Source organism: Streptomyces sp. NPDC004609, from assembly GCF_042873655.1.
In the GTDB taxonomy this organism is placed as follows: Bacteria; Actinomycetota; Actinomycetes; order Streptomycetales; family Streptomycetaceae; genus Streptomyces.
This window is the reverse complement of sequence record NZ_JBIALS010000003.1, coordinates 290824-347544: the sequence shown is the minus strand read 5'-3', so window position 1 is coordinate 347544 and position 56721 is coordinate 290824. Positions and strand designations below refer to the sequence as shown.

At 72.2% G+C, this 56721-nt stretch carries 50 protein-coding genes and 1 tRNA gene (2 of these 51 cut by a window edge); 34 read left to right on the top strand and 17 right to left on the bottom strand.

The window, feature by feature from the left end:
- On the bottom strand, window positions 1-1289 hold the 5' portion of the coding sequence (locus ACFYT4_RS04780) for a M6 family metalloprotease domain-containing protein (RefSeq protein ID WP_389265262.1). 16 nt of this gene lie to the left of the window's left edge; only the first 1289 of its 1305 coding nucleotides appear in the window; its start codon is at window positions 1287-1289; the stop codon falls past the left edge of the window.
- A gap of 436 nt (window positions 1290-1725) precedes the next feature.
- On the opposite strand from ACFYT4_RS04780, the gene ACFYT4_RS04775 reads away from it, so the two are divergent.
- Window positions 1726-2409 (top strand): TetR/AcrR family transcriptional regulator, encoded by a 684-nt coding sequence (locus ACFYT4_RS04775; RefSeq protein ID WP_389265302.1) that lies wholly within the window; start codon window positions 1726-1728, stop codon window positions 2407-2409.
- A 243-nt stretch (window positions 2410-2652) separates the two neighbouring features.
- The gene (locus ACFYT4_RS04770) at window positions 2653-4206 is read left to right on the top strand and encodes an MFS transporter (protein WP_389265261.1); all 1554 of its coding nucleotides are present in this window, start codon (window positions 2653-2655) and stop codon (window positions 4204-4206) included.
- Between the two features lie 486 nt (window positions 4207-4692).
- Here ACFYT4_RS04770 and ACFYT4_RS04765 read toward each other — a convergent pair whose 3' ends face one another.
- Window positions 4693-5208: a MarR family winged helix-turn-helix transcriptional regulator gene (locus tag ACFYT4_RS04765; protein WP_389265259.1), complete on the bottom strand. Its 516-nt coding sequence runs from the start codon at window positions 5206-5208 to the stop codon at window positions 4693-4695.
- A 93-nt stretch (window positions 5209-5301) separates the two neighbouring features.
- Between ACFYT4_RS04765 and ACFYT4_RS04760 the strand changes: the two genes are divergently transcribed.
- A complete protein-coding gene (locus ACFYT4_RS04760; RefSeq protein ID WP_389265257.1) occupies window positions 5302-6084 on the top strand; it encodes a dioxygenase in 783 nt (260 codons plus the stop codon).
- A gap of 135 nt (window positions 6085-6219) precedes the next feature.
- Here ACFYT4_RS04760 and ACFYT4_RS04755 read toward each other — a convergent pair whose 3' ends face one another.
- Window positions 6220-7257 carry a questin oxidase family protein gene (locus tag ACFYT4_RS04755; RefSeq protein WP_389265255.1) on the bottom strand — a complete coding sequence of 346 codons (1038 nt, stop codon included), beginning with the start codon at window positions 7255-7257 and terminating at the stop codon, window positions 6220-6222.
- Between the two features lie 214 nt (window positions 7258-7471).
- Entirely contained in the window at window positions 7472-7999 is a 528-nt protein-coding gene (locus ACFYT4_RS04750) for a GNAT family N-acetyltransferase (protein WP_389265254.1), read from the bottom strand.
- A 148-nt stretch (window positions 8000-8147) separates the two neighbouring features.
- Between ACFYT4_RS04750 and ACFYT4_RS04745 the strand changes: the two genes are divergently transcribed.
- On the top strand, window positions 8148-9149 hold the full coding sequence (locus tag ACFYT4_RS04745) for an RNA polymerase sigma factor RpoD/SigA (protein ID WP_389265252.1): 1002 nt from the start codon (window positions 8148-8150) through the stop codon (window positions 9147-9149).
- A gap of 264 nt (window positions 9150-9413) precedes the next feature.
- Here the strand turns inward: ACFYT4_RS04745 and ACFYT4_RS04740 are convergent, their stop codons facing one another.
- Window positions 9414-10382 carry a helix-turn-helix transcriptional regulator gene (locus ACFYT4_RS04740; RefSeq protein ID WP_389265250.1) on the bottom strand — a complete coding sequence of 323 codons (969 nt, stop codon included), beginning with the start codon at window positions 10380-10382 and terminating at the stop codon, window positions 9414-9416.
- 63 nt (window positions 10383-10445) lie between these two features.
- Between ACFYT4_RS04740 and ACFYT4_RS04735 the strand changes: the two genes are divergently transcribed.
- Window positions 10446-12029 (top strand): MFS transporter, encoded by a 1584-nt coding sequence (locus ACFYT4_RS04735; protein ID WP_389265248.1) that lies wholly within the window; start codon window positions 10446-10448, stop codon window positions 12027-12029.
- A gap of 178 nt (window positions 12030-12207) precedes the next feature.
- Here ACFYT4_RS04735 and ACFYT4_RS04730 read toward each other — a convergent pair whose 3' ends face one another.
- Window positions 12208-13011, bottom strand: a complete 804-nt coding sequence (locus ACFYT4_RS04730; protein ID WP_389265247.1) for a DUF6227 family protein — start codon at window positions 13009-13011, stop codon at window positions 12208-12210.
- A 142-nt stretch (window positions 13012-13153) separates the two neighbouring features.
- Window positions 13154-14233 carry a P1 family peptidase gene (locus ACFYT4_RS04725; protein WP_389265245.1) on the bottom strand — a complete coding sequence of 360 codons (1080 nt, stop codon included), beginning with the start codon at window positions 14231-14233 and terminating at the stop codon, window positions 13154-13156.
- Window positions 14234-14798: 565 nt separating this feature from the next.
- On the opposite strand from ACFYT4_RS04725, the gene ACFYT4_RS04720 reads away from it, so the two are divergent.
- Window positions 14799-15005 (top strand): hypothetical protein, encoded by a 207-nt coding sequence (locus ACFYT4_RS04720; RefSeq protein ID WP_389265244.1) that lies wholly within the window; start codon window positions 14799-14801, stop codon window positions 15003-15005.
- Window positions 15006-15151: 146 nt separating this feature from the next.
- Here the strand turns inward: ACFYT4_RS04720 and ACFYT4_RS04715 are convergent, their stop codons facing one another.
- The 6 genes from ACFYT4_RS04715 to ACFYT4_RS04690 all read right to left on the bottom strand — a co-directional run bounded on the left by ACFYT4_RS04715 (window position 15152) and on the right by ACFYT4_RS04690 (window position 21942).
- Entirely contained in the window at window positions 15152-15670 is a 519-nt protein-coding gene (locus tag ACFYT4_RS04715) for an MscL family protein (protein WP_389265242.1), read from the bottom strand.
- A 141-nt stretch (window positions 15671-15811) separates the two neighbouring features.
- Window positions 15812-16405 (bottom strand): RcpC/CpaB family pilus assembly protein, encoded by a 594-nt coding sequence (locus ACFYT4_RS04710; protein ID WP_389265241.1) that lies wholly within the window; start codon window positions 16403-16405, stop codon window positions 15812-15814.
- 654 nt (window positions 16406-17059) lie between these two features.
- A complete protein-coding gene (locus ACFYT4_RS04705) occupies window positions 17060-17899 on the bottom strand; it encodes an S-methyl-5'-thioadenosine phosphorylase (protein ID WP_389265239.1) in 840 nt (279 codons plus the stop codon).
- A gap of 470 nt (window positions 17900-18369) precedes the next feature.
- Window positions 18370-18738 (bottom strand): FmdB family zinc ribbon protein, encoded by a 369-nt coding sequence (locus ACFYT4_RS04700; protein ID WP_389265237.1) that lies wholly within the window; start codon window positions 18736-18738, stop codon window positions 18370-18372.
- A 69-nt stretch (window positions 18739-18807) separates the two neighbouring features.
- Window positions 18808-20106 carry an MFS transporter gene (locus ACFYT4_RS04695; protein ID WP_389265236.1) on the bottom strand — a complete coding sequence of 433 codons (1299 nt, stop codon included), beginning with the start codon at window positions 20104-20106 and terminating at the stop codon, window positions 18808-18810.
- 390 nt (window positions 20107-20496) lie between these two features.
- On the bottom strand, window positions 20497-21942 hold the full coding sequence (locus ACFYT4_RS04690) for a potassium/proton antiporter (protein ID WP_389265234.1): 1446 nt from the start codon (window positions 21940-21942) through the stop codon (window positions 20497-20499).
- A 301-nt stretch (window positions 21943-22243) separates the two neighbouring features.
- Between ACFYT4_RS04690 and ACFYT4_RS04685 the strand changes: the two genes are divergently transcribed.
- Window positions 22244-25102 (top strand): penicillin acylase family protein, encoded by a 2859-nt coding sequence (locus ACFYT4_RS04685; RefSeq protein WP_389265232.1) that lies wholly within the window; start codon window positions 22244-22246, stop codon window positions 25100-25102.
- Window positions 25103-25324: 222 nt separating this feature from the next.
- Here the strand turns inward: ACFYT4_RS04685 and ACFYT4_RS04680 are convergent, their stop codons facing one another.
- Window positions 25325-25942, bottom strand: a complete 618-nt coding sequence (locus ACFYT4_RS04680; RefSeq protein ID WP_389265230.1) for a 5-formyltetrahydrofolate cyclo-ligase — start codon at window positions 25940-25942, stop codon at window positions 25325-25327.
- A 92-nt stretch (window positions 25943-26034) separates the two neighbouring features.
- Here ACFYT4_RS04680 and galU point away from each other — a divergent pair, with 92 nt between their 5' ends.
- The 7 genes from galU to ACFYT4_RS04645 all read left to right on the top strand — a co-directional run bounded on the left by galU (window position 26035) and on the right by ACFYT4_RS04645 (window position 31659).
- Window positions 26035-26937: a UTP--glucose-1-phosphate uridylyltransferase GalU gene (gene galU / locus ACFYT4_RS04675; RefSeq protein ID WP_389265228.1), complete on the top strand. Its 903-nt coding sequence runs from the start codon at window positions 26035-26037 to the stop codon at window positions 26935-26937.
- A 4-nt stretch (window positions 26938-26941) separates the two neighbouring features.
- Window positions 26942-28273, top strand: coding sequence for a gephyrin-like molybdotransferase Glp (gene glp, locus ACFYT4_RS04670; protein ID WP_389265227.1), 1332 nt, complete (start codon window positions 26942-26944; stop codon window positions 28271-28273).
- Between the two features lie 95 nt (window positions 28274-28368).
- Window positions 28369-28848: a cyclic pyranopterin monophosphate synthase MoaC gene (gene moaC, locus ACFYT4_RS04665; RefSeq protein WP_389265225.1), complete on the top strand. Its 480-nt coding sequence runs from the start codon at window positions 28369-28371 to the stop codon at window positions 28846-28848.
- A gap of 161 nt (window positions 28849-29009) precedes the next feature.
- A complete protein-coding gene (locus ACFYT4_RS04660; RefSeq protein ID WP_389265300.1) occupies window positions 29010-29657 on the top strand; it encodes a molybdenum cofactor biosynthesis protein B in 648 nt (215 codons plus the stop codon).
- Between the two features lie 14 nt (window positions 29658-29671).
- The gene (locus tag ACFYT4_RS04655) at window positions 29672-30283 is read left to right on the top strand and encodes a GNAT family N-acetyltransferase (RefSeq protein ID WP_389265223.1); all 612 of its coding nucleotides are present in this window, start codon (window positions 29672-29674) and stop codon (window positions 30281-30283) included.
- Window positions 30284-30418: 135 nt separating this feature from the next.
- Complete coding sequence (glpR, locus tag ACFYT4_RS04650; protein ID WP_389265221.1) at window positions 30419-31516, top strand: gephyrin-like molybdotransferase receptor GlpR; 1098 nt, start codon at window positions 30419-30421, stop codon at window positions 31514-31516.
- Between the two features lie 69 nt (window positions 31517-31585).
- Window positions 31586-31659: transfer RNA gene (locus tag ACFYT4_RS04645), tRNA-Ala, on the top strand.
- A gap of 61 nt (window positions 31660-31720) precedes the next feature.
- Here ACFYT4_RS04645 and ACFYT4_RS04640 read toward each other — a convergent pair.
- Both ACFYT4_RS04640 and ACFYT4_RS04635 read right to left on the bottom strand, forming a co-directional pair.
- On the bottom strand, window positions 31721-32008 hold the full coding sequence (locus ACFYT4_RS04640) for a hypothetical protein (protein ID WP_389265220.1): 288 nt from the start codon (window positions 32006-32008) through the stop codon (window positions 31721-31723).
- A gap of 32 nt (window positions 32009-32040) precedes the next feature.
- Window positions 32041-32760 (bottom strand): hypothetical protein, encoded by a 720-nt coding sequence (locus ACFYT4_RS04635; protein ID WP_389265218.1) that lies wholly within the window; start codon window positions 32758-32760, stop codon window positions 32041-32043.
- A 190-nt stretch (window positions 32761-32950) separates the two neighbouring features.
- Between ACFYT4_RS04635 and ACFYT4_RS04630 the strand changes: the two genes are divergently transcribed.
- Complete coding sequence (locus ACFYT4_RS04630) at window positions 32951-34039, top strand: methyltransferase domain-containing protein (RefSeq protein WP_389265298.1); 1089 nt, start codon at window positions 32951-32953, stop codon at window positions 34037-34039.
- Window positions 34040-34479: 440 nt separating this feature from the next.
- Window positions 34480-35097, top strand: a complete 618-nt coding sequence (locus ACFYT4_RS04625) for a hypothetical protein (RefSeq protein WP_389265217.1) — start codon at window positions 34480-34482, stop codon at window positions 35095-35097.
- 214 nt (window positions 35098-35311) lie between these two features.
- Here ACFYT4_RS04625 and ACFYT4_RS04620 read toward each other — a convergent pair whose 3' ends face one another.
- Window positions 35312-36613, bottom strand: coding sequence for an SGNH/GDSL hydrolase family protein (locus ACFYT4_RS04620; protein ID WP_389265215.1), 1302 nt, complete (start codon window positions 36611-36613; stop codon window positions 35312-35314).
- Between the two features lie 263 nt (window positions 36614-36876).
- Between ACFYT4_RS04620 and ACFYT4_RS04615 the strand changes: the two genes are divergently transcribed.
- From ACFYT4_RS04615 to ACFYT4_RS04530, 18 genes are all read left to right on the top strand, one after another.
- Complete coding sequence (locus ACFYT4_RS04615) at window positions 36877-37494, top strand: hypothetical protein (RefSeq protein ID WP_389265213.1); 618 nt, start codon at window positions 36877-36879, stop codon at window positions 37492-37494.
- A gap of 1470 nt (window positions 37495-38964) precedes the next feature.
- Window positions 38965-39783 (top strand): LuxR C-terminal-related transcriptional regulator, encoded by an 819-nt coding sequence (locus ACFYT4_RS04610; RefSeq protein WP_389265211.1) that lies wholly within the window; start codon window positions 38965-38967, stop codon window positions 39781-39783.
- A 286-nt stretch (window positions 39784-40069) separates the two neighbouring features.
- Window positions 40070-40339, top strand: coding sequence for an acyl carrier protein (locus ACFYT4_RS04605; RefSeq protein WP_389265209.1), 270 nt, complete (start codon window positions 40070-40072; stop codon window positions 40337-40339).
- 60 nt (window positions 40340-40399) lie between these two features.
- Window positions 40400-41641, top strand: coding sequence for a beta-ketoacyl-[acyl-carrier-protein] synthase family protein (locus ACFYT4_RS04600; protein ID WP_389265207.1), 1242 nt, complete (start codon window positions 40400-40402; stop codon window positions 41639-41641).
- Window positions 41638-42861, top strand: coding sequence for a beta-ketoacyl synthase N-terminal-like domain-containing protein (locus tag ACFYT4_RS04595; protein WP_389265205.1), 1224 nt, complete (start codon window positions 41638-41640; stop codon window positions 42859-42861). Before ACFYT4_RS04600 ends, ACFYT4_RS04595 begins: the two co-directional genes overlap by 4 nt.
- The gene (locus tag ACFYT4_RS04590) at window positions 42858-44033 is read left to right on the top strand and encodes a beta-ketoacyl synthase N-terminal-like domain-containing protein (RefSeq protein WP_389265203.1); all 1176 of its coding nucleotides are present in this window, start codon (window positions 42858-42860) and stop codon (window positions 44031-44033) included. Before ACFYT4_RS04595 ends, ACFYT4_RS04590 begins: the two co-directional genes overlap by 4 nt.
- Entirely contained in the window at window positions 44030-44881 is an 852-nt protein-coding gene (locus ACFYT4_RS04585; RefSeq protein WP_389265201.1) for an alpha/beta fold hydrolase, read from the top strand. Before ACFYT4_RS04590 ends, ACFYT4_RS04585 begins: the two co-directional genes overlap by 4 nt.
- Window positions 44878-45879, top strand: a complete 1002-nt coding sequence (locus ACFYT4_RS04580; protein ID WP_389265199.1) for a hypothetical protein — start codon at window positions 44878-44880, stop codon at window positions 45877-45879. The genes ACFYT4_RS04585 and ACFYT4_RS04580 overlap by 4 nt, the downstream gene beginning before the upstream one ends.
- Window positions 45876-47249, top strand: a complete 1374-nt coding sequence (locus ACFYT4_RS04575; RefSeq protein WP_389265197.1) for a beta-ketoacyl synthase N-terminal-like domain-containing protein — start codon at window positions 45876-45878, stop codon at window positions 47247-47249. Before ACFYT4_RS04580 ends, ACFYT4_RS04575 begins: the two co-directional genes overlap by 4 nt.
- Entirely contained in the window at window positions 47246-48325 is a 1080-nt protein-coding gene (locus ACFYT4_RS04570; RefSeq protein ID WP_389265195.1) for a beta-ketoacyl synthase N-terminal-like domain-containing protein, read from the top strand. The genes ACFYT4_RS04575 and ACFYT4_RS04570 overlap by 4 nt, the downstream gene beginning before the upstream one ends.
- Window positions 48319-49134 (top strand): SDR family oxidoreductase, encoded by an 816-nt coding sequence (locus ACFYT4_RS04565; RefSeq protein WP_389265193.1) that lies wholly within the window; start codon window positions 48319-48321, stop codon window positions 49132-49134. The genes ACFYT4_RS04570 and ACFYT4_RS04565 overlap by 7 nt, the downstream gene beginning before the upstream one ends.
- 36 nt (window positions 49135-49170) lie before the next feature.
- Window positions 49171-50286: a beta-ketoacyl synthase N-terminal-like domain-containing protein gene (locus tag ACFYT4_RS04560; protein ID WP_389265191.1), complete on the top strand. Its 1116-nt coding sequence runs from the start codon at window positions 49171-49173 to the stop codon at window positions 50284-50286.
- A gap of 42 nt (window positions 50287-50328) precedes the next feature.
- Window positions 50329-50595, top strand: coding sequence for an acyl carrier protein (locus ACFYT4_RS04555; protein WP_389265189.1), 267 nt, complete (start codon window positions 50329-50331; stop codon window positions 50593-50595).
- Window positions 50592-51077: a hypothetical protein gene (locus ACFYT4_RS04550; RefSeq protein ID WP_389265187.1), complete on the top strand. Its 486-nt coding sequence runs from the start codon at window positions 50592-50594 to the stop codon at window positions 51075-51077. The genes ACFYT4_RS04555 and ACFYT4_RS04550 overlap by 4 nt, the downstream gene beginning before the upstream one ends.
- Complete coding sequence (locus ACFYT4_RS04545; protein WP_389265185.1) at window positions 51074-51580, top strand: 3-hydroxyacyl-ACP dehydratase FabZ family protein; 507 nt, start codon at window positions 51074-51076, stop codon at window positions 51578-51580. The genes ACFYT4_RS04550 and ACFYT4_RS04545 overlap by 4 nt, the downstream gene beginning before the upstream one ends.
- Before the next feature lie 12 nt (window positions 51581-51592).
- Window positions 51593-52339, top strand: coding sequence for a 3-oxoacyl-[acyl-carrier-protein] reductase (gene fabG / locus ACFYT4_RS04540; protein ID WP_389265183.1), 747 nt, complete (start codon window positions 51593-51595; stop codon window positions 52337-52339).
- Complete coding sequence (locus tag ACFYT4_RS04535) at window positions 52336-53124, top strand: 2-hydroxychromene-2-carboxylate isomerase (RefSeq protein WP_389265181.1); 789 nt, start codon at window positions 52336-52338, stop codon at window positions 53122-53124. The genes fabG and ACFYT4_RS04535 overlap by 4 nt, the downstream gene beginning before the upstream one ends.
- 359 nt (window positions 53125-53483) lie before the next feature.
- Window positions 53484-56721: the 5' portion of an AMP-binding protein gene (locus ACFYT4_RS04530; protein WP_389265179.1), read on the top strand. The gene runs 464 nt beyond the window's last position; only the first 3238 of its 3702 coding nucleotides appear in the window; it begins with the start codon at window positions 53484-53486; its stop codon lies off the right edge, out of view.

Sequence of the window (56721 nt, the reverse complement as noted above, 5' to 3'; positions counted from 1 at the left end):
CGGACCCGGTACTCACCCCGGTCCTCCGACACCACCGAGATCTGCACCCCGTGCTTCTTGTCCGTGAAGGACTGGCCCGGCTTGTACGGCGCGTCCGACAGTTCGGCGTGCACATTGGGCCGCCGGGTGCAGCCGCCGCTGTCGTCGTTGCCGTCCGCGACCGTGACCGGTCCGTGGCCGGTGTCCACCGTGGACTGGACGCGGTAGATCAGTACGCCCGGCTGGCAGACGGCGTCGTCGTTGCCCGCCCTGGTGCGTACCTCCACGGCGTAACCGGTGTCCGGGGTCACCGGCACGATCGCCATCTTCGAGCCGCCCGTGGTGGCCAGCGGGGTCAGGGTGTACTCGGTGGTGCCGGAGGAGGAGACGCAGTTGATCTGGTCGGAGTCCAGCCAGCCCAGCTTCCACTTGTGCCAGCCGAGGAGGTCGTTGTTGGCCCCCCAGTCCTCGGACATGATGTCCCAGTGGCCGACCGCGCCCCCGCCCTCCGAGGTGTAGAGGTCGGGCAGGCCGAAGACATGGCCGTTCTCGTGGGGGAGTACCCGGAAGCCGGTCTCGGCGTACGAACCCGAGCCGTCGTCCTGGCGGCTGTAGACGAAGGACGTGTTCGCGAGCGGTACGCCGTCGGCGACCGGGGCCTCGATGTTGCCGGAGAAGGTCACGGAGAGCACGGTGTCCAGCGCGGACGGGCCCGCGTTGGGGGTGACCAGCACATTGACCAGGTCGTACTCGCTGAAATCCACCTTCGCGTCGGCCACCGTCACGAGGTCCTCGACGAGCTGGCGGTAGCTCGGCTCGTAGGGGGAGCCGCGCTCTATCCCGTACGAGGCGAACGGGAGCGGCATCCGCAGCCATTCGGTGACGGGGGCCTGGGGGAGATAGCTGAGGCGTCCGTACGAGCTGGTCCGGAACCACTCCGAGGTCTGGGGGAAGAACTCCCCGAGGCGGTCCATCGCCTGGCCCTCGCCCGCCGCGTCGGGGAAGTCGATCATCAGGTTGAGGGCGCGGATCTCACCGGTGGAGGGGGAGTACCCGGGCGGGGTGGGCAGGCCCTCGGACATCTGGATGCCCAGGGCGGCGGGGAGGCGGCACGGCCCCACTCCCATCCGGTCGGGGGAGGAGGCCACGGGGCCGGCGTTGGCGCGGGTGGGGGGCGGGAGAGTGGCGCTGGCCGTGGTCAGGGCGGCGAACGCGAGAGCTGTCAGGGCAGCGAGCACGCCGAGGCGGCGGGACCCGGGCGTTCCGGGTATCCGGCTGGTCGGGGGTATCCGGTGGCGCGCTTGCCGCATACGACCGCCTTCGGGGCTCCGTGGCAGCAGGCCGGATCCTGGCTGCTCTGTGTCCGATCAGCCTGTGACGGGTGGGGGGAGTGCGCGCGCGGAACTGGGCCGTTCAGGGCATCGTCGCGCCGCCGCATGGGTGAGGAGATGTGATGCAGGTCACATGGATCGGGGAAATAAGCGGGGATCCTTTCCCCGTTTGAACTCGTGTCCCCACGAAACGGGGAGCCGGTCCCCGGTTCATTCCCGGGGTGGGACGGAACGTGAGGCGAAGGGAAGTGGAGCCGTGACCCCCGCCGCCGAAGTCGTCGGCAAGGCGTCCGCAGCGCCCGCCGCCGCACAGACCGGTGCCGCCGCGTCCGAAGCCCGGGCCGGTACGCGGACGGGTACGGGGACGCGGACCGGGACCGGTGGGCGGGCCGGTGGCGGGGCCGGAGCCGGAGCGGTGGACGCGGCCGGAACCGAGACCGGTGCCGCGGCGCCCGCCGTCCTCGCCCCGCGACGCGCTCCTCGCCCCAGGGCGGATGCCCTGCGCAACCGGGAGCGGATCGTGTCGGCGGCGCGGGAGATGTTCGTCCAGTTCGGGCCCGAGGTGCCGTTCGACGAGATCGCGCGCCGTGCGGGCGTCGGCAACGCCACGCTGTACCGCCACTTCCCCGACCGCCCCTCGCTCGTCCACGAGGTCGTCGTCGCCGTCCTGAGCCGTACCTGCGACCGGGCGATGGGGGCGGCGGCCGAGGAGGCCGACACGTTCGCCGCCGTACGGAGGTTCGTGCACGCGGCGGCCGATGAGCGGACCGGAGCGCTGTGTCCCATGATCTCCGGCAGCTTCGACGAGGAGCACCCCGAGCTGATCGAGGGGCGCGACCGCCTCGAAGCGGCTGTGGCGGCCCTCATCGAGCGGGCGCAGTCGGCCGGCCGGATGCGTGCCGACGTGGGCGTCGGCGATCTGATGATCGCCATCTCCCAGCTCACCCGGCCGCTCCCCGGCAGCGCGTGCCTGAGCAACGACACCTTCGTCCACCGTCATCTCGAACTGTTCCTGGACGGCCTCGAAGCGCCCGCGCGCTCCGAGCTGCCGGGCCGGGCGGCGACCCTGGAGGACCTGCGCGGACCCAAGACCCATTGATGACCAGCCGGCAGGCGACCGGGACGGCGATCAAGCAGAAGTGATCAAGCGGAAGTGACGGGGCGGCAGTGTGACCAAGCAGCAGTGTGACAGGGCAGCGGTGATCACGCGGCAGTGATCGCGTGCCAGTGACCTCGTGGCAGTGACCTCGTCCGGGAGTCGCGCCGAACGTGGCCCGGGACAGCAGTACCCCTCAGCAGTACGTCCTTTATGACCTCTTCGCACCCCTAGGTGGCTACCTCCATGTCAAAAACACCCGGCACAACGCCAGGCACGGCTCCTGGAACGGCAAAGGACACGGCCTTGCCGGATCCCCGGCGCTGGAAAGCGCTCGTCTTCATCGCCCTGGCCCAGCTGATGGTGGTGCTCGACGCGACGATCGTGAACATCGCGCTCCCCACCGCGCAGCGGGACCTCGGCATCTCCGACGGCAACCGGCAGTGGGTCATCACCGCCTACGCGCTCGCGTTCGGCGGCTTGTTGCTCTTCGGCGGCAGGATCGCCGACCTCTGGGGCCGTAAGCGCACCTTCGTGGTCGGTCTCATCGGCTTCGCCGCGGCCTCCGCGCTCGGCGGCGCGGCCACCGGGCAGGCCATGATGCTCGGGGCCCGCGGCCTCCAGGGTGTGTTCGGCGCGCTGCTCGCACCCGCCGCGCTCTCCCTGCTCGCGGTGATGTTCACCGACGTCAAGGAGCGGGCGAAGGCGTTCGGCATCTACGGCGCGATCGCCGGTGGCGGTGGCGCGGTCGGGCTGATCCTGGGTGGCTTCCTGACCGAGTACCTGAACTGGCGCTGGACCTTCTACGTCAACATCCCGTTCGCCGTCATCGCCGCCATCGGCGCGTATCTGGTGATCCGTGAGCCGGAGAGCGCGCGCAACCGCTCCTCGCTCGACGTTCCCGGTGTCGTCCTGTCGACACTCGGTCTGGTGGCGCTGGTGTACGGCTTCACCCGCGCCGAGTCCGCCGGCTGGACGGACGGCCTGACGGTCGCCATGTTCATCGCCTCCGTCGTCCTCCTGGCGGCCTTCGTCGTCACCGAGACCAAGGTCAAGTCCCCGCTGCTGCCGCTGCGCGTGGTGACCGACCGGAACCGGGGCGGCGTCTATCTCTCCCTCGGGCTCGCCGTGATCGCGATGTTCGGGCTGTTCCTCTTCCTGACCTTCTACCTCCAGGTCGTGAAGGGATACTCCCCGGTCAAGACAGGCTTCGCGTTCCTGCCGATGATCGTGGGCATGGTCGTGGGCTCGACCCAGATCGGCACCCGCCTGATGACCCGTGTCCCGCCGCGGATGCTGATGGGCCCCGGCTTCCTGGTCGCCGCGGTCGGCATGCTGCTGCTCACCCAGCTGGAGATCGGCAGCTCGTACGCCGGTCTCATCCTGCCCGCGCAGCTGCTGCTCGGCCTCGGTATGGGTACGGCCTTCATGCCGGCGATGTCCCTCTCCACCTACGGGGTGGAGCCGACCGACGCCGGAGTGGCCTCCGCGATGGTCAACACCTCCCAGCAGGTGGGCGGCGCGATCGGCACGGCGCTGCTGAACACCATCGCGGCATCGGCGACCACCTCCTACATCGCCGCCCGCGCGGCCACCGCGAACGACCCGAGGCTGCTGGAGTTCCAGGGCATGGTGCACGGCTTCACGTCCGCGATCTGGTGGGCGGTCGGCATCCTGGTCGGCTCCACGGTGATCGCGGTCGTGCTCGTCAACGCGGGTCGTCCGGGCGCGGGCGAGCCCGGGGCCTCCTCGGAGGACGGCGAGCACGCGGAGACGAAGATCCCCGTCGTCGTGCACTGAGGCGCGGCCGCCGGTGAGGGGTCCCGGGGTGCTCCGTACCGAAGGGTGCGGAGCACCGCGGAAGCCGTAACGGGCGGAAACCGTAGCCGGTAGCGGTCGTACCGGGGAGCGTTCGTGCCCGGTAGGGGGCGGACCGCGCAGAGGCCGTACGGCGGGGATGCCGTCCGGCCCGGGAGGCCGCGTACCGTCCGAGGGGCTGTACCACCTGGGAGCTTGCACGAAGGGGCCCGTCCGGATCGCATCCGGGCGGGCCCTCTCGCGTACCGGTGCGCGTCGCCGGACGGGCATCGGCCGGTGCATCGGCCGAGGAAGGTGTCGGTGGTGTCGGGGGCGTGCGCGATGTCGGTGGTGTCGGGGCGAGCAGGGGGTACGGGATCGCCGCGGCCGGGTCTCTGGGTGCCCGGGTGCTTCAGGCCCGGGTGCTTCGGGTTCGGCCGGGCGGGTCGGGTCGGGCGGGTCGGTCGGGTCGGGGCCGGGCCGCCGGGATCACCTCAGCCAGGGAAGATCCGCCCCCGAGTCCTGCGGCTGAAGTCCCTCCGCCATGATCCGCATGATCTCGCCCAGCTGCTCCACCTGCTCGGGACTGAGGCGGTCGAACATGGCCTGCCGTACGGCCTCGACATGGCCGGGCGCGGCCTGCTTCAGCACCTCGTGGCCCTCGTCCGTCAGTACGGCGTTCTGCCCGCGCCTGTCGGAGGGGCAGTCCTCGCGGCGCACCCAGCCGTGCTTCTCCAGACGGGCGACGGCGTGCGAGAGCCGGGAGCGGGTGATCTTGGCGTCGATGGCCAGTTCGGTCATCCGCTTACGGCGCTGCGGGGCCTGGGACAGCTCGACGAGCAGTCCGTAGTAGATGTGCGGCATACCGGCATCACGCTGCAACTGGCGGTCGAGGTGGTCGTCGAAGAGCCTGGTGGCATGGAGATAGGCGCGCCAGACGCGCTGTTCGTCATCGGTGAGCCAGCGCGGCGCGCGCTTGCCTCCGCCCGTGGATGCCGTGTTCATACCTCCTACTGTACGACCAGTTCTTGAAAGTTGAACTATTTGGATTTACGGTGGGTCTCTCACTTGAGAATTCAAGTAGATCGGAGTCTCCTCATGACCGCCACCCCCTCCGTGGAGCGCATGCCCGCGCTCTATCTGTCGCACGGGGCGCCGCCGCTGGCCGATGACCCGGTCTGGCCCGGGGAGCTGGCCGCGTGGTCCGCCGGGCTGCCGCGCCCCAAGGCGATCCTGATGGTCTCCGCGCACTGGGAGGAGGCCCCGCTCGCGCTCGGCGCCACCGAGACGGTGCCGCTGGTGTACGACTTCTGGGGCTTCCCCCGGCACTACTACGACGTTCGGTACGCGGCGCCCGGCGCTCCGGAACTCGCCGACTCCGTACGGAAGCTGCTGCGCGGCGCCGGTACCCCCGTACAGGACATCCCGGACCGGGGCCTGGACCACGGCGCGTACGTCCCGCTGGTGGAGATGTTCCCGGGCGCGGACGTGCCCGTGCTCCAGATCTCGATGCCGACCCTCGATCCGCAGAAGCTGATGGACATCGGGCGCAAGCTCGCCCCGCTGCGGGACGAGGGTGTGCTGATCGTCGGGAGCGGGTTCTTCACCCACAATCTGGCCGCGCTGCGGCAGGGCGGGATTCCCGGCTGGTCGGCCGAGTTCGACGACTGGGGCCGGCGGGCGCTGGCTGCGGCCGACGTGGACGCGCTGCTGGACTTCGAGAACAAGTCCCCGGCGGGTCGGCTCGCGCACCCGCGGACCGAGCACTTCGCTCCCCTCTTCGTCACCCTGGGGGCCTCCCAGGGTGAGCTGAAGAACGGGCGGAGTGTGATCGAGGGCTTCTGGATGGGCCTGGCGAAGCGCTCGGTCCAGTTCGGCTGACGGCCGTGTGACCGCGTGCGGCCCGGCGTCCCGACCGCTCCCAGAAGGGCGGCACCCGCGGGACCGGCCGGGCGGCTCCGGCAGCGGCGGCCCTCTGAGGCCCTGAGCCCCGCCCGGAGACCGGGATTGCGGCACCTACAGGAACGGGACGTTCAGCTCGATCGACCGCACCGCCGCGGCCAGCGCCGTCCCGTCGCCCACGTCGAGAGCCGTGTCCGTGAACTTGATGGTGTGATCGTCCCCGTGCGCGGCGGCCCGCTCGAAGATCTCCTCCGGGGTCTGCCCGGCGGGGGCGTACGGGACCGGCTCGGCCGGACTGTACGCGGCGGTGACCGCGGCACTCGCCGCCCACGCCGCCCCCAGACTCGGAGCCCACAGTCCCCGGGGCAGCGCGGGCAGGGTCCGCAGTACGGCATTGGGCGCCGTGGCCGCGTGCACCAGCATCACCGGAGCGCCGTGTCCGAAGCCCGCGTACCGGTGTGTCGAGGCGGTGACGAGCTCCCGCAGCCGCGCATGGGCGGCCTCCGGATCGGTCCCGGTCCCGGCCCACGCGGGGAAGACGGTCAGCTGCCGCAGCCGGTGCTCGATACCGCCGGACTGATCGGGCACGGCCGGTACGGCGTCCAGCGCGGCGGCGGCGCCCGTCGGGGAGGTGGTGCCCGCCGGGGGCCGTGTCTCCGGCAGCGGCCGGTGCCGGGCGGTCCAGTAGCCGAGGGCGTGCGCCAGCTCCGTGACCCGGGGTCCGGTCGGCTCGGTGGTCAGCAGGGTGCGTACGGCGTGGCCCACCCGGATCACCGGATGCGTGGCACCTCCGGCGATGCCCGGCAGCAGCCGCGGCCACCACTCGGCCAGGACCTCCCGCCACGGCCGCTCCGCCGTCTCCCGCTCGAAGTGGCGGGCCCAGTCGGCGATCCTGCGCGGATCGCCGAGCGCCGCCCGCCAGTTGCCGGCGGTCACCGGGGTGTCGGGGCCCGGCATGGCCTCCAGTTTGTCGCGGTAGCGGTCGAGCCACCGGTGCGCGGTCCGCGCCTGGCCGTGCCGCACCAGGGCCTCGACGGCCATCGGCGCGTGATTGCTCAGCCAGCCCTCGCGCTCGGGTCCGCTGAGGTGGATCCGCTCCAGCGCCTCGTCGAGTGTCCCTGTGGTGTCGTCGGCGGTGCCCGTCGCTTCCATGTGCCGGACTCTAGTGCGGTGACCGGAAACGTTCACCGGCCTGCGACGCCCGGCACGGCACTTCGCCGCGTTGTCGGACCGCGCGAGTACGGCGAGTACGAGCTGCGGACCTCCGCCTTGCGCTGCACCGCACCGGACGCCGCAGGCTCACCGGCAAACCTTTCCGGTCACCGCACTAGGCGGCGGTGCCGCCCGGCCGTAACGGGCTGTGGTCCTACTCTTCGGGTCCGAGCCGCTTCTCGTACCAGGCGACGTCCCAGTACCGGCCGAACTTCCGGCCCACCTCGTGGTACGTCCCGAGGGGGCGGAAGCCGAAGCGGGTGTGCAGCCGGACCGAGGCCGCGTTCGGCTGGGTGATCGCCGCGTAGGCGCGGTGGAGGTCCTTGCCCTCCAGCGCCTCGAAGAGCGACTTGTACAGCAGGGTGCCGATGCCCCGGCCCGCCGCCTCGGGGGCGCAGTAGACGCTGACCTCGACGGATGTGGAGTAGGCCGCCTTGGGCCGAAGGGGTCCGCTCGTCGCGAATCCGAGGAGTCCGTCGGCCGCATCCTGAGCAACCAGAAGGCAGTGGGGGCCGTCTTCAGAGTGGGAACGCAACCACGGAAGACGTTGTTCGGGGGTGAAGGGGGTCGTGTCGAACGTGATGGGCGTCTCACGGATGTAGTGGTTGTAGAGCGCCGTCAGGGCCGCGAGATCGGCTTCTGAACCGGGCCTGACCTGCACCTCTGTACGTTTCTGCGGCATCTGCCCTCCCTCTGGAGCGGGACAGGATACTGCAAGATCAGAAAAATAGACGTGCGGCGCGGGAATTCTGTCCGGATTGCAATCGTTGATTCCATCGGATGCAGGGCACCCGGGAGGGTGTCGCGACCTACTCAGCAAGGGAGCTCGCATGGCAACCCGTGCCGTCGCCCGTCGCCAGTCCGAGACCAAGAGGACCACCGACCGGGCAAGCAGCGTTCGCGCAGTGGGCGGGGAAATCGCCGACCGCGACCTGGTCGGCATGTACCTCGACGAGATCGCGCGTACGCCGCTGCTCGACGCAGCCAAGGAAGTGGAGCTGTCTCAGACCATCGAGGCGGGGGTGTATGCCCGGCAGATCCTCGACAAGGAGGTCGAGAGTGATGCCGGCGGAGCCTCGCGCGAGGAGCTCGAAGCCCTCGTCGCGGACGGCGAGCGCGCCAAGGACATCTTCATCCGGTCGAATCTCCGGCTGGTCGTGGCGGTTGCCCGGCGCTATCCGCGCAGCGGTCTGCCCCTGCTCGACCTGATCCAGGAGGGCAATGCGGGCTTGGTGCGTGCGGTCGAGAAGTTCGACTACGCCAAGGGCTTCAAGTTCTCGACGTACGCGACCTGGTGGATCCGTCAGGCCATCACCCGCTCCATAGCCGACCAGTCCCGCACCATCCGTCTCCCCGTCCACCTGGTCGAGGAGCTGGGCCGTATCCGCCGTGTCCAGCGCGAGTTCAACCGCGAGAAGGGCCGTGAGCCGGAGGCCGCGGAGATCGCGGCGGAGCTGGACTCCACGCCCGAGCGCGTCACCGACGTCCTCGACTGGGCGCGTGATCCCGTCAGCCTGAACATGGCCGTGGACGACGCCGGTGAGACCCAGTTCGGCGACCTCCTGGAGGACACCTCCGCGGTCTCGCCCGAGCAGTCCGTCCTCACCCTGCTGCGCAGCGAGGGGCTCGACGATCTGATCGGCAAGCTCGACCAGCGCACCGCGTCCATCATCCGCATGCGGTACGGCATCGTGGACGGCCGCGAGCGCACCCTCACCGAGGTCGGCAAGGAGCACGGCCTCACCCGTGAGCGCATCCGCCAGATCGAGAAGCACGCGCTGCTGGAGCTGAAGCGGATGGCCAGGGACACGGGCTTCGACGAAGCGGCCTGACCGCTTCCCGAGCCCCACGAACCGGACCCCGAGGCCCTCCCCCCGGCCTCGGGGTCCTTCCTTGTGCCGGTGTGGTGCGGGTGTGTTGTGCCCGTGCCATGGCCCGGGTGTTGTGCCGGTGTCATTCCGGTGTGGTGTGCCGGGGTGTTGTGCGGGTGTCATTCCGGCGTGGTGCGGGTGGCCTCGTGGCGGCCGGCGCGTGCCGGAGGCCACCCGTGAGCCGGGGCAGGCACCCGTGAGCGGGGCCTGCCCCGGCCCTTCCGCTCAGGCGCGCCCGGCCCGGCCCGTGGCGCGTTCCAGCCGGCCGCCCAGGCCGGCCATGTACAGGATCAGCGCCTCCGGGCCGTGCACGGTGAACTCGCAGTCCACCAGGGCCAGACGGAGCGCCAGCCACTCCACGGAGTCGTGGGAGCGGGTGCGCAGACGGCTGGTCAGTTCGCCCGTCGCCACGGGTGCGCCGAGGTGAGAAGGGAGCCTCGCCGCCACGAACCCCGCGGGCGCCTCGAAGGTCACGTCCACCTCGTGCTCGGGCCTGCCCGCCCGGGACGCGCCCAGCAGTTCCACGCCGGTCGTCGGCAGCTCCCTCGCCGTGAACCTCGCCCCGGTGGCGAACGGCTCGGACACCCGGTCCACCCGGAACGTACGCCAGTCCTCCCGCCCCAGGTCGAACGCCACGAGGTACCACCGCTGCCCGGTCGACACCAGCCGGTACGGCTCGACCAGCCGTCTGCTCTCCGTACCGTCACCCGCGCGGTAGCCGAACCGGAGCCGTTCGCGCCCGGTGGCCGCGCCCGCGATCGCCGTGAGCGTCCGGGGGTCGATGGTCGCGCCGTCGCCCTGGGTCAGCGGGACCGTCGCCGCCTGAAGGGCCGTCACCCGGTGCCGCAGCCGGGACGGAAGCACCTGCTCCAGCTTGGCGAGCGCCCGTACGGACGCCTCCTCGATGCCCTCGATCGCGTGCCCCGCCCCGGCCCGCAGGCCGACCGCGATGGCGACGGCCTCCTCGTCGTCGAGCAGGAGCGGTGGCATCGCGGCACCGGCGACCAGGCGGTACCCGCCCACGGCGCCCTTGGTCGCCTCGACGGGATAGCCCAGCTCGCGCAGCCGGTCGATGTCCCGTCGGATGGTCCTTGGGCTCACCTCCAGGCGCTCGGCGAGTTCGCTGCCGGGCCACTCGCGCGGGGTCTGGAGAAGAGACAGCAGATTCAGGAGTCGTGCCGGAGTGTCCGTCATGTTTTCCAGAATGCCCGGCAACTAGGACATGACCTGGCCTATATCTGCCCTAACTTTCTGGGCATGAGTTCACAGCCACCTGTGTCACCCACGTCCAGCACGACATCAGCCGGGGCCCGAGCCGGGGCCGAGCAGCACTCGTCCGTGGCCGCGGACGCCGCCGCGGACCGCCGGCGCTGGATCGCCCTCGCCGTCGTGATGACCGCCGCCTTCATGGACCTGGTCGACGTCACCATCGTCAACATCGCGATCCCCAGCATCGAGCGGACGCTGGACGCCTCCTTCGGCTCGATCCAGTGGATCACCGCCGGGTACGCGCTCGCCTTCGCCGCCGGACTCATCACGGGCGGCCGGCTCGGCGACATCTACGGCCGCAAGCGCCTCTTCCTCATCGGCATCACCGGTTTCACGCTCTCCTCCGCGCTCTGCGGGTTCGCCGCGAACCCGGAGATGCTGGTCGCCTCCCGGCTGCTGCAGGGCGCGACCGCCGCGCTGATGGTGCCGCAGGTGCTGGCGATCGTGCACGCCACCTTCCCAGCACACGAACGCGGCAAGGTCTTCGGCCTGTTCGGCGCGATCGTCGGCCTCGGCGCGGTTTCCGGGCCGCTGATCGGCGCGCTGCTGACCCAGTGGAACCTGTTCGGCCTGGAGTGGCGGCCGATCTTCCTGATCAACCTCCCGGTCGGCATCGCCGGTCTGATCCTGGGCCGGAAGTTCATCAGCGAGTCCCGCGCGCCCCAGGCGCTCCGGCTCGACCTGGTCGGTGTCGTCCTGGTCACCACCGCGCTGCTGATGCTGATCTACCCGCTGACCCGCGGCCGTGAGCTGGGGTGGCCGCTGTGGGGTCATCTGTGCATGGCGGGCAGCCTGTTCGTGTTCGCCGCGTTCGTGGCGTACGAGAAGTACAAGGTGCGCAAGGACGGCTCACCGCTCGTCGAACTCTCCCTGTTCCGGGTGAAGTCCTTCGCCGCCGGCATCGGTGTCCAGCTGGTCTTCGGCCTCGCGATCGGGGTGTTCTTCCTGGTCTGGACGCTGTACATGCAGATCGGCCTCGGCTGGAGCCCGCTGCGCGCCGGTCTGACGGGCGTCCCGTTCTCACTGGCGGTGTCGGTGGCGGCCGGCGTCTCCGTACAGAAGCTGGTGCCGCTCTTCGGGCGGAAGGTGCTCCAGGCGGGCGCGCTGACGATGATCGCCGGGCTGCTCCTCTACATCTGGGAGGCCGGGCGGTACGGCACCGGGATCCACCCCTGGCAGATGGCGGCACCGCTGCTGCTGATGGGGGTCGGCATGGGGCTGATCGTCGCCCCGCTCACGGACGCGATCCTGTCGGATGTCCCCCGCGAGCACGCGGGGTCGGCGTCCGGGCTGATCAGCACGGTCCAGCAGGTGGGTACCGCCCTGGGGCTGGCGCTGGTCTCGGTGGTCTTCTTCGGCTCGATCGACGAGGAGCGGCTGGCACCCAGTGGGATGGGGAAGGCGTTCTCGGACGCCTTCCAGAACTCCCTGTGGTGGGTCGTGGCCGTCCTCGCCGTGATCTTCCTGCTGATGTTCGCGCTGCCGGCCCGTCCGAAGCAGCACCTGGAGGGCGCGGCTCCCGAGGAGGAGACCACGTCCGCCCCGGACAAGGAGCCCGCGCTGACGCACTGACGCCCTGAAGGGGGCGGGGGTGCGGGGGCGCCGACTCCGGCGCGCTGCCCCTGTGCGCCCCGCGAGGGAGCGGACGCAGACGGAACACGAGGCCCCGGGATCCGTCCCGGGGCCTCGCGCTGAGCGGGACGGATGCCGGGGCCGTACGCCCCGCCCGTGCCGGCCCGCCCGGTCCGCTTCAGCGGACCCGAGCCCGGAGCTCCATCGCCTCACGTGCCGCGTGTTCCGTCGGATAGACCTCGCACATATGACGTCCGTCCGGCGTCGCGGTGTGCTCAACCTCCCAGAGGCTGACCTCGGCCCCGTCGAGCAGCAGGAACGCGTGCTCGTACATCGTGAAACCCGCGTCCTTGCCCGCCACCCGGCACTGGCGCCCGAAGACCTGGGTGATGTGGTGCGCGAAGGCGCCCTGGAGGAGCAGGGCGGTCTTCTCGCCGGGCCGGTCCTCGTTCTCCGCGCGGCGCAGGACACGGCGGGCGTGGTCGGCGGAGTTGTCCGGGACGTACATCCGGGGGAGCGGAGCCGGGGGCGCCGCCATCAGACTGGCGAGGAGCTCGAAGTCGGAGTCGAGATCGGCCTCCAGATCGGCGGGGCTGAGACCGTCGCGCCCGCAGTCGCCCGCGCGGAACGAGGACAGGGCGCCGCCCGCGTCGGCGAACCCGGGGAATCCGGCGGGCAGTCGGGAGGCGGCGAGACGGACCTCGGACTCGTCGGCGTACACCTCGTGCTGTTCCACCCCGGCGGGGCCGGTGCTGTGCACCAGCTCCCACAGGACGACGGAACTTCCGTCGGCGAGCAGATACGCGTGCCGGTACGTGGCGCGGTCGAAGGCCGCGCTGTGGTGCGAGGAGTGCAGCGAACTCGCGTGCGCCAGCGCCGAGTCGAGTCTCTCGACGGTGGTGTCCGGCAGATCGAAGGAGTTGAGCGCCCGACCCAGGAGTCGCTCGAGGTGCGTCTCGGTTGTCTCATACGGATCGTTCAAGGTGGGTCTCCAGGCCGTCGCCACAAGTAACTCGGTGATTGCTAAAAGTAGCCCCTGGTTCTGACAGTGCGTCCATCGTTCCGAAAAACGTAGGAACTCTTTGTGAAGTTCCCCGCACCCCTCAATGGGCATGTCTTTTATGTCAGTTGATGTCGTACAGCTCACGGTACGAGGGAAACACCCCACCCGGTCCTTTCACCCCCCGGGCCGCCAGAACCGCCTGCACGATCGCCCGTGTCACCACGTCGGCGCCCGCTGCCAGCACATTGTTGAAAGTGAGCGGGTTTTCGGAGTCCATCGGCACGGCGCCCGTGGCCAGCGCAAAGACGGTGTCCCCGTCGTTCAGGAGGTGGACCGGACGCACGGCGCGCGCGATGCCGTCGTGCGCCGTTCCCGCGAGCTTGTGCGCCTGCGCCCGGGTGAGATCGGCGTCCGTCGCCACCACGGCGAGGGTGGTGTTGAGCGGAGGCGGCCCGCCCGCCGCGCGCGCCTCCTCCAGCCGCAGCCGCGCCGCCGCGTGCACGGCCGGAGCGGGGTACTCCGGAGGGCCGGGCGCGTCTCCCGCGCCGAAGTGCAGCCCGTACAGCACCCCCGTCGCCGGATCGAGCACCGAGCCCGCCGCGTTCGCCACGACGAGGGCGGCGACGGTGACATCCGCGCCGTCGGCGCCCGCCCCCTCCAGCACCGTGCTCGCCGTGCCGACGCCGCCCTTGAGGCCGCCGACGACGGCGCCCGTCCCCGCACCGACATCACCGGACTCGACCGGAGCACCCGGCTCCGTGCGGGCCGCCGCCTCCACGGCCGCCCGTCCGGTCGCGGCGTCGGGGCGGGCCGTCCAGTCGCCGCCCCGCCCGAGGTCGAAGACACAGGCCGCGGGCACCACCGGCACCACGTGTCCGGGCGCCACGGGGACTCCGCGTCCTTGCTCCTCCAGCCAGGCCATCACTCCGCTCGCGGAGTCGAGCCCGAACGCGCTGCCGCCCGTCAGGACGACCGCTTCGATCCGCTGCACCAGGTTGCGGGGATCGAGCGCGTCGGTCTCCCGGGTGCCGGGACCACCGCCCCGTACGTCCACGGCGGCGACCGCACCGCCCTTCGGCGCGAGGACGACGGTGGTGCCGCTGAGCGCGCGGTCACCCGCCACACGCGCGTGGCCGACGCGCAGCCCGGCCACATCCGTCAGGGCGTCGTTCCTCGTCGCCATGTCCCTCGTGTTCCTCATGTCTTCTGCGTATCACGCGGATCGTCCGCACGGCTGTTCGCCGGGCGTGCGCCGATCCGGTTTCCGCGGATCGTATGGGCGTGTGGTTAAGCGGGGCGTATGGATCAGCCGGTTCCGTACGGAGTCGGGCCGCGGTGTTGTCGGCGTCCGGGGTCGTGGGGAACTGGGTCGCCTGGGCTGTCGGCTGTCGGCTGTCGGCTGTCGGTCGTCGGGTCGGCAGGGTGCCGGGAGCAGTGCTGTCGGCATCCGGGTTCCTGGTGAACCGGTCGCCTTGGCCGTCCGCCCTCGCGGCCGGCGGGGAGCCGGGGTGCCTGGATCGCCGGCCGTCGGGCCGGTGGGAGCATCGCTGCCGGCTCCCGGGGCGGGTGGGCCGTCGGGGAGCCGGCAGCGGGGCCGGGCAGGGCCTCGCGGAACCGGCGCCCGGTCGGTACGGCGGCGCGCTGCCGCCCCTGGAGGCGAGGAGCGGCGCCCGGGCGAGGCGGGGTGGCCGGGCGGGCCGTCCGCCCCCGCCGTCCGTGGGGACGCGGCTCGCTCCGGGCCGCCCTTCCCGCCGTACCCTGGAGGTATGAGCACCGCCCCCGCCCCTGGCCCGCGTGATGCGGAGCGTCCCCGGCAGCAGACACCGAAGCCGGGCATCGACTTCGACGATCCGCTGGACCGGCAGTCCTCGGACGATACGGACCGCGGGTGGGGTGAGCGGGCTCCGGCGAGCGGTGACAGCGCGGACGACCTGGCGCGATTCCTCGACGAGAAGCCGCCCCACCACATCTGAGCCCGCCTCCCGGCCAGTGCCTTCGAGGCGCGGGCGCGCAGGACCCGGCGCCCCGACAGCCCGGCCTCGCCCGCGTCGAGGGACGCCCGGAGACGGCCCGCTGTTTCAGGTGGCAGCGCGGACGACTGACAGGGCGGACGACTCCGTCAGACGCCGCCGGACCCCGGGCCCGAGCCCGCCGGGCCCTGCCCTGATCCAGGACCCGTGCCCGTGCCCCGGGCGGACTGGGCGATGAGCGTGTCGCGGATCTCCTTCAGAACCTCCAGCTCCGACAGCTCGACGACCTCCTTCGTGCCTTCCTTTGCCGCGTCCCGGGCCGCCTTGCGCGCCAGGTACCTGGCCATCGGCAGCACCATCAGGAAGTAGACGACGGCCGCGGTGATCAGGAAGCTGAGCGTGGCGCCCAGGACCGAACCCCAGAGGATCCTGATGCCTTGGACCTCGCCGTTGACCACCTCGCAGGTGCCCTTGAGGCAGGAGCTGTACGAGTCGAGGTTCTTGGTGCCGAACGCGCCCACCAGGGGGTTGACGACGCCCTTCACCACAGCGTTCACAATCTGGGTGAACGCCGCTCCGATGACGACGGCGACCGCGAGGTCGATCACGTTGCCGCGCATCAGGAAGGCCTTGAAGCCCTCCAGGAGACTGACTTTCTTCTCCGTCACCACTGAGCCTTTCTTTGCGTGTGCAGGACGCGGGGTCAAACCTTCCGCAACTTACGTCACGGTGGTGTCGGGCTGTCCACTCCGTACCCGCGAACTGATGACCAGGCGGTACGTCCGTGCGATCCGGCGACGGCGGCAGGCTCAGCACAGGGTCACCGCCAGCCTGGACGAGGCGCCCGCGCCGGCGAGTGCGGCAGCGGTGGCGCGGGGGACGGAGAGCACCACCAGCGCGCCGGTTTCTCCAGTGGGGTCACGGAAGCGCGGCACCCCGGTCACCCGGGCACCCTGGGCGACCACCCTGGCCTCCGGCTCCGCCCCCGTCGCCGGGCCGGCCGAGAGGCCCGGCGACGCGATCACATCCACGCGGTCCCCCGGCCGCAACAGCCTCACCGTCGCCGCGTCCGCGATTCGCACGGGAGCGGACACCAACTCGGCGGCGGGCCGGGACCTGCTGCCGGAGCGGACCCCCTCCACGGGCCGGGCCTCGGCGGGCCGGGATCCCTCGGCGGGGCGGGCTCCGGCAGCGGTGGTGGATCCGGCAGCGGGGCGGGGCGCGCCCTGAGGAGCCGCGACCGCCGGGCCGCCGTCCGGCCCGTGGGCACCGCGCGCACCCGCGGCGGCCAGGGTCGCCGCCGCGAGCGCGAGCCCTGCGGCCACCGCTCGCCGTCGCCGCAGCAGCGCCCGCCGCAGTCGACGCGCCCCGCCGCTCACCCGCAGTGGGTCGAACGGCGGCACACCCCGGAGGTCGGGTACGGGTGCGACCGGAAGAAACGAGCCCCTGGACGAACCACCGGACGAACAACCGCCCGGGCCCGCGCCCGTATCCAGCGGCGAACCTCCGGACGTACCCCCGGACGGACCGTCACCCGGGCCCGCGCCCGTACCCCGCGACGACCCGACGGACGAACCACCGGACGGACCGTCAGCCGTGCCCCGGGAGGGGCCCGCGCACACGGCCCCGGGCGAACCGCCGCCGGAGCCCCTGGCGGAAGCGCCCGGGCCGGAGGCGCCACCCGGGGCGGAGCGAGAGCGGGGCGTCGGGCGGGGCCCGGAAGGCGAAGGAGCAGAAGGCGAAGGAACGGCAGGCGAAGGAACAGAAGGCGAAGGAAGAGAAGGCGAGGGAAGAGAAGGCGAGGGAAGAGAAGGCGAAGGAAGACAAGGCGAGGGAACGGGAGGAAGGGTCATGGTCACGCACCACCAGATGGAGAGGAGCCGACGCGGTCATCACCGACCGCTCGCCCCTCACGATCCACCGATCCCCGCAGTCCCGCCGGAGCCTGTGGACACCCGCCCCGCTGGGGAAAACGTCCTCACCCGAACGATGTCCTTCGCCCTCCACCTCAGCCCACCTACCGCCCCTCAAGCCACCCACCCCCACCTCACGTCATCTCATGGCAGCTCGAACCCCAGCTGCCATCCGTCGTGCGCGTCCGTGCAGAGACAGTCCCGCTCCCCGTTCACGGGCAGCGCCCCCACCGCGTCGAAGAGCACCGCCCGCAGGTGCTCCACCTTCTCGCCGAAGACACGCATGACCTCCTGGTGCGAGACGCCGTCCCCGGTCTCCGCGCCCGCGTCGAGATCGGTCACCAGGGCCAGCGACGTGTAGCACAGCTCCAGTTCACGGGCGAGAACAGCCTCCGGGTGCCCGGTCATGCCCACGATCGCCCAGCCCGCCGACGCGAACCACCGGGACTCGGCCCGGGTGGAGAAGCGCGGTCCTTCTATGACCACGAGCGTTCCGCCGTCCACCGGCTCCCACGCCCGTCCGCGCGCCGCCTTCAGCGCGACGGCACGACCCGCGGGGCAGTAGGGATCGGCGAGGGAGGTGTGCACAACATTCGGAACGACGCCGTCCGCACGGGCGACGCCGTCGAAGTACGTCTCCGCCCTCGCTTTTGTACGGTCTACGAGCTGATCCGGTACGACCAGGGTCCCCGGGCCGTACTCGGGACGCAGTCCGCCCACCGCGCACGGCGCCAGCACCTGCCGTACGCCGACGGAGCGCAGGGCCCAGAGGTTGGCGCGGTAGTTGATGCGGTGCGGTGGGATGCGGTGGTCGCGTCCGTGCCGGGGGAGGAACGCGACCTTCCGGCCCGCCACCTCACCGAGGAACAGGGAGTCGCTCGGGCTGCCGTAGGGGGTGTCCACCGGGATCTCGGTCACGTCCTCCAGGAAGGAGTAGAGACCCGAGCCGCCGATCACGCCGATTTCAGCGTTCGTGTTCGCCATGGCGGTCACACTATCGACGCGCCCACCCGCCGAAAACGCCGCAGACCGCGGGACGCCGCCCGGATCCCGGCCCTCCGCGCTCCTCCGCCCACCTCCACGGCGAAGCCCGTCCCACCTCCACGGCGCAGCCGGCCGACGCACGGCCCCGCACCATGAAACCCCCACACCTCAGGGGAAACCATGAGCCTCCACGAGAATGAGCCTCCACGAGACGCCCGTGCGGCTTCGGTGGGATGCCCCCGCGGATGCCCCGCACATACACGCCACACGCCCGGGACCCCGCCGTACACAACGGCGGGGTCCCGGGCAAAGACGTTCGGTTGTGCGGAAGGCGAGAAGCCTGGCGGCGCCTTCGGCCGTCCCCGGAATCTCCTGGCGGACTCTCGTCCGAGGGGCCTCGGCTTGTCCGGGGGCTTCGGCTCGTCCGAGGGGCCGCGGAAGAAACGTCCCGGAGGCGCCTCGAAGGGTCCTCAGGCGGCCGAGCTGCTGCTGGAGCCGGCCGTCGACGACGACGCCGAGGAGGACGACCCGGCGGAGGCGGGAGCGGAGGAGGACGAGGACGACGTCGAGGTCTTCGTGTCGGACGACGTCCCGGACGACTTCTCCGTCGCCTTCTCCGAGGACTTCGCCCCGGCAGCCGCGGGCGCGCTGCTCGACGAGGAGCCCCGGCTGTCATTCCGGTAGAAGCCCGAGCCCTTGAAGACGATGCCGACTGCTGAGAACACCTTCTTGAGGCGTCCCTCGCACTGCGGGCACACGGTCAGGGCATCGTCGGTGAACTTCTGCACCGCCTCAAGGCCCTCGCCGCATTCGGTGCACTGGTACTGGTAGGTCGGCACTGGCTCTTCCTCCTGGCACTCTCACTCAATGAGTGCTAACGACGGTCCATAGTGACGTATTCCTGCGGATCAGTCCACCGTCACCCGCGGGCGGTGATCCATCCCACTCACCCCACGTGCGGCGACGTGCCCGGACGCCCGCGGAGTGAGCCGTGACCGCAGCGCCACCAGAGTGATCATGGCCAGTACGGTCCCCACCAGAGGTACCAGGAAGCCGGCCCGTGCGCCGTAGGCGTCCGCGAGCTGACCCGCGACCGTGACGGCGGCCGCCTGGCCGAGGGCCACCGCGCCCGTCAGCCAGGTGAAGGACTCCGTACGGGCCGAGGCCGGCACCAAGGCATCGACCAGGGTGTAACCGCTGATCAGAGGGGGTGCGATGCAGAGCCCCGCGAGCAGTCCGAGTACGGCGAGCAGGGCGAGGGAGTGCGCCGACCACAGCAGGGAGGCTGTCAGCGTCAGCCCGGCGTAACCGATCACCATCCGCCGCCGGGGGCCGCTTTTCCAGGCGATCGCGCCGCAGGCGACACCGGCGAGCATGTTGCCCGCCGCGAAGACCCCGTACAGCAGTCCATTGGCGCCCGGATTGCCGATCTCCTCGCTGAAGGCGGTCAGGGAGACCTGCATTCCGCCGAAGACCGAGCCGATGCCGAGGAAGGCGACCACCAGGACGCGCACACCCGGCACGGAGAGCGCGGAGACACGGGTTCCGGTTCCGGCTGCGGCGGCGCGTACGGCCCTCGGCTGCGTACGGCGCTGGGCCGCGAAGAGCAGTCCGCCGGCCAGGGTGAGTCCGGCCTCGGCGATCAGTCCGGCGGCGGGGTGGACTCCGGTGCAGAGCGCGGTCGCGAGGACCGGTCCGACGACGAAGGTCAGCTCGTCCGTGACGGACTCGAAGGCCGCCGCGGTCGACATCAGGGGTGATCCGTCCAGCTTCGCCGCCCACCGGGCCCGCACCATGGGACCGATCTGGGGTACGGACGCTCCCGTCGGCACGGCGGCCGCGAACAGCACCCACAGCGGGGCGTCCGCCAGCGCGAGCGCCGTCAGGGCCGATACGGAGGCCGCGTGCACGATCACGCCCGGCAGTAGTACGGCGTGCTGCCCGAAGCGGTCCGCGAGCTTGCCGCCCTGCGGGGCGAACAGGGCCATGGAGACACCGGTGACGGCGGCGACCGCGCCGGCCCTGCCGTACGAGCCGGTGGTGTCCTGGACGAGCAGGACGATGCCGATGGTCAGCATCGCGAACGGCTGCCGTGCGGCGAAGCCGGGGAGCAGGAACGTCCAGGCGCCGGGGGTACGCAGCAGCTGCCCGTATCCGGGACGGCGTCCGGCCCCCCTGCCGGTGTCGTCGGTGACCGCGGAAGCCACGGTCCGTGCCTTTCTGCCGCCTGGTGGCGCTCCCTTTGATGCGCGGGAGCGGCCGAGAGCTGTCCTCTTGTGCGGGACTGCGGTAGATACCGGGGTCCGCTGACAGGGACTCCGCGGCCGCCATACGGTCGCGCCAGCTCTGCGTCAGGCAGAGGTGGTCGATCAGGTCTGGGCCCATGGTAACCGGTGGGACCGGCTGCCTCCGTGGTGAATACACCCGGTCCGGCCGCACCCTTCGACCCGGAACCCCGGAACCCCGGAAGCCGGAACCCGCACCCCCTCGTCCCCGGCGCACCCCGATCCGGCACCCGGCCCCGACCCGGCACCCTGTACGGCCCCCGCCCGCCGTCCGGGCCACCCGCGGCCCGGCCCGTCCCCCGACCGCACTCTCTAATGCCCGGCCGTCCCCAGCCACCCCGCCAGCTTGCCGCCCTCCCCCACGGCCAGCAGCCGCCGTTCGGCCGCGTCCCGTACCGGGTCCGTCGCGACCACCAGCAGCTCGTCCCCGCGCCGCAGCACCGTCGTCGGAAGGGGGACGAAGCTCTTCCCCTCCCGTACGACCAGGGTGACCGCCGCCCCCGCCGGAAGCCGCAGCTCCGCGACCTCCACACCGTGCATCCGGGACTCCTGCGGGATCGCGACCGACAGCAGGTGGCCGCGCAGCCGCTCCAGGGGCGCCGACTCGATGCCCAGATCGGAGGGGGCGCCCGGGCCGAGTTTCAGGGCCTTCGCCAGCCAGGGCAGGGTCGGCCCCTGCACCAGCGTGTAGACGACGACCAGTACGAACACGATGTTGAAGATCCTGGCGCTGCCCTCGACCCCGCCCACCATCGGAATGGTGGCGAGAATGATGGGCACGGCGCCGCGCAGCCCCGCCCAGGAGAGCAGGATCTGCTCCCGTACCGGAATCCTGAAAGGCAGCAGGCTGACGAACACCTCCAGCGGGCGGGCCACCACCGTCAGGATCAGTCCGACGACCAGTGCGGGCAGGATGTCGTCGCCCAGCTCGTGTGGGGTCACCAGCAGGCCGAGCAGCACGAACATGCCGATCTGGGCGAGCCAGCCGAGACCCTCGGCGAAGCCCCGGTTGGCGGGGGCGTGCGGCAGCTTGGAGTTCCCGAGGACCATCGAGGCCAGATAGACGGCGAGGAATCCGCTGCCGTGGGCCATGGCGCCGGCCGCGTACGCCACCACCGCGATGGCCATCACGGCGATGGGGTACAGACCGGAGGCGGGCAGGGCGACGTGCCGCAGCCCGAAGGCGCCGAGGAAGCCCGCGGCCAGACCGATGCTCGCGCCGATCGTCAGCTCCAGAGCTATTTTCCCGACCAGCACATACCAGTCGTCGACCGGGCCGGCCGTCGAGAACGCCACGACGAGAATGACCACCGGAGCGTCGTTGAAGCCCGATTCGGCCTCCAGCACACCGGTCAGCCGCGACGGCAGCGGCACTTTGCGCAGTACGGAGAAGACCGCGGCCGCGTCCGTCGAGGAGACCACCGCGCCGATGATGAGCGCCTGGCGCCACTCCAGACCCACCAGATAGTGCGCGGCCGCCGCCGTCACTCCCACGCTCACCGCGACGCCGACGGTCGACAGCACGATCGCGGCGGGCAACGCGGGTTTGATCTCCTGCCATTTGGTGCCCAGGCCGCCCTCGGCAAGAATCACCACAAGTGCGGCATAGCCGATCACCTGGGTCAATTCTGCGTCGTTGAACGTGACGTCGAAGATGCCGTCCTGCCCTATGGCGATCCCGATGCCGAGATACAGGAGCAGGCTGGGAAGTCCGCTGCGGGACGAGATGCGCACCGCCGCGACGGCGATCAGCAGCACCAGCGAACAGATGAGCAGGAGTGCGTTGAGCTCGTGGACAGTCAGTGGCCGATCCTTCCCCTGGCGCCTCTACGTGCCGGATCGTGAATCCGGGCGGCGACACTTCGTTACCTTACCTAATCTTTAACGTTTTCTTGACGCGGGGATCTCGTCTCGAAGGGCAGCGCGCCCGTCGCTCTGCGAATGCTGTGCCGACAGCGCTCGATGGGCGTGCTTTCGGATACCGCGTCAGGGGTGACAGGGTGCTGCGCCTATGGTTGCTCCAGCACCCCAGGACCAGACTGCGCCTCGAAGGACAGCGATGCCCTCCAACACAACCGCCTCTTCCCCCGAGAAGAAGAAGGGGCGACGCGCCCGCCTGCTCGTGATCGTTTTGGTGCTGGCAGTCCTCGCGGGCGCCGGGTACGGCGGGTACTGGGGCGTGAGTACGGTTCGCGCCTCCTTTCCGCAGACCACCGGGACGATCGAGATCGAGGGGCTGCGCGGCGAGGTCGAGGTCAAGCGGGACGACTACGGCATTCCGCAGATCTACGCGGACAACGACGAAGACCTCTTCAGGGCACAGGGGTTCGTCCAGGCGCAGGACCGCTTCTGGGAGATGGACGTACGCCGTCATATGACGGCGGGCAGGCTCTCCGAGATGTTCGGCTCCGGGCAGGTCGAGACGGACGCCTTCCTCCGTACGCTCGGCTGGCGCCGGGTCGCGCAGGAGGAGTACGACAAGAAGCTGACGCCCGAGACGAAGAAGTACCTCCAGGCGTACGCGGACGGGGTGAACGCCTATCTGGAGGGCAAGGAGGGCAAGGAGCTCTCCGTCGAGTACGCGGCGCTCGCCTTCAGCAACGACTACAAGCCGGAGCCCTGGAGCCCGGTGGACTCGGTCGCCTGGCTCAAGGCGATGGCGTGGGACCTGCGTGGCAACATGCAGGAGGAGATCGACCGCTCGCTGCTGACCAGCAGGCTGACCGAGAAACAGATCAAGGAGCTGTACCCGCCGTATCCGTACGACCGGAACGAACCGATCGTCGGGGGCGGTGCCGTCGACGAGGCGACCGGTGAGTTCGACCCGAACGCCGAACCCTCCTCGGACGGCGACAACGGCGACGGCAACGGAAGCGGCGGCGGTGGCGACGGCACCGGCAGCGGCCTCGACGGATCGGGCGCGGGATCCGGGTCGGGATCGGGTGCGGGGTCCGGGTCGGGGAGCGGTTCAGGAACCGGAACCTCCGATGGCGGAACCACCCCCTCCGAGGCCGCCGACGGCCTGAACTCCCAGCTCGGTGCCCTCTCCGAGACCCTCGACAGCATTCCCGCCCTGCTCGGCCCGAACGGAAGCGGCCTCGGCTCGAACTCCTGGGTCGTCTCCGGCAAGTACACGACCACCGAGAAGCCCCTGCTGGCCAACGATCCGCATCTCGCCCCGCAGCTGCCCTCGCTCTGGTACCAGATGGGTCTGCACTGCCGTACGGTCTCGGCCGGCTGCACCTTCGACACCGCCGGCTACACCTTCGCCGGTATGCCGGGTGTGATCATCGGTCACAACCAGGACATCGCCTGGGGCTTCACCAACCTGGGCGCGGACGTCACCGACCTCTATCTCGAAAAGATCTCCGGCAACACCTACGAGACGGGCGGCGAGGACCGGGAGCTGGAGACCCGCAAGGAGGTCATCAAGGTCGCGGGCGGCGACGACAAGACGATCACCGTGCGCTCGACCGACCACGGCCCACTGGTCTCCGACCGCAGTACCGAACTGGAGAAGGTCGGCCAGAAGGCCCCGGTCTCCAACTCCGCCCCGGACCGTGCCACCGGCTACGGCGTCGCCCTCCAGTGGACCGCGCTGACCCCCGGCAACTCGATGGACGCCGTGTTCGGGCTGAACCGCGCGAAGGACTTCGACTCCTTCCGCAAGGCGGCCAGGAACTTCGACGTCCCCTCCCAGAACCTCGTCTACGCCGACACCAAGGGCAATATCGGCTACCAGGCCCCCGGCCGGGTCCCGATCCGCGCCAAGGGCGACGGCTCGGTCCCCGCGCCCGGCTGGGACCCGAAGTACAAGTGGAAGAGCGACATCCCGTTCGAGGAGATGCCGTACGAGTACAACCCGAAGCGCGGCTACATCGTCACCGCCAACCAGGCGGTCATCGACGACAAGTACAAGTACCTGCTGACCTCGGACTTCGGATACGGCGCCCGCAGCCAGCGCATCAACGATCTCATCGGGCAGAAGATCGAGGACGGCGGGAAGATCTCCACCGAGGACATGCGCACCATGCAGATGGACAACTTCAGCGAGATCGCCAAGAAGCTGACGCCTCTTCTGCTGAAGATCGATGTCTCGGACCCGTACGTCCGCGAGGCGCAGAAGCTGCTGGAGGGCTGGAGCTACGGCCAGGAGGCGGACTCGGCCGCCGCCGCCTACTTCAACAGCGTCTGGCGGAACATCCTCAAGCTCGCCTTCGGCAACAAGATGCCCAAGGAGCTGCGGGTCGAGGGCGAGTGCCTCAGCGTCCGCCCGGCGGACAGCACGGCCCCCGACGACCAGCTCAGTGAGCGGATCATCGAGTGCGGCATGCGTGACGCGGACTCGGCGCAGCCGGACGGCGGCGACCGCTGGTTCGAGGTCGTACGCGGCATCCTGGACGACGAGGACAACCCGTGGTGGCATACGCCGGCCAGCCGCACGGACTCCGCCACGACCACGCGTGACCAGCTGTTCGCGCGGGCGATGGAGGACGCCCGCTGGGAGCTGACGGCGGAGCTGGGCAAGGACGTCTCCAGCTGGAGCTGGGGACGGCTCCACCAGCTGACGCTGCGGAACCAGACGCTCGGCACCGAGGGCCCCGGCGTGCTGAAGTACATGCTCAACCGCGGCCCGTGGAATCTGGGCGGCGGCGAGGCCACGGTCAACGCCACCGGCTGGAACGCGGCGGCGGGGTACGAGGTCGTCTGGGTGCCGTCGATGCGGATGGTCGTCAACGTCGGTGACTGGGACCGCTCCCGCTGGATCAATCTGACCGGGGCGTCGGGGCACGCGTACAGCGCGCACTACACCGATCAGACGGACAAATGGGCCAACGGTGAACTGCTCGAATGGTCCTTCAGTAATGAGGCCGTCGAGGCGAACACCGTCGACACGCTGACCCTCACCCCGCCGTAGGGCCGCGCCCCGCCCGCTCGGGGCGGCCGGCCCGGGGTGTGAGCCGCGGCCCCGGGATCCGGCCCGCGCGCTCGGGCCGGCCCGGGTCAGGCGGGCGGCGGCGGACACGCCCTCGTATCTGCGCAGCCACCACGCATGAGCACCGCCACGACCCAGGGGCACGGGCACGCCGGCGGCACGGCCACGGCTCCGGTCACGGCACCGGCTTCGGTCCGGCTTCGGCTACTGAGGCGGCCGGGGCGTGAATCGTGTGACGCCCTCGGGTGTGACGACGGCGTGGACGGGGTGGTCGTGGGGTTCCTCCGGAACGCGGGCGACCACTTCGTTCGCGTACAGCAGCACCACCAGCGCGGGCCGGGCGCCGGCCGCGGACAGCCGGGCGAGCACCCGGTCGTACGAGCCGCCGCCGCGCCCCAGCCGCATCCCCCGGGCATCCACGGCCAGCCCGGGAAGCAGTACGGCACCGGCCTCCAGCACGGCGTCCGCGCCGAGCCGGGGCCCGTCCGGCTCCAGCAGCCCGCGCCCGGCGCGGACGAGGCGCTCCGGGCCCTCGTACACACCCCAGTCCAGGTCGTTGTCGGCGCGGAGCACCGGCAGCAGGACGCGTACGCCCCGCTCGCGCAGCGCGTCGAGCAGCGCGCGCGTACCGGGTTCGCGCCCCACGGAGACATACGCGGCGAGGGTGCCGGCCCCGGTCAGTTCGGGAAGGCCCAGGGCCGCTCGGGCGAGCCGCGCGGCGGCCTCCCGGACGTCCTCGGGGGACAGCAGGGCGCGGGCATCGAGGAGTTCGCCCCTCAACGCCCCTTTTGTCGATTCCCTTGGGGGGAGCTCATCGCTCATCGGCGGCTGGTTCACCTCTCTTATATATGCATAGGGAGCCAAGCGGATGGAGCCTTATCTTCCTCGCAATTGCACCGGATAGTGTGCCGGACGTGACTCAGCCGAACTCCAGGATCAGCAAGGCGGTCGTTCCCGCCGCCGGCCTCGGCACGCGATTCCTGCCCGCCACCAAGGCCACTCCCAAGGAGATGCTGCCCGTCGTCGACAAGCCCGCGATCCAGTACGTCGTCGAGGAGGCGGTCGCGGCCGGACTCTCCGACGTCCTGATGATCACGGGCCGCAACAAACGCCCCCTGGAAGACCACTTCGACCGCAACTACGAGCTGGAGGAGGCGCTGGCCCGCAAGGGCGACGCCCGCCGCCTGGGGAAGGTCCAGGAGTCGAGCGACCTCGCCACCATGCACTATGTGCGCCAGGGCGACCCACGCGGGCTCGGCCACGCGGTGCTGTGCGCCGCCCCGCACGTCGGCGACCAGCCCTTCGCGGTCCTCCTCGGCGACGATCTGATCGATCCGCGCGACCCGCTCCTGTCCCGCATGGTCGGGATCCGGGAACGCGAGGGCGGCAGCGTCGTCGCCCTCATGGAGGTCGACCTCTCGCAGATCGACCGGTACGGCTGCGCGGCCGTCGAGCCCACCGGCGAACCGGACGTCGTCAGGGTGACGCGGCTGGTCGAGAAGCCCGACCCCTCCGAGGCCCCGAGCAATCTCGCCGTCATCGGACGGTATGTGCTCGACCCCGCGATCTTCGCCGTACTCCGCGGGACCGAACCGGGCCGCGACAACGAAATCCAGCTCACCGACGCCCTCGGGGAACTCGCCGGGGACGAGAAGACCGGCGGCCCGGTGCACGGCGTCGTCTTCCGGGGCCGGCGCTACGACACCGGCGACCGCGGAGCCTATCTGCGGGCGATTGTCAGACTCGCGTGCGAACGTGAAGACCTGGGACCGGAGTTCCGGGACTGGCTCCGCCACTATGTGAACGAGGAGATGTAACACCGTGAGCAGCACGATCTGGTCGGTGGACGACCACCTGGCGGACATCCTCGCGGCCATTCGGCCCCTGGACCCCATCGAGCTGCCGCTTCAGGACGCCCAGGGCTGCGTTCTCGTCGAGGACATCACCGTCCCCGTCGCCCTGCCGCCCTTCGACAACAGCTCCATGGACGGGTACGCGGTCCGCGTCGCCGACGTCCAGGGCGCGACCGAGGAGTTCCCGGCGGCCCTCGTGGTCGTCGGGGACGTCGCCGCCGGGGGCGCCGGCGGGCTCACCGTCGGCCCCGGCGAGGCCGCGCGGATCATGACCGGCGCACCGCTGCCGCGGGGGGCGGAGGCCGTCGTCCCGGTTGAGTGGACGGACGGCGGCGCCGGCCGGGGAGCGGTCACCGCCATGGTCCCCGCGGGCCGGGACCCCGGGGGCGCGAGCGGCGAGGTCCGTGTCCACCGGCCGGCCGGGGCGGGCGCCCATGTGCGTCCGCGCGGCAGCGACGTCCAGGCCGGGGACCTGGCCCTGACGCGGGGCACCGTGCTCGGGCCGCCGCAGATCGGTCTGCTCGCCGCGATCGGCCGCGGCTCGGTCCGGGTGCGGCCCCGGCCGCGCGTGGTCGTCCTGTCCACCGGCAGCGAGCTCGTCCAGCCCGGCGAGGCCCTCGGCGAGGGCCAGATCTACGACTCCAACAGCTTCGCCCTCGCCGCCGCCGCGCGGGACGCCGGAGCGCTCTCCTACCGGGTGGGCGCGGTCACGGACGACGCCGAGATCCTGCGCGCCACCATCGAGGACCAGCTGATCCGCGCCGATCTCCTGGTGACGACCGGCGGGGTGAGTGTGGGGGCGTACGACGTGGTGAAGGAGGCCCTCGCGACCGCCGGTGAGCCCGCCGGGGACGACGCCATCGGCGAGGAGGACAGACCGACGGGCAGCGGGGTCGACTTCCGCAGGCTGGCCATGCAGCCCGGCAAGCCCCAGGGCTTCGGCACCATCGGCCCGGACCACACCCCGCTGCTGGCCCTGCCCGGGAACCCCGTCTCGTCGTACGTCTCCTTCGAGCTGTTCGTGCGCCCCGCGATCCGGACCCTCATGGGCAGGCAGGACGTGCACCGCCCCCGGGTGCGCGCCGTGCTCCGGGCCGACGCGGCGCTCGGCTCGCCGGCGGGCCGCCGCCAGTTCCTCCGGGGGGCGTACGACTCCGGCGCGGGCACCGTCACCCCCGTGGGCGGTTCCGGCTCCCATCTGGTCGCGGCCCTCGCGCACGCCGACTGCCTGATCGTGGTGCCGGAGGAGGACACCTCCCTCGAACCCGGCGCGGAGGTGGAGGTGGTCCTCCTCGGGTGACCCGCGCTCCGTGGGGGTACCGTGTCTGCGCACACAGGCCCACATGGGCCTTGCAGGCCCCCCCAGGGCCCGGACCGGGAGCGGCGAACAGCGACATGAGTACAGACGGCAGGCTGACGCACATCGACGAGGCGGGTGCGGCCCGGATGGTCGACGTCTCCGGGAAGGACGTCACCGCGCGCACCGCTCGCGCCAGCGGCAGGGTCTTGGTGTCACCGCAGGTCGTGGCGCTGCTGCGGGGCGAGGGCGTCCCCAAGGGCGATGCGCTCGCGACGGCACGTATCGCCGGGATCATGGGCGCCAAGCGCACACCGGAGCTGATCCCGCTCTGCCACCCGCTCGCGGTCTCCGGCGTCACGGTCGATCTGTCGGTCGCCGACGACGCCGTGGAGATCACCGCCACGGTGAGGACCACCGACCGCACGGGGGTCGAGATGGAGGCGCTCACCGCCGTCTCGGTCGCCGCGCTCACGATCGTGGACATGGTCAAGGCCGTCGACAAGGCGGCGGTGATCACCGCCGTGAGGGTCGAGGAGAAGACGGGTGGCAAGTCCGGCGACTGGAGCCGTTCATGAGCCGCGCGGGTGAGGTGTACGGCCACAGCCACGGACCGCGTCCGCATGCGGGCACGGGCGCGGACACCGGTCCGGGTGGCGGTTTTGGTACGGGACCGGCCGCTGGCCCTTCGGACACGGGGTCGGAATCCGGCGGCGCGGGGCCGGGACCACGGGCGTTGGTGATCACCGCCTCCAACCGCGCGGCGGCGGGTGTGTACGAGGACAGGGGCGGCCCGATCCTCGCGGCGGGCCTCGCCGCGCTCGGCTTCCGCGTCGACGGCCCCCGTGTGGTGCCCGACGGCGCCCCGGTCGGGGACGCCCTGCGGGCGGGGGTGGCGCAGGCGTACGACGTCATCCTCACCACGGGCGGCACCGGTCTCTCGCCCACCGACCACACCCCCGAGGTCACCCGGGCCCTCCTCGACTACGAGATCCCCGGCATCCCCGAGGCGATCCGGGCCCACGGCCTGGCGAAGGTCCCCACCGCCGCGCTCTCCCGGGGGCTCGCGGGCGTCGCGGACCGCACTCTGATCGTCAACCTGCCGGGCTCACCCGGCGGCGTACGGGACGGGCTGGCCGTACTGGAACAGCTGCTCCGGCACGCGGTGGACCAGTTGTGGGGCGGTGATCACGAGCCGGCGGCGGGACCCGCGGCGGCGTCCGAACCCGGCTCCGGGCCCGTGCCGGGGGCCGGGGCGGGGCCCTCGGCGCAGCCCCGCGCGGGCTCCGGACCCGGTTCCGGATCCGGGGCGGAATCGGGGGCCGCCGCGCCCCCGGGCCCGCCCGGGGCCGCGCCCGGATCGAGCCCCACCGGGAGCCCGAGCTGAACGCCCCCTGGCCCGTGGTCCTGGCGGACGGCGATGTGGTCCTCCGCCCGATAAAGCTGCGCGACCAGCGGAGCTGGCGCGAGGTCAACCGGCGCAACCGGGACTGGCTGCGCCCCTGGGAGGCGACGATCCCGCCGCCCGCCCCCGGCGCACCGCTCACCCAGCGCCCGACGTACCGCCAGATGGTCCGCCATCTGCGGGCCGAGGCCAACGCCGGCCGGATGCTGCCGTTCGTCATCGAGTACCAGGGGCGGCTGGTGGGCCAGTTGACCGTAGCGGGCATCACCTGGGGATCGATGTGCTCCGGCCATGTGGGCTACTGGGTCGACCGGGACGTCGCGGGCCGCGGAGTGATGCCGACGGCCGTCGCGCTCGCGACCGACCACTGCTTCCGCGCGGTCGGACTCCACCGGATGGAAGTCTGCATTCGCCCCGAGAACGGTCCGAGCCGCCGGGTCGTGGAGAAACTCGGTTTCCGCGAAGAGGGGCTGCGCCCCCGATATCTCCACATCGACGGTGCGTGGCGAGACCATCTGGTGTACGCGCTGACGGCCGAGGAAGTGCCCGAGGGACTGCTGCGCCGCTGGCACCAGGCACGACCCCGGACACCCCGGGAAATGAAATAAACGTTCGAAAGTGATCCCCGTCGACCGCGAGATGATCCGAACAATCGCAAAAAAAGTCCGTCATATCAGCTGGATCGTGCGACACACCGGGCCAATTGGCGGATGCCCTTGCGAGAATCCCTCTACGGTGTGACCGTGAGCAGCAGCGGCCTCATCTACGCAGTCATCGTCGGGGCCTGGGCCGCCTACCTGGTGCCGATGTGGCTCCGCAGGCAGGACGAGCTGAACGAGGCACGTCCGACGGAACGCTTCTCCACCGCCATCCGGCTGCTGTCCGGACGCGGGGCGATGGAGCGCCGGTACGCCAAGGAGCTGCGGGAGCGCACCGCGGAGCAGCCCGAGCCCGACCGGGACCCGGATGTCGGCACGGAACCCCTGAGTTCCGTGGACGTCCGGGCCTTCGCCGCGCCCCGCACCGAGATCCGGACCCCCTCCCCGGAACCGGCCGGAGCGGCGGCGCAGTCCCCGGCACCGGCACGTTCGCGGGAGCCCTCGGAGCGCCGTCCTCGTCCCCGCCCCAGCCGGGCGGCCACCGAGCGCGCCCGGCGCAGCAAGGTCCTCGCCCGCCGCAGGCGTACGACCATGATGCTCTTCGTGGCCTTCACCCTGGGCGCGGTCGTGGCCGCGGTCGGCGGACTCGGCTTCCTGTGGGCGCCCGCCGTACCCGCGGTGCTCCTCAGTACGTACATCGTGCATCTGCGGGCCCAGGAGCGCCGGCGCTTCGTGGTCGTCATGGACCGCCGCCGCGCGGAGGCGGCGGCGCAGCGCCTGCGCGAGAACCGGCCCCGGCGCCACCAGCCGGCCTCGGCGCCCGCCGCCGAGCCGGACGAGGAGCCCGAGGCACACCCCGAGCCCGTCCCCGCGAAGGTCTCACCCCAGGAGGCGGGCCGGCGCGCCCTGGTCGAGCAGACGGACCACGCGGAATGGGTCGACCAGCAGCGCGACCGCGGCCCGGCGACCGGCGACAGCTGGGACCCGGTCCCCGTCCCGCTGCCCACCTACGTCACCGCCCCGGTCGCCCCGCGCGCCACGGGCGGCGTCGATATGAACGACCCCGAGACCTGGAGCTCGGCCCGCTCCTCCACGGCGGACCCGACCCCCTCCACCCCGCCCGCACCCCCCGCCCCGAACCGCCGCAACCCCCCGGCGCGCCGCGCCACCCGCGACCGCGGCCGCACCCCTCTCTTCGACCAGTACGCGGACGAGGACCGCCCGCGCGCGGCCAACGAGTGACCCCGTGACCAGCGACGGAACGGATTTCCAAGCACCCCGATCGGGATGCTAGAGTTTCACTCGTTGCAAGGGCCTGTGGCGCAGTCTGGTAGCGCACCTCGTTCGCATCGAGGGGGTCTGGGGTTCAAATCCCCACAGGTCCACCGCAGCTCAGAGCCTCCGCCGGAGAGATCCGGCGGAGGCTCTTCGGCATGCGTACAGCAGCTACTTCGGATCTTGGGTGCCCAACTGCCTGCTCGGTCGGTGGAGCGCCTCGCGGGTCACCTCCGAGGGCACGTGCGTAGGCACCTCCATCGTCACGGCGATCTTGCTGTGCCGGACGATCTGCATCGCTACCCGGGGATGGACGTCGAGCGTGGCCACGAGCGAACCACAGGTATGCCGGGTGTCGTGGAGCCGGATCCTCCGGACCCCCGCTCGGTCGCAGCGGTCGGAGAGCGAACGGTTGAAGTTGCGCGCTCTGTCGCAGGTCAGCCCCGCAGCGAGCCTCAAATGCCCCGAGTTTCCCAAGCTCAGGGCTTCGGTCAGATGTCTGAGGATGCTGGTGCTTCCTCGCCGTTCAGCGCACTGCTGATCTCCTGTAGACGGCCGTTGGGCAGGGCGAACGCGTTGTAGGGGTTCCGGTAGGAGTGCCCGCCGTAGTTGATCCAGACGCCGTCTCTCGGTGCCCAGTGGGCTGGAGCCCATTGGCCCTGGTTCTCCAGGAGCATCCTCGCCACCTCGGCAGGCTCCTCGATCACGGTGAGAGCAGTGAGCGCGGCGGTGAGGGCAACGGCTGCGTCGTCGGGAAGGTGTGCGTCGCCGAGTGTGGGGAAAAGCAGCAAGAGCCGTGCGTCGGCAGCATCAACACCCCCGGATGCTGCCTGTCGAGCAGCGGACAGCAACTCCGGCCAGGCCATGCCGGGCCCCATGAAGTGGCCGTCGTCAACGGCGAGGGTTTCCGCCTCGGGCCACGCCGGGTGGTGGATCAGGTAGTCCACCCCTCGCTCGTCCTCGTAGTTGCGGTAGACGACGTAGATGGTGTGGCCGGAGTGCAGGGGCACATCGAACACGGGCCACTCGTGTTCGGCGGAAACCGCACGGTACACATCCATGGCCGCGTCCCAATCGGCACCGAACGCGGCTCGTTGCGCGTCCTCTCCACGCAGGCAGGTTCCCAGGTGAACGGGCCAGAACAACGGATCGTCCAGGTAGGCACTGCCCTGAACCAGAGGGCCGCCTTCATAGCCGGGGATCTTGAGCACGTGAGGATGATGGACGGGGAACGGCACGACGTCCAGGCTTCGGCCCTGCTCCGTCTCGGTTTCCGTCTTATACAGCCCCATCCGCCGGTCGGCGATCGTCCACGCGCGGTACCGGAGTGAAGCGCTTGACCCTCACGTGGCGTCATGCCGCATCGTCGGTGGTGTGGAAGAGCACCTGACCGTGGGACGTGTGGCCGAGCTGGCCGGTGTGAGTGTTCGTACGCTGCATCACTACGACGAGATCGGCCTCATGCGGCCGTCCGCCCGGACCGCGGCCGGGTACCGGGCCTCTTCGGCGGGTGATGTGGAGCGGCTGCGGGAGGTGCTCGCGTACCGGCGGCTGGGCTTCGGATTGCGTGAGATCGCGGATCTGGTCGACGACCCGGCCACCGACGCGGTCGCGCACCTGCGCCGGATGCGCGGCCTGCTGCTGGAACAGCGTGACCGTGCGGCTGCCATGGTGACGGCGATAGACAAGGAACTGGAGGCACGGGCGATGGGGATCAGGACGACTCCGGAGGAACAGCTGAAAGTGTTCGGCGCGCAGTTGTACGAAGCCATCGGGTCCGCCTACCCGGCGACCCGGCGCACCGAGCCGCGGATCGCCGCGAGGGTCTGGGCGGCGCTCGGGGACGCGCGGACGGTCCTGAACGTCGGGGCCGGAACCGGCTCCTACGAACCGCCGGACCGCGACGTGACCGCGGTGGAACCGTCGGCGGTCATGCGGGCGCAGCGTCCCGCGGGAGCGGCGCGGTGCGTGGCCGCCGCCGCGGAGAGCCTGCCGTTCGAGGACGGGTCCTTCGACGCGGCGATGGCCTTCAGCACGGTTCATCACTGGCGGGACCCGATCGCCGGGCTGCGCGAGATGCGGCGTGTGGCCCGGCGTGTGGTGGTGTTCACGCACGACACCAGCGATGCCGGATGGCGTCACCGGTTCTGGCTGACCCGAAAGTACCTGCCCGAGGTCGCCGGCCTCGTCGCCGAGCGACCCTCGGTGGACCGGCTGGCCCGCGCGATCGGGGCTCGTATGGAACCCGTGCTCATTCCCTGGGACTGTGCCGACGGCTTTCTTGAGGCCTACTGGCGCCGGCCCGAGGCATACCTGGACGAACATGTGCGCCGCGCGGTATCGGTATGGACCAGGGTCGGGCCGGAGGCCGAGCGGCGGGCGGTGGACGCACTCCGCGACGACCTTTCCTCAGGCCGGTGGGCCGAGCGCAACCGCGACCTCGTCGATCTCGATGCGGCAGAACTGGGCCTCCGCCTGCTCGTGGCCTGAACCGTCGTCTGAGAGAGCGCGGCGTGGAGGGCTCCGGCCCGCCGGAATCAGGAGACGTTGCCGCAGTAATAACGGTTGGCTTCGAAGGTCGCCCTGGAGGGCCACCGTTGTGTGCCCGGCAGACCGGCAGGCCGCGGTCAGGAGCGGCTGGCCCTGCGGGTTCCAGGGGTGCCCTGACAACGTCGCCGTCGTCTGGGAGCCGACAGCGCCAACAGGCCCCGGAGAAGCGGTGACTCCGAGGTTCGATTCTGACGGCACAGTCGCTCCGTCGCGGTTCGATACCCGGTGAACCGGCCCTGCCCTGCCCTGTTTCTGTCGGCAGTCCGTTCCCGTGGGTCGAGCCGGGGCGGCGGGGCGCTTTCGGGAGTTGTGACGGTCCTGTTGCCAGAACTGTGGGATGGGTCACAGCCGTGGAGATGTCGTCCTGGTGAACTCACCCGATGGCCTTCCTGCTGCTTCTGTTCATTCCGGCCGGGTTGGTCGTCGCCTGCACCCTCCTCGGCCACGGCCTCGGCAACCTCGGCCGGTTCGTCTTCCGGCGGTCCGCATACGAGGTGTTGTTCCGGGGGCTCGCGGCCCTCCTGGGGGCCGTCGCGGTCGCCGTGTACACCTGGGGCATGCTGCATGTCTCCAGTTCGGTCCTCTCGGCGGAGGACGGCGGTACCGATTCGTCGCCGATTCCGTCCTGCCGTACACCGGGCTGGAAGGAGCGGACGGAGGCCAACGGGATCATCGACTACTCGGTGGACTATGTGCCGCTCCGGTTCGTCTGCGAGACGAACGACGGCGGAAGTTACGCCACCGACTCCGTTCCCGGATATGTCAACCCGACTGTGCTGGTCCTCGCGCTGGCCGCCACCGTATGCGTCGGCGCCGCGACCGGCGGACCGGAACGCCTGGCCGACGATGACCCGGTCGGCAATGACCCGGAGGACGGCGATCCGGCAGGCGACGACCCGGAGAGCGGTGATCCGGAGGGGCATGAGCCGACGGGTGAGGCAGTGGAGGGCGATGACCCGGCCGGGAACGAGCGGGCAGGCAAGGACCCGGCCGCGTGATGCGTGGGGACCCGGCCCCGCCGGCCGCACGGCGAGCACCCGTCGGCCGGAGCGAAGTCCTTCAACTGGCGAGAACCAGTGGGGTGTTCGTGGACGGATGCGGCGGGGTCGTCGGCGGCCCTGCCGAGCCCGGACAACTGCCCGGCGGCCCTGTGCTGTCGGTGTCGGAGCACCGTGTACGAGGGTCGCTCGGGCAGCGGGGTCCGGTACGGGCTCAGTCGGCGACGGGTTCCTCCAGGTGCGGGCGGATCGTCCGGGCCATGGCGTCCATGCCCGCGTCGTTGGGGTGGAGCCGGTCGCCCGAGTCGTAGGCGGGCAGCAGGCGGTCGGGGTCGGCGGGGTCGCGCAGGGCGCGGTCGAGGTCGGCGACCGCGTCGTACGCGCCACTGGTCCTGATCCAGTCGTTGACCTCCGTCCGTACCTGGTTCTTGGCCTCGGAGTAGTAGCCGTATCCGGCTCCCTTGAACGGGGTGACGGTCGCGCCGACCGCCTCGACCCCGCGGGCGTGTGCCAGGCGGATCAGGGCCTTGTGCCCGTCGATGAGCTGTTGGGCGGTCACGGTGGGGGCGAGGCCGCAGCCGAAGTCGGGGGTGCCGCCGGCGCCGATGTCGTTGATGCCGATCAGGACGACGGCCGAGCGGACGCCCGGCCGGTCGAGTACGTCGTGGCGGAAGCGGTCGACCCCCTTCTCGCCGAAGCAGACCGAGTCGGACAGCAGGCGGTTGCCGCTGATCCCGGAGTTGACCACGGACAGCCGTGACCCGTCGGCGGCCAGACGTTCCGCGAGCTGGTCCGGGTAGCGGTTGTCGGCGCCCGGGGTGGAGAACGCGCCGTCGGTGATGGAGTCCCCGAAGGCGACGACAGCCCCGGGCGTGCGCGGCCCGGCGACCTCCACGCCCGAGACCGCGTAGAAGGACTGGCTGGTCGCGCCCTCGAAGGCATGTCCGGAGGGGTCCCGGGTCCGGTCGCCGTCGGCCCGGTACGTGGTCGTCAGGGCGTTGGAGTGGAAGGACACGGGGCCGGTGGTCCCGGCGAAATGGAGGGTGATCGTCAGTTTCTCCAGCGGCCGTACGGGGAGGCCGACCGCGTCCGAGACGAGGTCCTTCCCCGCCGGGACGGTCACCCCGCGCGCCGACGCGAAGCGCAGCGTCCGCACGCTGTGGGGGTGCACCGCGGCCCCTTCCGCCGCCCGGGCGACGGTGGCTCCGGTGACGACGAGCGGCTGCTTCCCGTACCGGTTCGACACCCGCACCCGGATCCGGGAGCCGCCCGCGCTGATCCGGACGACCTGCCGGACGCTCTGATCGGAGAACCCTTCGACGGACCAGTTGGGGGGCCAGCCCGCCGGGGCCACCGGATACTGGTGCGCGGCTCCCCAGGTGCCGGTCCAGCCACCCGGGTGCCCCTGGTCCGGCGTGGGTTTCGCGGCCGTCGCGGGGGCGGTGGTCAGAGCGAGTGCCGTGGTGGTGACCGCCGCGACGGTCATGACGGAGATGTGCCGGATCTTCCAGCGCATGGGTTCGTACCCCTTCCTGCGGGTTCGGCGAGCCGGACTCGCAAGTGTGTTCGATAGCGTTCTCCGGCATCGTAGGGTCCCCGACCGGAGCGCGTCCGCGTTTTGAGGCGGTGGGTCGACCGGATGTGTGGCGTTCGTCCCGCGAGACCTGTTCGCCGGGGCCTGGTGGATTCCTCGTGGACTCCCCGCCGCCCAGCCGTTCTTGAGGCCGCCTGGGTGCCTGGACGGTGCGGCCCGGGCCTGCGGGGCCGTAGGGTGCGCTGATGAGACCGAGCGGCGCGAAGAGTGAGCGGTGCCGGGCCGGCCGGGTGACGCGGCCCGCCCCGGACTGGACCGTCACCACGGGGTGTCTGCTCCTCGCCGCGGCTGTGGGCTGGAGCGGCGTGCTGCTGGTCGTCGCGGGGCATGTGATCCCCGGGTGGACGGTGAGTGCCACCCTGCTCGTCGTGACGCTGATCCTCATGGGGGTCCTTGCCGTGCGGCGCCGCTCGGCGGCCGGCCCGGCGCCCTCGTGCCCCCGGGCGCGACCCGCGTTCGTCCGCGGTCTGCTGGCCGCGGCGGCTGGACTGGGAAGCGTGGTGGGCGGGTTGAACGACCTGGGCGCGCAGTACCACGTTCTTCGACCCACGGGCCCGGGGGGCTGCACGGCTGTGGTGCGGGAGGAGTCGTTCCTGCTGGCGGGCAGCGGCGCGGTATACGCGGTGGGCCCCACCGGCATCGCCTGGCGGGAGTCGGGTTCCTGGAGGGCCGACGACGGCTACCGTCCTGTTGCCTCCGGCTCGTACGAGCTGAGCTGGAGTCGGACCGGCGGCGTCCTGGTGGTCAGCGGCACCATGGTCGATCCGGTCTATCCGGGACTGCACAGCGTGGATTGCCCGTGATGCGGGGGCTGATGACGGCCCTTCATCACGGACGGCGGACCAGCGGCGGCGCTGTGCGGGGGCCATGGTTCGAAGCCGGTCCGCGCCGGTCCGGCTGAACGGGCCGTTCCCGCGGCCCGCCCCGGCGCGGCCGTCCTCTCGGACGCCGCCCTGCCCGGGGGCTCCGACCGGACGCGCTGCCCGGGTGCCTGCCGGTCGGTGGCGGGAGGTCGCGGACGTCTCGGAGGGGCCGGTTCGGGCTTCGGCCCGCTGTTCTGCGCCGCGGCTGGGGGAGCGGGCCGATTCGGATGGTGTTCCGCAGGGTGCGTCACCGCGGACCACGGAGCGGGAAGCGGTGCCATGGTGGTCCGGGGCGAAGTGGCCGCCGCGATCGGCGGACTGCTCGGCAAGCAGCGTGGGGGTCACGGGTGCACGGCGCCGGACGCATCGGAGCGTGACCGCTGCGGATCGCTTAGGGGTGTTCCGTGGCGATGGGTCGGCGAGCGGTCGGCGAGCCGGTCGGTGAGCCGCACCTCCGTCCTCGGGCCGGAGGCCGAAGCGTGCCCGGAAGCCGTTGCCCGGTCCGTCGGCGCCTGACGCCGGTCCACCGGAGGGGTGTCGGGACCGGGCACCGGAGATCGCGCGACGGCCGACTCCTGTGTCGTTCCGCCGACAGGGGGACGGGTGGGGAAGCCGGTCACGGGTGTGATGGGTTCATGGGGCAAGCGGGGGACTTGCTTCCGCTGACAGCACCTTGCCAGCGCAGGTCCCTGCCGGTGGTGCGCGCTGGTGGGTGAGGGGGATCGCGAGCAAGAATTCTTCTGTCGGTCGGCTGGGGAGCCGACCGGAATGAGAAGCGGTGACAACCGACTAGGGGAGTTGTTACATGCGTATCAATGAGCTGCGAAGCATTGCCGTTCCGGCTGGAATTGCCCCCGTGGGCATTTCTGAGGTGATGCCCCCGTGGGGAGTCGTCACAGAGCGCTCCACCAGGGACCCAGCCGTGCCCCTTGGGGCGCCGGAGGATCCCATCTGGGATTGAATTCCGGCCAAACCGTCACGTGACCCGATGTGAGGGTCCCGTCCGAGGGTCGATCCCTTTGGCCAGATCTGATGGGTATCGCGCGACTGTTCGTGTACTGCACCATGGCTGAAAAGGGCCCACCCATCAGAGGGTGGGCCCTCCGTCATGAGGCGGGTTTGAACAGGCGTTCGTTGCCATCGGGAATCGAACTGCCCATAATGCCCCGACAGATTCGTGTGCAGGGCGCACAACGGGGGGCAGGGGGCCGCATCATGCTCGAACCGCTGGGATTGGGTCCCCAGGCGGCCGAACTTTATAGAACCATGCTCCGGTGGCCGGATTCCGGCGTGGACGATTTGGTGGGCCTTCTGAACTGGCCCGCCGAGCACGTCAGATCGGCACTGGACGAATGCGCGCGGCTCTCGCTCATCAAGCCTTCGTGGGAGGAACCCGGAAGGCTTCGGGCCGTGAGCCCGGAGATTGGACTTCAGGCACTGCTCGTGCAACGCGAAGGTGAAATCAAGGAGAGCCAGCAGAGGATCTCGGAGTCCCGGGTCGAAGTGGCCCGGTTCATCGACGAGTACGACGCGGCCCAGCAGAAATTGCGGCGCGTGGTCGTGGACCGGCTCGACGGAATCGACGACATCAGGGCCCGTATCGAGGAATTCACCCAGGACTGCACGAGCGAACTGCTCACCTTCGCATCCGGCGGACGGCAGTCGGAAAGCAGCCGAAAGGCCAGCCAGCCGCTGTGTGAAGCGCTCGCGGAACGCGGGGTCGTGATGCGCAGCGTCTATCTCGACAGTGTGTACAACGACCCCGGGTCGGTGGAGCATCTGCGCTGGCTCGTCGCACACGGCGATCAGGTGCGTACCACCGCGTCGCTGCCGTCGCGGATGCTCGTCTTCGACCGCACCCACGCCGTGCTGCCGATCGACCCCGATGCCTCCGCCGCCGGTGCGCTCGTCCTGCGCGGGCCCGGGCTCATCGTCAGCCTGACCGCGCTCTTCGAGCGGGTGTGGGAGGACGCCAGCCCCTTCAGCGGCGGCCGGCCGCAGTCACGGGAGTCGGGGTCGGAGGAACTGTCCGCGCAGGAACAGGCCGTGCTCCAGCTGCTGGGCGAGGGCCTGACGGACGAGGTCGTCGCCCGCAAGCTCGGCGTCTCGGTCCGCACCGGGCGGCGGATCACGGCCGATCTCATGGGGCGCCTCGGCGCCCGCAGCCGCTTCCAGGCCGGTATGCGGGCCGCGCAGCTCGGCTGGCTGTCCGGGTCCGAAGCCGGGTAGGTCCCGCGCGCACCCGGCGTACTCCGGTGGCACCCGCGACCGTACGCGAAGGAGCCGCGCCCCGGAGCCGCGGCGCAAGCGGCGCCGTGGAGCAAGGAGCGCCGTGGACAGGCAGCCCCGTACGGCGGCGGCGCCGGCCACCGGAGCGAGCCGCGCCGTGACCCTGCGGCAACCGCGCAGGTCAGAAACCGTATAGCGCCGGTATAGCGGGCGAACCCAGTCTCGGATCCATCGAACGGACCGCGGAGTCACCGGACTCCGGACAGCGATCCCTCTTGGAGCCGAGATGACCGACGTGGACCTGACGACCGCCCTTGACGCCGCCCGGAAGCAGGAGATCAAGGAAATCGTCTGCGACATCCTTGAGATCGACGAGGACGAGGTCACCGAGACCAGCCTCTTCAAGGAGGAGCACGACGCGGACTCCCTCCGCGCGATCGAGATCCTCGCCGCCCTGGAGCGCACCCAGAAGGTCACCATCGACCAGGCCGAGCTGAGCCGCATGGTCAATCTGCGGGGCGTGTACGTCGTCGTCGCCGAAGCCTCCGCGAACTGACCCGCCGACCGGCAGCCGTGCCCGTCGTCACCGACCGTCGGACGGGTGGGAGGAGCTTCGATGAACACAGTTGACCGCGACGGCGGGCGCCGCGTCGTCATCACCGGACTCGGCGTCGTGACCAGCATCGGCATCGGCGTCGAGGCGTTCACCGCCGGACTGCGCGAGGGCCGCGGCGGCGTCAAGCCGATCACCGCCTTCGACACCACCGGCTTCGCCCACGCCAACGCCTGCGAGGTCACCGACTTCCGGCCCGAACGCTGGATCCTGCGCCAGGACCCCGAAGAACTGGGCCGCGCCAGCCAGTTCGCGGTCGCCGCGGCCCGGATGGCGGTCGAGGACGCGGGGTTCACCGCCGAGGGCGTACGGGCCCACCGCTCCCTGGTGTCCGTCGGCACCACGGACGGCGAGTCCCGCGACCTGGACCAGCTCGTCGCCGCCGGACTCCGGGACGGCCCCGCGGGCTACGACCCCGTCGTGGCCCGGCGCATCCCCGCCGGCCGGCTCTCCGCGGGCATCGTGCGCGAACTGGAGCTGGAGGACGTCGAGGCCGTCACCATCCCGACCGCCTGCGCCGCGGGCAACTACGCCGTCGGCTACGGCTACGACGCACTCCGCAGCGGCGATGTCGACATCGCGCTCTGCGGTGGCGCGGACGCACTCTGCCGCAAGACCTTCACCGGCTTCTACCGGCTCGGCACGATCGCCCCCGAGGTGTGCCGGCCCTTCGACAAGGACCGCGAGGGAATCCTCACCGGCGAGGGCGCGGGCATCCTCCTCATGGAGAGCCTGGAATCGGCGCTCGCCCGCGGGGCGCGCATCTACGCCGAGGTGCGCGGCTACGGGCTCGCCTGCGACGCGCTCCACCCCGTCGCCCCCGACCGCGACAGCATCGCCCGCACCATCGAGATCGCCCACCGCAACGCGGGCATCACGCCCGGCCAGGTCGACTTCGTCTCCGCGCACGGCACCGGCACCAAGGCCAACGACATCACGGAAGCGGGCGCCATCCGCCAGGTGTTCGGCGACGACGCCCTGCCGCGCACGGTCTCCATCAAATCGATGATCGGCCACAGCATGGGGGCCGCCAGCGCGGTCGCCGCCGCCGCGTGCGCGCTCGCGATCACGGAGGGCTTCATCCCGCCGACCGTCAACCACCGGGAGACCGACCCCGAATGCGGAGTCGACTGTGTGCCCAACCAGGCCGTCGAGGCGGAGCTGGACATCGTGCAGAACAACGCCCTGGCCTTCGGCGGCAACAACGCCGTCCTCATCCTCGGCGCGTACCGGGGTGCGGCATGAGCTGGGTCGTGACGGGCATGGGAGCCGTGGCCAGCATCGGCGCCGGCACCGGCGAGATCTTCGCCTCCCTCGTCGCGGGCCGCAGTGGGCTCGCCGAGCTGCGCGGCTACGACCGCAGCAGATTCCGGGCGTCGGTGGCGTACGAGATCGACGACCGTCCCGCGCCCGGTGTCGACGAGCCCCTGCGGGCCACCCGCTGGCTGGAGCAGGCCGTGGGGGCCGCGGCCGCGGACGCCGGGCTCGGCGACGACCTGTCCGCCGTGCCGGTGCTCGTCGGCACCACCCTGCGCGAACTGCGGTCCGTCGAGCTGTCCTGGCGCGACGGCGTCCCCTTCGACGCCCGCGACCTCCACTTCGGGACCATGCTGCGGCGGCGGTTCGGCGCGGCCGACACCCACACGGTCGCCAACGCCTGCTCCGCCTCCCTCTACACCCTCGCCCTCGGCACCGATCTGCTCGACCTCGGCCACGCCGACACCGTCGTCGTCGCGGGAGTCGACACCATCACCGAGAGCACCTACGGACTCCTCGACCGCTGCTACCCCGAAGCCCCCGACCGGGTCAGGCCCTTCGACCGGGCCCGGCGCGGAATGCTCCAGGGGGAGGGCGCCGTCGCGGTGGTCCTGCGCCGGGAGAGCGACGGGCCCGGAGCCGCGCACCGGGTGCACGCCCGGGTGCGGGGGGTCGCGGTCAACTGCGACGCCCACCACCCCTCCGCCCCCGAGACCGGGAACATCTCCTCGGCGATCAGGGAGGCCCACCGCAGGGCCGGTGTGCGACCCGCCGACATCGATCTCGTCATGTTGCACGGCACCGGTACGCCCCTGAACGACGAGGCCGAATCGGCGGCGCTGAGCGCGGTGTTCGCGGGGGTCGACCCGTCGCCGTACATGACCGCGATCAAGTCGATGACCGGTCACACGGCGGGTGCGTCGGGGCTGCACAGTCTGGTCGCGGCCGTGGACGCGCTCCGTACGGGAACGGTCCCGCCGACCGTCCACCTCGACGATCCCGTGGACGCCGTCGCCGGGTTCCGCCTGGTGCGGGGAGCGGCCGAGCGGCCCGCCGGGCCGATGCGGCTGGCGCAGATCGACTCGTTCGGATTCGGCGGCCTGAACGCCGTCGCCGTCGTGGAGTCGTGGGAAGCCTCCGGGGCACCCGGGGCACCCGGGATACCCGAGACACTCGGGGCACCCGGGGCGGGGGGTGGGGAGCGGTGAGCGTCGTCGTCACCGGGGTCGGTCTCGCCGTACGCGGGGCCGGACGGGCCGCCGATCTGCTCGGGCCGCTGCCCGGCTGCCGTTCGGGCTTTCCCGACCCCGTGTCCCGGCTCACCGGGCGGGGACTGCGTTACAAGGACCGTGCCACCAAACTCGCCATGGCCGCCGCGCGGGACGCGCTGACGGAGGCCGGGCTCGTCGACGCGGACGGGGAGCCGGCCGTGCCGGGCCGCACCGTCGGGGTCGTCGCCAGCACCAACTACGGCAACGCCGACACGGTCTGCGACACCGTACGGACCATCGCCGATCACACCTACCTGGGCACCAGCCCGATGATGCTGCCCGCCACGTCCAGCAATGTGACGGCCTCGTGGGTCGCCATCACGCATGGGCTGCGCGGGGCGAATCTCACCCTCTGCAACGGTCCGACGTCCGGTGTGGACGCCGTCCACTGGGCCCGGCTGCTCATCGCGGCCGGGCGGGTCGACCGGGTCCTCGTCGTCGGGACCGAGCCGGACAACCCGGCCGTACGGCATATCACGGGCCACGGCGCGCGTCCGGACCGGGCCGGGAGTACGCGTCCCGCCGGGCGCGGGCGTCCCGGTGGGAACGCGGTGACGGGTGGGAGCACGGACTCCGCCGAAGCGGCCGCGGAGGCGGCCGTGGACGCGGCCGGGGACCGCGGTGCCCCGGAGGCCCCCGGGCCCTTCGACGGGGCGGCGGCGCTCGTCGTCGAGTCCGCCGCGTCCGCCGGGGCCCGGGGTGCCCGCACCCTCGCCGCGATCGGCCCCTACGCCCGCAGGGGCGAACACGCCACCGCGGTCACGGCGGTCCGCAGACGGCTGCCGGGGCGGGTCGGTCTCTGGTGCGTACCGGAACACCGGGACGGTGTGCCCGCGCCCGCGCCGTCCCTGGGCGCGGTGGCGGACAACCCCCTTGTGCACGATCTGTCCGCCCTGCTCGGGCCCGCCTCGGGCGCGCTGGGGATCCTCCAGTGCGTCGCCGCGACCGCCTGGCTGGAGCGGCGGCCGGACCCGGGGCAGGTGCTCGTCAGCGCCGGGGCGGGCGCCGCCGGAGGAGACGACGCCAGCGCCGCGCTCCTGCTCACGGCGGGCCTCCCGGGCGAAGCCGGGGACGGTCGCACCGGCGGCGCCGACGGCGGTGTCCGATGAGCGCGCCCGCCCGTCCGCCGTCCCCCGCCCGTCCGCCGTCCCCCGTACGGCTGCGGCGCGCGGCACGGAACACGCCGCCGGTCCGGCTGCTGACCCTCCACGGTCTCGCGGGCAGCGCCTCGATCTGGCGGGGCTATGAGCGGCGCGCCCCCGAAGAGGCCGAGCTGTGGGAGGCCGAGCTGCCGTGGGGCACCGCCGGGGACACCGCCTGGAGTCTCCGCGACGACCCGGCCGACCACATCGGACGGGCCCTGGACGCCGTGCCCGGAGGCGTGGATCTCGTCGTCGCGCACTCGTTCGCCGCCGGGCCCGCTCTGGAGGCGCTGGCCCGTCGCGCGGCGGCCGGCTCCCCGGCTCCGCCGCCCCGCGCGGCCGTGATCGTCGCGCCCTTCCACCGCCGCTCGCCCGCCGACTTCGGCTGGGAGGACGCGGCGTACTACCTCAACGGATTCCACCGCATCCTCGAAGACGGCCTGCGGATCGGCTCCGGCGGCCGAATCGGTGACGGGCTGCTCCGGGACATGGCCCTGCGGGTGCGCGACCGGGTCGGGCCGTACGGCTGGCAGCAGTTCTTCGGCGCGTATCTGCGCAGCCCCTTCCTGGACGTCACCGCCCTGACCCTGCCCGTACTCGTCGTGGCCGGTGCCGACGACTTCGCCGCGCCGCCCGCCGACGCCCGAGCACTCGCGGCCGCCCTGCCCGACGGGCGGCTCGAACTCATCGACGACTGCGGGCACTTCGCCATGGCCGAGCGGCCCCGGCACTTCGCGGACGCCGTGCACCGGCTGCTGCGCGAGTGCTTCCCGTCCGAGACCAGTCCCCGTTCCCCTGTATCGGAGTTGACGTGACCACCAAGTCCGCCACCGGCGCCGAGGCCGCCGTCCGCGCCCTCGGGCAGCCCAGCACACTGGAGATCAGGCCCCGGTACGAGGGCTCCAACATCTGCACCTGGATCGGCTTCAAGCACGTCAACTACCTCGTCGAGGAAGCCGTCCTGAACCACGTCCGCGGGGCCGGGCTCGCCCCCGGCACGATGTACGAGGTCCACGGGCTGTGCACCGACATCGTCGACATCGACACCCGGATCCTGCACGCCTTCCACATCGACGACACCGCGACCGCGCACGTCCGGCCCCACCGCCGGGCGAAGGACGGCGAACTGCTCCTCGCCGTCGAACTCCACGTCGAGCGCGAGAGCGCCCTCAAGGCCGTCACCTCGACCGTGCGGCTACAGCTGCGGCACGACCCGCGCGGCGGCGGCGAGCTGCCGGTCCCGGCCGCCCTGCGGCCCTACACCGTGGACCGGCTGGCCGCCCGGCCCGGGTGGACGCCCGAGCCGCCCGGTGCCGATCCGTCCGCGGACGACCTGGTCAAGGAGCTGACCGCGGGCCGGAACGCGTACGCCTGGAAGTTCCGTATCCCCTACTGGTACTGCCACTTCACCGAGCGCCTCCAGATGTCCGGCTATCTGCGGCTGATGGAGGAGGCCAAGGACCGGCTCGTCGCCGACCGGGGGGTCTCCATCAAGACCCTGCTCGACGAGCGGAACTGGATCCCCGTGGTCCCCCACTCCCGGATCACCGTCCTCGACGAGGCGCGGATGGAGGAGGACCTCTACACCGTGCTGACCGTGGAGGACGTCTTCAAGGGCTTCACCTACACCTCGCGCATGGACACGTACGTCGTACGGGACGGCGAGCTGATCCAGACGTCCACCGGGCGGATCACCCACGGCTACGCGGTCATCGAGAACCGCCGTGACTGGAGTCTGGTGGCCTTCGACGACCGGATGAACGCGGCGCTCAAGGGGCGGTCCCCCGCCGCGGCCGGGGGCCGGCCGGTATGAACCACGAGGTCCGGGTCACCGGGGTCGGCGCCGTCACCTGCCACGGTGCCGGCGCGGACGGCCTGTGGCGGGCCATGACGGCGGCCCGGGTCCGGCCGCCGGACCGGGTGGCGGATCCCGGCGCCCGGATGGAGCTGCCGCTGATCGGCCTGGTGCCGGACCCCGACTTCACGGGGGACCGGGCCGTACGGTTCGCCGTCGCCGCGGCCGGGGAGGCGCTGCGGGACGCGCGGCTGGACGCGGAGGCGCTCGCCGGGGCGCGGACCGCCGTGGTCATCGGCAGCTGCATGGGCGAGCCCGGCCCCAATGAGCGCGGCCGGGGTCGGGGGGCCGGGAGCGGTGAGCGCGGCCGGGGCGGGGGAGCCGGGAGCGGGGCGTGGGTCCCGCCGTTCCGGCTGGCCACGGAACTCGCCGCGGCACTGGGGATCTTCGGGACCGTGCACGACATCGGCAACGCCTGCGCGGCCGGTGCGTACGCCATCGGTGCCGCCGCGGATCTGATCCGGGCCGGGGAGGCGGACATCGTGCTCGCCGGGGGCTCCGACGCGTACTCCCGGGTCGCCCTGGGGTGCTTCAACCGGCTGGGCGCGGTCGACCCCGAACGCTGCCGCCCCTTCGAAGCCGACCGCGCCGGGACGGTGTTCGCCGAAGGCGCGGGGATCCTCGTCCTGGAGTCCGCGGCGCACGCGGCGGCGCGGGGCGCGGGGGAGGGGCCCCGGCTGGGCGGGAGCGGATGGAGCTGCGACGCGGGACATCCGACGGCGCCGGAGGAGAACGGGGAGCAGATCGCCCGGGCGGTGCGGGAGGCGATGGGGACGCGGGGGCTCGGGCCCGGGTCCGGCACCGGGTCCGGCTTCGCGTCCGGGCCCGGGCCGGAGAGGATCGGGGCCGTGGTGCCGCACGGGACCGGGACACGGCTCAACGACGTCCTGGAGAGCGCGGTGCTGGGGCGGGTCCTCGGGGAGGACGTGCGTGAGGTTCCGCTGTACAGCCTGAAGGCGCTGATCGGGCACACGGGAGGCGCGTCGGCCGCGCTGGGCGCGGTGGCGGCGGTGCTGATGCTCCGGAAGGGGCGGGTGCCGGGGAACGTGCCGCTGAAGGAGCGGGACGCCGAGTGCCGGGTGCGGGTGGCCGAGGGGGAGGCGGTGGAGCTGGGGAGGGGAGTGCTGGTGAACGCGTGTGGATTCGGCGGGAACAACGCGGTGCTGCTGTTCGAGGGCGCGGCCGGTGCGCCGGGGCCCCACCCCGGGCCCCGCGGCTCCCGGGCCGGCGGGGCCGGTTCCGGGGCGCGTGTGCCCCGCTCCGGCGGGGCCGGTTCCGCGATCCACGCCTCACGCGCCGGCGGGGCCGGGTCCGGTGGTCCGGGATGAGCGGGGGGTGGGGGCGGGGGCTGCTGGTCACCGGGGTGGGGGTGGTCACTCCGGGAGGGGACGCACCCGGGGGCGGCGAGCCCGCGCCCTCCGGTGAGCCGTGGTTCGACCACCGGGCGCGGCTGGGGCCCCGGGGGTACAAGTATCTGCCCGCCGCCGCGCAGTACGCGCTGGCCGCCGTGCGGGGGGCCGTTGCCGACGGAGGGCGGCCGGGGCGGGTGGCCGCCGAGCGCCGGGGGCTGGTGCTGGCCACCAACGGCGGGCTCGCGAAGGTCTTCGACGCGATGGACGCGACCATCGTGGAGAGGGGAGCGGAGGCCATCTCGCCGGCTCTCGCGCCCTACTTCGCCGTCAATGTGCTCGGCAACCGGCTGGCCGCGGAGCTGGAACTGAAGGGCTTCGCCCTGACCGTCACGGCCGAGCGGACGGCCGCCCTCGACGCTCTCTCCGTCGGGGCGCGGGCGCTCGCGAACGGGCGGTGCGGGAGCCTGGTGCTCGCCGCGACGGAGGACGCGCTGCCCGGGGGCCGTGCCGGGGAGCAGGGCGCCGTGGCGCTGACCCTGGAGCCCGGGGCGCGCGCGTCCGGCGAGCCGGGGGACCCCGGGGCGCCCGACGAGCCGGGAGAGCCCGGGGCGCCCCGGCAACACGGGGAGTCCGGGCACCACGGGGACGCCGAGGGGCCCAGGGCCCGGGCGCAGGCCGTGGTCCGGGCGCGGTCGGTGTTCGTACCGCCCGGGGCACTGGAGACGCGGCGGGGCCGGGCCCGGGCGGACGCCCTCCTGGCCGGTCTGCTCGAAGGGCTCGGCGGCCCGCTGACCGTCCGCGCCCAGCTCGACGCCTCCGCCGTCTCCGGGGCCGTACGGAGCGCCGTGTCCGCCGTCCACGGCGGTGTTCCCGAACCGGCCGCAGGTGAACGGCACACCGGGTGCCTGCGGCCGGCGGTCGAGCTCGCGCGAGCCGTCACGGAGCACGGGGGCGACAGCCTCGTCGTCACCGCGACCGGCGCCGGACACATCGCGCTCGTCCATGTCACCCCCCACCGCACACCCCATCTCACACGGGAGTCCGCATGCTGACGTCGCTGCAGGGGAGCTGGTGCCTGGTCCTCGGGGCGTCCAGCGGGATCGGGGCCGCCATCGCCCGGGGGCTCGCGCGGGAGGGCGTGCACATCGCCGGGGTCCACTTCGACACGGGCGCCCGTACGGAGGAGGTCGCGGCCGTCGTCGACGGGATCAGGGCGTACGGAGTGGAGGCCAGGTTCTTCAACGCCAACGCCGCCTCCCGCGCCACCCGCGACCGGCTCGTACCGGAGATCGCCGGGCTGACCGGGGACGCGGGCGGCATCCGGATCCTGGTGCACTCGCTCGCGTTCGGCACCCTCGTGCCGTTCCTGCCGAGGGACGGCTGGGAGAAGCCGCTCACCGGCAGGCAGCTGGAGATGACGCTCGACGTCATGGCCCACAGCCTCGTCTACTGGACCCAGGACCTCGCCGCGGCGAAGCTCCTGCGCCCCGGCTCCAAGGTGTACGCGATGACCAGCGCGGGCGTCGTCCAGGCGCTGCCCAGCTACGGTGCCGTCTCCGCCGCCAAGAGCGCGCTGGAGTCGCACGTACGCCAACTGGCCTGCGAACTGGCCCCCCACGGCGTCGCCGTCAACGCGCTGCGCGCCGGGGTGACCCTCACGCCCGCGCTCCGGCGCATCCCCGAGCACGCCGGGTACGTCGCCCGCGCGGCGGAGAACAATCCGCACGGCAGGCTCACCCGGCCCGAGGACGTCGCCGAGGCGGTCGCCGTCCTCTCCCGTACCGACTCGTCCTGGCTGACCGGCAACACCATCGGCGTCGACGGCGGGGAGCTGCACGCCGCCGCCGGGGCCTGGGGCTGAGCGCCGACTCCCGTCACCGAAGAGGAGCACAAACCGATGAGTGTCAGTCGTGCCACCGGGGCGGACCCGGACACCCTGGTCGTCTCCGGCTGGTCGGCGGCCTCGCCCTACGGCCTGGGCGCCGCCGCCTTCGCCGCCGGAGTGCGGGAGGACCGGGACGCGGTGCGCCCCGGCGACCGGGACCTCGGACCGTACGAACGCGCCGGGCTGCTCCCGGACTTCGACATCAGGAGGGTCCTGGGCCGCAAGGGCACCCGTGCCATGGACCGGGCCACCGCGATCGCCGTCGCGACCGTGGGGATGCTGCTGGAGGAGGCGGGGCCGGGGCTCGCCGCCGACCGCCCCGAGGCCGTCGGCATGGTCCTCGGCACCGGGCACGGCAGCGTCCAGAGCATCATGGACTTCACCCGGGACTCCCTCACCGGGGAGAAGCCCTACCACGTCGACCCGGCGGCCTTCCCCAACACGGTGATGAACCGCGCCGCCGGACAGAGCGCCATCTGGCACACCCTCAGGGGCCCCAACACCACCCTCGCGGGCGGGGCGCCGACCGGATTGCTGACGCTCAGCTACGCGGCCCGGCTGCTGCGGCGCGGGCACTGCGAGGCGGTGCTGTGCGGCGCGGTGGAGGAGTTCTCGGCCGAACGCGCCTGGCTGGAGTACCGGGCCAGGACCGGCAGTGCGCACCGGCAGCCCGCCGGGCCGCTCGGCGAGGGCTGCGCGCTGTTCCTGCTGGAGCCGTACGGCCGGGCCCTCGCCCACGGCCGTACCGCGCACGCCTCCCTGCTCTCCTGCCGCTTCACCGCCTTCCACGACCCGGAGGACGCGCCGCGGGCGGTCACCCGGGCCGTGACCGAGGCGCTGAAGGACGCGTCCGTCGAACCCGGTGAGGTCGCCCTGCTGGTGCCGTCCGACACCGGGGGCCCGCTCGGGGCCCGCGAGGACGCCGCACTCGGCGCGGTCTTCGGGGAGAGCGGGCCGCCCCGGCTGCGGCTGCGGCGGCTCATCGGCGATACCTCCGCGGCGTCCGCCTCGCTCCAGCTGGCCGCCGCGGTCTGCGTGCCCGACGGCCGGCGGCGGCCGGTGCTCATCACCTCCGTCGACCCGGACGGGCAGACCGGTGCCGTGGTCCTGCGGACCGGCAACCCCTGACCGGCTCTCACCCCTCACCACCCGGAAGGACGCGTGTTCACCATGTCCGACACCCACACCGCCCCCGTACTCGACAAGGAGCGGCTGCGCGACCTGGTCGCCGAGGTCCTCGACCTCGACACCGCCGAGGTCACCGACACGGCCCACTTCACGGAGGACCTCGACGTCGACTCCCTGATGGCGCTGGAGATCACCGTCCGGCTGGAGAAGGAGTACGGGGTACGGCTCGCCGAGGACGAGCTGACCTCGATCTCCTCGCTCGGCGCGACCTACGACCTGCTGGTGCGGAAGCTGGCGGACGCCGGATGAGCGCCGCCACCCCGCTCGGGCCCCTGGAAGTGGTCCGCCGTGGCCCGGGGGGCGCGGCGTCCGTCTTCGACGTGGCCCCCGGCGACCCGGTGCTCGCCGGGCACTATCCCGGGTTCGCCGTGCTGCCGGGCGTCTATCTGATCGAGGCGGTGGACCGTACGGTACGGGACTGGGCCGGGCCCCTCGAAGGCGCCGACGGCACCGGCCCCGGCCCCGGCACCGGCCCCGGCAGCCGGCCCGGAGCCGGGGCCGGCACGGCGGCCGCACCCCCGCGGCCCCGCCGCGTGGAACTCGCCGCCATGGACCGCTGCCGGTTCCGTCGGCCCGTCCACCCCGGCGACCGCGTCTTCACGGACGTCACGGTCCGCCGGGACGGCGACGTCCTGCTGTGCCGGGCGGCCGTGGGCACCAACCGGGGCAGGGTCGCCGACATCACCCTGCGCTACCGCTACGAGGAGTACGAGGAGACCGATTCCCCGTGACCGGTGTCTACGGAGTCGAACGCGTCAAGAACACCATTCCGCACCGGGGCGAGATCCTGCTCGTCGACCGGGTCGCGGACGTGCGGCCGGGCGAGAGCCTGACCGCCTACAAGGCGATCTCCGGCAACGAGCCCTGCTACGCGGCCCTCGGCGGGGACGCGGGCGCCCGCGACTACGCCTACCCCGTCTCGCTCGTGATCGAGTCGTGGGCCCAGTCCGCGGTCCTGCTGTCCGTGTGGGACAGCCCCAACCCGGACGTGCTGGCCGGGAAGGTCGAACTCGCCGGTTCCCTCAACGAGGTCACCATGGGCCCCCGCGCCCACCCCGGCGACGTCCTCGAACACCGGGTGCGGCTGGTCAAGTCCCTCGGGGAGACCGCGGTCCTCGCCGGGCGGACGCTCGTCGCCGGCCGCGAGGTGCTGAACGTCGGCACGTTCGTCGTCGCGCTGCGCGATGTCACCGAACTGCTGCCCGCGCCCGGCCCCGCCCTGCTGAGCATATGAGGAGGAGTGACAGTGTCCGCTGAGAACGCCAAGGTCGCGCTGGTCACCGGCGGTTCGCGGGGCATCGGCCGCGCCGTGGTCGAGCGGCTCGCCCGCGACGGCCACGACATCGCCTTCTGCTACCGCTCCGACGAGCAGGCGGCGGCCGTCGTGGAGAAAGCGGTCAGGCAGCTCGGCCGCAAGGTCCTCTCGCGCCGTCTCGACGTTACGGACCGCACCCGGACCCGGGAGTTCGTCACCGCCGCCGAGGAGGTGCTCGGCCCGGCGACCGCCGCGGTCACCTCCGCCGGGATCACCCGCGACAGCCCGCTCGTGCTGATGCCCGACGAGGACTGGGACGCGGTCCTGCGGACCAATCTGGACGGGACGTACAACCTGTGCCGCGCGATCGCCTTCCCCATGGTCAAGCGGGGCGGCGGCGCCATCGTGACGATCTCCTCGGTCGCCGGGGTCGCGGGCAACGCCGGCCAGACCAACTACTCCGCGTCCAAGGCCGGGATCATCGGCTTCACGCGGGCGCTCGCGAAGGAGGCGGGACGGCACGGCATCCGCGCGAACGTCGTGGCACCCGGCTTCATCGACACCGACATGACGTCCGTCCTGCCGGAGAAGGTCTCCCGGGACATGCGGCAGCGCATTCCGCTGAAGCGCTTCGGCCGGCCGGAGGACGTCGCGTCGATGGTGGCGTATCTGGTGTCGCCCGGCGCCTCGTACATCACCGGGCAGGTGTTCCGGGTGGACGGCGGAATCGCGCTGTGACGGCACGACCCGGGCGCGCGGGGGCCGCGAGGCGCACCAGACGGCCGCCGCGCTTCTACTTCTCGCTGCGCAGCCCGTACTCGTGGCTCGCCCACCGCGATCTGCTCGACCGGTACCCCGATGTCGCGTCCGCCGTCGTCTGGGTGCCGTTCTTCGAGCCGGACGGGCTGAGCCGGGAACTCCTCGCCCGGGCGGGAGGCGCCTTCCCGTACACGCCGATGTCGGCGGAGAAGCACCGCTACATCCTCCAGGACGTACGGCGTCTGGCCGCCGACCGCGGGCTGTCGTTCAGCTGGCCCGTCGACCGCGATCCCGTGTGGGAGATCCCCCACCTCGGCTATCTGGTCGCGGCCCGCCACGGCCGGGGCCCCGCCTATGTCGCGCTCGCGGCGCGCGCCCGCTGGGAGCTGGGGCTGGACATCTGCGATCCGTCGGTGATCGCCGGATTCGGGCCCGAACTGGGCCTGGACGGGCGGGAACTGGCGCTGGCCGCCGACGACCCCGGACTGCGCGAGGAGGGGGTGCGGGTACTGCTCGACATCCAGCGGGACGGCGTCTTCGGAGTGCCGTTCTTCGTCGACCACTACGACAAGTACTGGGGCCTGGACCGGCTTCCGCGGTTCGCGGCGGCCCTGGCGGCGAGGTCCCCGGCCGGTGCCGGGGCGCCCCCGGCGTCCCCCGCGTCCCCTGCCACCGGGGAGGCCGCGCGGGCCGGGGAGGCTCCGGTCCGGGCCGCCGCGCCGGGGCGTTCCGTCGACGACGGACACGCGGGCGGGTGCGGCTGAACGCCCGGCTCTCCGGCCGGCCCCGGCCACCCGTCCCACCGGCCCGGGGGGAGCCCCCGGGTGCCCGCCGCCATCGGGGCGGGCCCGGCACCCGGTCCCCACCGCACGGACACGGGCAGGGGCACCCGTCCCGGGGCCGTCGCGCGCGCCGTCGCCGTGCCGGGCTCCCCACCGCCTCCTCGGCCCCCGGAGCGCCGTACGGGCCGCCGGGCGCCGCCCGCGCCCGGGACGCGGGAATCCCCCGGGCGCTCCCGGCCCGTTACCGGTCTCCCGTGGCCCGTGCCCGCGTATAGGAGCGCCATAGCCGTGCTGACTTCGATAGGCCCGTACGCCACCCGAAGACCCGAGAAGGGGTGAACGTGAGCAGCGAGGAGTCCGGCTTCGAGAGCTTCGTCGGGGCGCTGCGGCGCAGGGCCGGGGACACGCCCGCGCACACCGCCGTCCGGTACTGGACCGCCCAGGGCGAGGAGGAGCTGTCGTACGCGGAGCTGGACCGCGCCGCACGCGCCGGGGCCCGGCGGCTCGCCGAGGACGTCGCGCCCGGCGGCCGGGTGCTGCTCGCGTGCGGACCGGGCACCGGGTTCGTCCGGGGGTTTGTGGCGTGCCTGTACGCGGGTGCGGTGCCCGTTCCCGTACCGGTGCCGGGCGGATTCGGGAGGCAGGAGTCCCGGACGGCGGCGATCGCGCGGGACACGGGCGCGCGGCTCGTCCTCACGGACGAGGCGTCGCTGCCCGCCGTGAGCGGCTGGCTGAAGCGGGAGCGGGCCGAACCGCCCGGACCCGCCAAGGTACCGGAACTGCCCGCACCGCCCGGAGTACCGGAACCGGCCGGAGCGTCCGAGTCCGCCGCGTTCGCCGGACTGCCCGTGCTCACCGTCGAGTCGGCCGAGCGCGAGGGCGGCCCCGACGGCTGGAGGGAACGCCCGGTCCGGCCCGGCGCCCTGTGCTTCCTCCAGTACACCTCCGGATCGACCAGCGATCCCAAGGGCGTGATGGTCCCGCACGGCGCGCTCGTCCACAACATCCGGCTGATGCGCGACTGCCACGGCTGGCACGGCGGCATGACGTGGTGCAGCTGGCTGCCCGCCTACCACGACATGGGGCTCATCGCGATGACGCTGACCCCGCTGTATGTCGGCGGAACCGCCGTGCTGATGTCGGCGACCGACTTCCTCAAACGGCCCGTCTCCTGGCTGCGGCTCATCGAACGCCACGGCGCGGAGATCAGCTGCGCCCCCAACTTCGCGTACGAACTGTGCGCCCGCCGGCTCACCGAGGAGCAGACCGCCGGGCTCGATCTGACGCGCTGGCGGTACGCCTGCAACGGCGCCGAGCCCGTGAACCCGGCGACCCTCACCCGTTTCGCCCGGCGCTTCCACGGCCACGGCTTCGCACCGAAGGCCCTGCTCCCCGGCTACGGACTCGCCGAGGCCACCCTCTTCGTCTCCGGCGCCCGTGCCGACCGGCCGCCCACCGTGCTGCGCGCGGACCCGGCGGCCCTCGGGCGCGGCGAGCTGACACCGGCCGGCGAGGGCGCTCGCGGGCAGGAGGTGGCGAGCAGCGGAATCGTCCGCGGACTCGATGTGCGGATCGTGGACCCCCGTACGTCGGCCGAGGTCCCGGACGGCACGGTCGGCGAGATCTGGATACGCGGGGAGAGCGTCGCCCTCGGCTACTGGAACCGTCCCGAGGAGACCGCCCGTACCTTCCGCGCGGCCACCGCCGCCGGCGAGGACGGCTTTCTGCGGACCGGGGATCTCGGGGTGCTGCGCGACGGCGAGCTGTACGTCACCGGCCGCATCAAGGAGATGATCATCGTGCACGGGCGGAATCTCTATCCGCACGACATCGAGCACACCCTGAGCGAACTGTCCCCGTCCTTCGCCGCGCTGCCCGCCGCCGTCTTCCCGGTCCGGCCGGACGGCGGCCAGGGACCCGAGGAGATCGTCGCCGTCCAGGAGCTGCGCGCCCGGGGGCTGACGGCCAGGGAACTCACCGCGCTGGCCCGTACCGCGCGGACACGCCTGGCGCAGCGGCTGGGCGTGGGCGTCGGAGGGCTGGTCCTGGTCAGGGTGGGCCGGATCCGGCGGACGACGAGCGGCAAGATCCAGCGCTCCCTGATGCGGACCCTGTTCGAGAACGACGAGCTGGAGCCGCTGCACGAGGAGCTGTCGGCAAAGGTCACCGCCGCTTTCCGGACCGGGGCCGCCGAGGGCTCCGCGCCCCGTCGCCCGGCCGCGGGCGGGGAGCCCGGACCGGCGCTCGCCGTGCCCGCCGACCGCCGGTCCGGCGCCCTCGGCACCGCGCTGGAGGACGCGCTCGGCGATCCGCGCGATGCCCGGCGGGCGTTCTCCTTCCGCCGCTGCGCCGAACTGGACCGGGCGGAGGTCTTTCCGGCCGGGATCTGCCGGGAACTGGACGCGCTGGGTGTGCCGCGCTGGTTCGTGCCCGAGCGGCACGGCGGTGAACTCCGCGGCGGCGAGGACCTGCTGGAGATCATCCGCACCCTGGGCCGGCGGGACTTCACGGTCGCGCTCGGCCATGTCAAGACCTACCTCGGAGCCGTCTCCGTCTGGGTGGCGGGCACCCCCGCGCAGGCGGCGGCCCTGGGCGCTCGGGTCGTGGACGGCGCCGTCGTCTCGCTGGCGCTGACCGAGCAGGCGCACGGCAGCGATCTGCTGGCCGGGGACCTCACCGCCGTACCGACCGAGGACGGCTGGCGGCTCGACGGCGAGAAGTGGCTGATCAACAACGCCACCAGGGCCGGGCTGGTCTGTGTGCTCGCCCGTACCCGGCCGGAGGGCGGAGCCCGGGGATTCAGTCTCTTCCTCGTCGACAAGTCCGCGCTCGTGCCCGGCAGTTGGCGTCCGCTGGGGCGCGTGCCGACGCACGGCGTGCGGGGCGCGGACATCAGCGGTATCGCCTTCGACGGCGCGGAGCTGGGGCGGGACGCGCTGATCGGTGCCGAGGGGAGCGGCCTGGAGACCATCCTCAAGGGCTTCCAGATCACCCGTACGCTCTGCTCGGCGATGTCCCTCGGCATGGTGGACCAGGCCCTGCGGACCGCCGTGGACTTCGCCCGTACGCACCGGCTCTACAACCGGCCCCTCGCCGAACTCCCGGAAGCCGCCCGCACCCTGGCCGAGGCGTACGCCGATCTGCTCGCCATGGAGGCCGTCGCCCTGGTCGCCACCCGGTCGGTCCACACCCTGACCGGGGAACAGAGCGCGGTCTCCGCCGTGGTGAAGTATCTCGTGCCGACCCTCGGGGACGAGGTCGTCGGCGCGCTGCGGGGGCTGCTCGGGGCGCGGGCGATGCTGGTCACCGACCACGCCCACGGCCTCTTCCAGAAGATCGAGCGCGACCACCGGATCGTCGGCATCTTCGACGGCAGCACGGCCGTGAATCTCCACGCGCTGATCAACCAGTTCCCGGTCCTGGCCCGTGGCTTCCGCAGGCGTCTCGCCGACGAGGACGGTGTCGCGCGCGCCGCCCGGCTGGACCGGCCGCCGCCCGAGCTGGACCACGGCCGGCTCACGCTCCACTCCCGTACCGGCTCCAGCGTCGTCCAGTCGCTGCCGCGCGCGCTGGAACGGC

What these genes read in the sequence shown, in the direction of transcription:
- ACFYT4_RS04595 (WP_389265205.1), top strand. Translation starts at nt 41,638, where the DNA reads ATGAGCTGGGTCGTGACGGGCATGGGAGCCGTGGCCAGCATCGGCGCC.
- ACFYT4_RS04625 (WP_389265217.1), top strand. Translation starts at nt 34,480, where the DNA reads ATGGCCTTCCTGCTGCTTCTGTTCATTCCGGCCGGGTTGGTCGTCGCC.
- ACFYT4_RS04725 (WP_389265245.1), bottom strand. Translation starts at nt 14,233, where the DNA reads ATGAGGAACACGAGGGACATGGCGACGAGGAACGACGCCCTGACGGAT.
- ACFYT4_RS04735 (WP_389265248.1), top strand. Translation starts at nt 10,446, where the DNA reads ATGAGTTCACAGCCACCTGTGTCACCCACGTCCAGCACGACATCAGCC.
- ACFYT4_RS04585 (WP_389265201.1), top strand. Translation starts at nt 44,030, where the DNA reads ATGAGCGCGCCCGCCCGTCCGCCGTCCCCCGCCCGTCCGCCGTCCCCC.
- ACFYT4_RS04770 (WP_389265261.1), top strand. Translation starts at nt 2,653, where the DNA reads ATGTCAAAAACACCCGGCACAACGCCAGGCACGGCTCCTGGAACGGCA.
- ACFYT4_RS04745 (WP_389265252.1), top strand. Translation starts at nt 8,148, where the DNA reads ATGGCAACCCGTGCCGTCGCCCGTCGCCAGTCCGAGACCAAGAGGACC.
- ACFYT4_RS04575 (WP_389265197.1), top strand. Translation starts at nt 45,876, where the DNA reads ATGAACCACGAGGTCCGGGTCACCGGGGTCGGCGCCGTCACCTGCCAC.
- ACFYT4_RS04720 (WP_389265244.1), top strand. Translation starts at nt 14,799, where the DNA reads ATGAGCACCGCCCCCGCCCCTGGCCCGCGTGATGCGGAGCGTCCCCGG.
- ACFYT4_RS04550 (WP_389265187.1), top strand. Translation starts at nt 50,592, where the DNA reads ATGAGCGCCGCCACCCCGCTCGGGCCCCTGGAAGTGGTCCGCCGTGGC.
- ACFYT4_RS04765 (WP_389265259.1), bottom strand. Translation starts at nt 5,208, where the DNA reads ATGAACACGGCATCCACGGGCGGAGGCAAGCGCGCGCCGCGCTGGCTC.
- ACFYT4_RS04705 (WP_389265239.1), bottom strand. Translation starts at nt 17,899, where the DNA reads ATGGCGAACACGAACGCTGAAATCGGCGTGATCGGCGGCTCGGGTCTC.
- ACFYT4_RS04615 (WP_389265213.1), top strand. Translation starts at nt 36,877, where the DNA reads ATGAGACCGAGCGGCGCGAAGAGTGAGCGGTGCCGGGCCGGCCGGGTG.
- ACFYT4_RS04570 (WP_389265195.1), top strand. Translation starts at nt 47,246, where the DNA reads ATGAGCGGGGGGTGGGGGCGGGGGCTGCTGGTCACCGGGGTGGGGGTG.
- moaC (WP_389265225.1), top strand. Translation starts at nt 28,369, where the DNA reads ATGAGTACAGACGGCAGGCTGACGCACATCGACGAGGCGGGTGCGGCC.
- ACFYT4_RS04760 (WP_389265257.1), top strand. Translation starts at nt 5,302, where the DNA reads ATGACCGCCACCCCCTCCGTGGAGCGCATGCCCGCGCTCTATCTGTCG.
- ACFYT4_RS04565 (WP_389265193.1), top strand. Translation starts at nt 48,319, where the DNA reads ATGCTGACGTCGCTGCAGGGGAGCTGGTGCCTGGTCCTCGGGGCGTCC.
- ACFYT4_RS04685 (WP_389265232.1), top strand. Translation starts at nt 22,244, where the DNA reads ATGCCCTCCAACACAACCGCCTCTTCCCCCGAGAAGAAGAAGGGGCGA.
- ACFYT4_RS04605 (WP_389265209.1), top strand. Translation starts at nt 40,070, where the DNA reads ATGACCGACGTGGACCTGACGACCGCCCTTGACGCCGCCCGGAAGCAG.
- ACFYT4_RS04560 (WP_389265191.1), top strand. Translation starts at nt 49,171, where the DNA reads ATGAGTGTCAGTCGTGCCACCGGGGCGGACCCGGACACCCTGGTCGTC.
- ACFYT4_RS04620 (WP_389265215.1), bottom strand. Translation starts at nt 36,613, where the DNA reads ATGCGCTGGAAGATCCGGCACATCTCCGTCATGACCGTCGCGGCGGTC.
- ACFYT4_RS04600 (WP_389265207.1), top strand. Translation starts at nt 40,400, where the DNA reads ATGAACACAGTTGACCGCGACGGCGGGCGCCGCGTCGTCATCACCGGA.
- ACFYT4_RS04740 (WP_389265250.1), bottom strand. Translation starts at nt 10,382, where the DNA reads ATGACGGACACTCCGGCACGACTCCTGAATCTGCTGTCTCTTCTCCAG.
- ACFYT4_RS04755 (WP_389265255.1), bottom strand. Translation starts at nt 7,257, where the DNA reads ATGGAAGCGACGGGCACCGCCGACGACACCACAGGGACACTCGACGAG.
- ACFYT4_RS04680 (WP_389265230.1), bottom strand. Translation starts at nt 25,942, where the DNA reads ATGAGCGATGAGCTCCCCCCAAGGGAATCGACAAAAGGGGCGTTGAGG.
- ACFYT4_RS04555 (WP_389265189.1), top strand. Translation starts at nt 50,329, where the DNA reads ATGTCCGACACCCACACCGCCCCCGTACTCGACAAGGAGCGGCTGCGC.
- ACFYT4_RS04750 (WP_389265254.1), bottom strand. Translation starts at nt 7,999, where the DNA reads ATGCCGCAGAAACGTACAGAGGTGCAGGTCAGGCCCGGTTCAGAAGCC.